We start from the raw sequence: 55697 nt of genomic DNA, 5'->3' as shown, positions 1-55697 counted from the left end.
GCTGGTGGGCTCCTCCAGGCCGGCGATCATGCGCAGGGTGGTGGTCTTGCCGCAGCCGGAGGCGCCGAGCAGGGCGAAGAAGGAGCCCTGGGGGACGGTCAGGTCGAGCGGGTGGACGGCGGTGAAGGAGCCGTAGGTCTTGCCGATTCCGGTGAGCCGGACGTCGCCGCCGACGGCCGCGTCGCGCTGCTGGTCTGTCATGGGGTGGTGTCTTCCTGGGATTCTCTGCCGGGAGGTGGGGTCAGGCGCCGATGAGCTTCGAGAACTTCTGCTCGAAGTCGCTCTCCTCGCTCTCGGAGAGCGTGCGGAACACGTGCGCCTTGACCGCCATCTCGGGGGTGGGTACGACCAGCGGGTTGGCCGCGGTGTCCGGGGCGATGCCGGCGAGCTCGTCCTTCATCCCGGTGACGGCGGAGACGAAGCCGATGCCCGCGACCAGCTGCGCCGCGATCTTCGGCTGATAGTAGAAGTCGATCAGCTTCTCCGCGTTCGCCTTGTGCCGGGCCTTCGCCGGAACCAGCATGTTGTCGGTCGAGGCGATGTAGCCCTTCTCCGGGATGACGAACCCGATGTCCGGGTTGTCGGCCTGCAGCTGGATCAGGTCGCCGCCCCAGGCGATGCAGGCCGCGATGTCGCCGGCGGAGAGCTCCTGGCCGTAGTCGTTGCCGGTGAAGCGGCGGATCTGCTTGCTGTCGACGGCCTTCTGCAGCCGGGCGACCGCGCCGTCGTAGTCGTCGGCGGTGAACCTCGCGGTGTCCTTGCCCTGGTCCAGCAGGACCATCCCGATGCTGTCGCGCATCTCGGACAGGAAGGTCACCCGGCCCTTGAGGTCGGGGTCGTCCAGCAGCTGGGAGACGCTGGTGACCTCCTTGCCCCTGGTCGCCTTCCGGTTGTACGCGACGACGGTCTGGATGCCGGCCCACGGGTAGGAGTAGAGCCGCCCCGGGTCCCAGTCGGGGGCGCGGAAGCGCGCCTCGATGTTGGTGATCGCGGTGGTGACGTTCGCCGGGTTGAGCTTCTGCGCCCAGCCGAGCCGGATCAGCCGGGCCGCCATCCAGTCGGTGAGCACCATCAGGTCGCGGCCGGTGTCCTGGCCCGAGGCGAGCTGCGGCTTGACCTTGCCGAAGAACTCGACGTTGTCGTTGACGTCCTCGTTGTACTTGACCTTGATCCCGGTGGCCTCGGTGAAGGCGTCCAGGGTGCCGTGCTTCTCCTTGTCCTTCTCGTCCGTGTCCACGTACAGCGGCCAGTTGGAGAAGGCGACCTCCTTCTGCGACCCCGAGAGGTCCTCGGCGGCGTTCGCGGTCGAGTCGCCGGTCGCCCGGGGGGCCGCCGGGATGCCGCAGGCCGCCAGGGTGCCCGCCCCGGCGGTCAGCGCGGCGGCGCGCAGCAGGGTGCGGCGGCCGAGCGCGGCCCGGCCGCTGGTCAGACTGCGTTCCCAGGCCCTGCGGACCGGTTCGGGCAGACCGTCGGTGAGCTCGTTGAACGCCATGGAACGGGCCTCCTGGGGGAGATGGGGTGTGGGGGCACCCGCTTGGGCCGGGGGTTATCTGTCTCCGAAGACGGTGCGGTGCCAGTCCTTGCGGGCCACCGCGGTGGTGTCGAACATGACGTGCTTCACCTGGGTGTACTCGTCCAGCGAGTACTGGGACATGTCCTTGCCGTAGCCGGACGCCTTGTAGCCGCCGTGCGGCATCTCGCTGATGATCGGGATGTGGTCGTTGACCCAGACGCAGCCGGCCGCGATCTCCCGGGTGGCGCGCAGCGAGCGGTGCACGTTGCTCGTCCAGGCGGAGGCGGCCAGCCCGTACGGGGTGTCGTTGGCCAGCCGCAGGCCCTCGTCGTCGCCGTCGAAGGGCAGCACGACCAGCACCGGGCCGAAGACCTCGCCCTGCACGACCTCGCTGTCCTGGGCCGCGCCGGTGATCAGGGTGGGCGGGTAGTACGCGCCCCGGGTGAGGTCGTGGCCGTCGTGGCCCCGCTCCGGGACCCGGCCGCCGGTGACCACGGTGGCGTACGAGCGGGCGCGCTCCACGAAGCCGGCCACCCGGTCCCGGTGAGCGAACGAGACCAGCGGGCCGAGGTCGGTGCGCGGGTTCAGCGGGTCACCGATCCGGATCGCCGCGAACAGCTCGGCCACCCCGGCCGTGAAGGCGTCGTACAGCGGGCGCTGGACGTAGGCGCGGGTGGCCGCCGTACAGTCCTGGCCGGCGTTGATCAGCGAGGCCGCGACCGCTCCGTGCACCGCGGCGTCCAGGTCCGCGTCGTCGAAGACCACGAACGGGGCCTTGCCGCCGAGCTCCAGGTGGGTGCGCTTGACGCTCGCGGTGGCGATCTCGGCGACCCTCCTGCCGACGCCGGTGGAGCCGGTGAAGGAGACCATCGCGACGTCCGGGTGCCCGACCAGGTGCTCGCCCGCGGTGCGCCCGGCGCCGGTGACCACGTTGACCACGCCGTCCGGGATGCCCGCCTCGGTGCAGGCCCGGGCGAACATCAGCGAGGTCAGCGGGGTCAGCTCGGCCGGCTTGAGCACGATGGTATTGCCCGCGGCGATCGCCGGGAGGATCTTCCAGGCGGCCATCTGCAGCGGGTAGTTCCACGGCGAGATCGAGCCGACCACGCCGACCGCCTCGCGCCGCACGTAGGAGGTGTGGTCGCCGGAGTACTCGCCGGCCGCCTTGCCCTCCAGGTTGCGGGCGGCGCCGGCGAAGAAGGCGGCGTTGTCGACGGTGCCGGGCACGTCGAACTCGGTGGCCAGCTTGACCGGCTTGCCGGTCTGCGCCGTCTCCACCCGGGCCAGGCCGTCGGCCGCCCCGGCCAGGACGGCGGCCAGCCGGGTGAGCGCCTCGGAGCGCGCGCCCGGGGTGGCCGAGGACCAGCCGGGCAGGGCGGCCCTGGCGGCGGCGACGGCGGTGTCCACGTCCTCGGCGGTGGCCAGCGCGACCTGCTCGACCACGCTGCCGTCGGCGGGGTTGACGACCTGGAAGGGGTCTCCGCTCCCCCGGGTCAGGCGGCCCGCGATGTACTGCGCGCCCGGGCCGAAGTCGGTCAGGTCCATCTGGTTCCTCCAAGTGCCGTGGTTCGACCGCTGCGGGGTCACGCGTCCGCGGTGGGGGTCTGCGGTCCCGCTGACCTTGCCTGCTGCGGGGTTGGGGTGACAAGGGTCACTTCGACAACCTCGGCACGAAGGGCCTTACAGGGTGCAAGGGTGCGGGCAGGGCAACACCTCGTCGGGGGGATGGATGATTTACCTGACACTCTGATCACCCGGAGCCCCCGCTCCGGCTCCCACCGGCCCCGGAGGCCCGCGATGCTCCCCACCGTCGCCCGAGTCCTCGACCTGGACGTGATGCGGCGCGGCCTGCCCCAGGTGGTGGCCGGCGCCGACCACCTGGAGCGGCCGGTCCGCTGGGTCCACGTCAGCGAGCTGCCCGACGTCGCCGGGATGCTCCGCGGCGGCGAGCTGGTGCTGACCACCGGCATCGCCCTGCCCGAGGACCGTGAGGGCCTGGCCCGCTACGTCCGCGAACTGGACGAGGTCGGGGTGGCCGGCCTGGTCGTCGAGTTCGGACGGCGCTACTTCGACTCGCTCCCCCGCGCCCTGGTCAACGCCGCCGAACAGCGCGGCCTGCCACTGATCACGCTCCGCCGCGAGCTGCGCTTCGTCGCCGTCACCGAGGCCGTGCACGCCCTGGTGGTCAACGCCCAGCTGGAGCAGCTGAGGATCTCCGAGTCCGTCCACCAGGTCTTCAACGAGCTCGTGGTGGAGGGCGCCGAAGCGCCCGAGGTGATCCGCCAGGTGGCCCGGATGGCCGGCGCCCCGGTCGTCCTGGAGAACCTGGCCCACCAGGTGCTCGCCCACGACACCGCCGGGCGCCCGGAGGCCGAGGTACTGGAGGACTGGGAGCGCCGCTCGCGCGGGGTCCGCCCCGCCGGACGCACCGGCCACGACCCGCGCAGCGGCTGGCTGGTCACCGCCGTCGGCGCCCGCGGCCAGGACTGGGGCCGGCTGGTGCTGGTGCAGGAGCCCGGCCCGCTGCCCGAGGGCGAGGCCCACCCGCACGCCATGCTGCTGGAGCGCGGCGCCTCCGCGCTGGCACTCAACCGGCTGGTGGTGCGCGACCGGGAGAGCCTGGAACGGCAGACCCATCGCACCCTGCTGTCCGGCATCCTCACCCACGCCCTGACCGTCTCCGAGGCGGCGCTGCGCGCCCAGGCCCTCGGCGTTCCGCTGGAGGGCCGCCGGCTGGTCGGCGTGGTGCTGCGGCAGCGGCGCGGACCGATCCCGGCCGCGCTGGAGGCCCAGGCCCGGCTGCGCGACTTCACCGAGCTGGCCGCCGGCGCGGTCCGGGCCTGCCGGCTGACCGCCCTGGTCGGCGCGCTGGACGACGAGGCCGTCGGCCTGCTGGTCGCGCTCGGCACCCAGCAGGACGAGCACGCCGCGCTGGACGCCCTGTCGGCCGCGCTGCGCCGGATGTCCGCCGAGGCCGGACGGGACGGCGGCGACCCGGCGGGCCCGGTGGTCGCCGTCGGCTCCTCGGTCGGCTCGGTGCGCGACGCCCGGCGCACCCTGCTGGAAGCCACCCAGGTCGCCGACGCCGCCCTGCACGACGCGCCCGGCGGCCGCAGCTCCTCCTACTACCGGCTGCCGGACGTCCGGCTGCGCGGCCTGCTCCACCTGCTGCGCGACGACGCCCGGCTGCAGACGTACGTGGAGCGGGAGCTGGGCCCGCTGCTGGCCCACGACGCCGAGCACAACGGCCAGTTGGTGCAGATGCTGCGGATCTACCTGGAGCAGGGCCGCAACAAGTCGGCCGCGGCGGACGCGGCGCACCTGTCCCGGCCGTCCTTCTACGACCGGCTGCACAAGGTCGAGCGGATCCTCGGCGTCGACCTCGACCAGGTGGAGTCCTGCCTCTCCCTGCACGTGGCGCTGCTCGCGCTGGACGCCGTCCGGCGCTGAGCGGGGCGCGCGCCCCGGGGCGGCTCCGGGCCCCGCGCGTCACACCCCGGTGATGCGTCCCCAGACCTTGTGCAGCTCGGGCCGCTCGGCCGAGGTGACGTCGCGCATGGTGTGCAGCCGGGCCCGCATCTCCTCGGTCGGGAACACCAGCGGGTTCTCGGCGAGTTCCGCCTTCTCCTTGTCGCCGCTGGCCGCCAGCACCTCGCGGGCGGCCGGCACCGGGCAGATGTACTGGACGAACGCGGCGAGTTCGGCCGCCACCTCGGGCTGGTAGTAGTAGTCGATCAGCAGCTCGGCGTTGCGCTTGTGGGCGGCCCGGTTGGGGATCATCAGGCTCTCCGCCCACAGCTCGCCGCCCTCCTCCGGCACCACGAACTCGATGTCCGGGTTCTCGGCGGTCAGCTGGACGGCGTCGCCGGAGTAGGCCTGGCAGGCGAGCGCCGCACCCGAGGCGAGGTCGCTGGTGTAGTCGTTGCCGGTGAAGCGCCGGACGTGGCCGCTGTCGACCACCTTCTGCACCAGGTCCATCGCCTTGCGCGCGTCGTCGTCGCCGAACTTCGCGATGTCCGCGCCCTGGGAGAGCATCAGCAGCCCGAGTGCCTCGTCCAGCCCGGCGAACAGCGTGACCCGGCCCTTGAGGTCGGGCGCCCACAGGTCGGCGGTGGACCTGATCTCCCGGCCGAGCGCCTTGCGGTTGTAGGCGATGCCGGTGATCCCGGACTGCCAGGGCACGCTGCGCCTGCGCCCGGGGTCGAAGGCCGGGTCGGCGAGCTGCGGGTCCAGGTTGGCCGTGACGTTGGGCAGGTTGGCCCGGTCCATCGCCTGCACCCAGCCCAGCGAGACGTACCGCCCGGCCATCCAGTCGCTGATCACCATCAGGTCCCGGCCGGGGGCGGCGCCCTGGGTGAGCACCGGGCTGATCTTGCCGAAGAACTCGTCGTTGTCGTTGATGTCCTCGGTGTAGCCGACCTCGATCCCGGTCCTCTCGACGAAGGCGTCCAGGGTCGGGCGCCCGCCCGCGTCGTCGGTGTCGATGTACTGGGTCCAGTTGGAGAAGGCGAGCCGCTTGTCGCTCTCCGAGCGGTCCGGCGCCGAGCGACGGTCCTCGGCCACGTACGCGGACGGGATGCCGCAGCCGGTCAGGGTGCCGGCGCCGAGCAGCGCGGCCCCGCCGAGCACGGAACGCCGGCGGATGCGTGCCGGCCCCTGCGGGCGGTCGGCGACGGAGCGACGGGTCGGGGTGGTGCTGCTGGACATGAGCGGCCTTCCGGAGCGTGGGACGGCCCCGGGCACACGGGTGCTCGGGGCCGTCCTGGTAGGTACGTCAGACAGTGTGCGCGTCGGTGAGCGACAGCACCTCGTCCAGCACCGCGAGGCCGGTCTTGGCCTCCTCCTCGGTGACGGTGCACGGCGGGACGACGTGGAAGCGGTTCATGTTGACGAACGGCCAGAGCCCGCGCTGCTTGCAGGCGGCGGCCAGCTCGGCCATCGGCGCGTTGCCGGCACCGGCCGCGTTGTAGGGCACCAGCGGCTCGCGGGTCTCCCGGTCCTTCACCAGGTCGAGCGCCCAGAACACGCCGAGGCCGCGGACCTCGCCGATCGACGGGTGCCGCTCGGCCAGCTCGCGCAGGCCGGGGCCGAGCACGTTCTCGCCGATGTGCCTGGCGTTCTCGACGATGCCCTCCTCCGCCATCGTGTTGATGGTCGCCACCGCCGAGGCGCAGGCCAGCGGGTGGCCGGAGTAGGTGAGCCCGCCGGGGAAGGCCCGCTCGGCGAAGGTGGCCGCGATCTCGGCGCTGATCGCCACGCCGCCCAGCGGCACGTAGCCCGAGTTGACGCCCTTGGCGAAGGTGAGCAGGTCCGGGGTGACGCCCCAGTGGTCGGCGGCGAACCACTCGCCGGTGCGGCCGAAGCCGGCCATCACCTCGTCCAGGATGAACACGATCCCGTAGCGGTCGCAGATCTCCCGCACCCCGGCCAGGTAGCCCGCCGGCGGGACCAGGACGCCCGCGGTGCCGACCACGGTCTCCAGGATGACCGCCGCGACGGTGCCGGGCCCCTCGAACGCGATCACCTGCTCCAGGTGCTCCAGCGCGCGCTCGCACTCCTGCGCCTCGTTCTCGGCGTGGAAGTTGGAGCGGTACGGGTACGGCCCCCAGAAGTGCACCACGCCGGAGACGCCGCCCTCGTTGGGCCAGCGCCGCGGGTCGCCGGTGAGGGCGATCGCGTTGGCGGTGGCGCCGTGGTACGAGCGGTAGGTGGACAGCACCTTCTGCCGGCCGGTGTGCAGCCGGGCCAGCCGGATGGCGTTCTCGTTGGCCTCGGCGCCGCCGTTGGTGAAGAAGATCTTGTCCAGGTCACCCGGGGTGCGCTCGGCGATCAGCCGGGCGGCCTCGCTGCGCGACTCGACCGCGAAGCCGGGGGCGATGGTGCAGAGCTTCGCCGCCTGCTCCTGGATCGCGGCGACCACCCTCGGGTGCTGGTGACCGATGTTGGTGTTGACCAGCTGCGAGGAGAAGTCGAGGTAGCGGTTGCCGTCGTAGTCCCAGAAGTACGAGCCCTCGGCGCCGGCCACCGCGAGGGGGTCGATCAGTGCCTGGGCGGACCACGAGTGGAAGACGTGCGCGCGGTCGGCCGCCTTGACGGCCTGGCCGGCGGCTGAGTCAGCGGTGGGAATGCTCATGCCGGTAAGGCTAGGGCGGCCCGTCCCCGAAGGGCAGTTCCATCGTGTCAGCCGGTCACGCCAACCGCCGACAGGATGCAAAGACACAGGGCCCGGGTCGAGAAGACCCGGGCCCATGGTCGGTTCAGCCGACTTTCGACGCGATCAGATCAGATCGCGGTCATGACGTGCTTCACGCGGGTGTAGTCCTCGAAGCCGTACGCCGACAGGTCCTTGCCGTAGCCGGACTTCTTGAAGCCACCGTGCGGCATCTCGGCGACCAGCGGGATGTGGGTGTTGATCCAGACGCAGCCGAAGTCGAGACGGCGCGACATCCGCATGGCGCGGGCGTGGTCCTTGGTCCACACCGAGGAGGCCAGCGCGAACTCGACGCCGTTGGCGTACGCGACGGCCTGGTCCTCGTCGGTGAACTTCTGCACGGTGATGACCGGGCCGAAGACCTCGTTCTGGATGATCTCGTCGTCCTGGCTCAGGCCGGAGACGACGGTCGGGGCGTAGAAGTAGCCCTTGTCGCCGACCCGGTGGCCACCGGCCTCGACCTTGGCGTGGGCGGGCAGCCGCTCGATGAAGCCGGAGACCTGCTTCAGCTGGTTGGCGTTGTTCAGCGGGCCGTACAGCACGTCCTCGTCGTCCACGCCGCCGGTCTTGGTCTCGGCCGCGGCCTTGGCCAGCGCCTCGACGAAGGCGTCGTGGATCGACTCGTGCACCAGCACGCGGGTGGCGGCGGTACAGTCCTGGCCGGCGTTGAAGTAGCCCGCGACCGAGATGCCCTCGACGGCCTCGGCGATGTCGGCGTCCTCGAAGACCACGACCGGGGCCTTGCCGCCCAGCTCCAGGTGGACGCGCTTGACGTCCTTGGAGGCGGACTCGGCGACCGAGATGCCGGCGCGCACCGAGCCGGTGATGGAGGCCATCGCCGGGGTCTTGTGCTCGACCATCAGCCTGCCGGTCTCGCGGTCGCCGCAGATGACGTTGAAGATGCCGGCCGGCAGCTCCAGCTCCTTGAGCACGCCGCCGATGATCTCGGCCAGCAGCACGGTGGAGGCCGGGGTGGTGTCGGAGGGCTTCAGCACGACGGTGTTGCCCGCGGCGATGGCCGGGGCGAACTTCCAGACGGCCATCATCATCGGGTAGTTCCACGGCGCGACCTGGGCGCAGACGCCGACCGGCTCGCGGCGGATGATCGAGGTCATCCCGTCCATGTACTCACCCGCGGCCTTGCCCTCCAGCATGCGGGCGGCGCCGGCGAAGAACCGGATCTGGTCCACCATCGGGCCGATCTCCTCGGAGAGGGTCAGCGCGCGGGGCTTGCCGGTGTTGCGCACCTCGGTGTCGACGATCTCGTCGGCGCGGGCCTCGACCGCGTCGGCGATCTTGAGCAGCAGCTTCTGGCGGGTGCTGGGGGTGGCGTCGCGCCAGATCGGGAACGCGGCGTCGGCGGAGGCCATGGCGGCGTCGACGTCAGCGGCACCGGACAGCGGCGACGTCGCGTACACCTCGCCGGTGGTCGGGTCGACGATGTCGAGCGTGCGGCCGTCGGCCGCGTCGACGAACTCACCGTTGATGTAGTTGCGCAGCGCGCGAAGGTCGCTCACGGATCTCTCCTCGGTCTGGGCCTGCGGCATTGCAGATTCCGGCGCAATGGTACGTCGGCGGATCCGGCGTACGAAGGGTCCCGAGTGGCCGCGACCGGAGCGGCACGGTCCACTGGTGGCGGTACGCGCAGCGGCCCTCGGGGTCGCGCGCGTACCGTGCCAGGGTAGCCGCACGACTGCCGGTATCGACAGGGCGAGCTCGCTTCAGCGATGAAATCCGCATGCGTTTTCCAAGATCACGACGAAATCAGCAGCTTCCACGCTTGCGAACACGGGAACGATCAGGCACAGTGGCCGCGTGGCCAACCGCGACCGGAACGCCAGCGTTCCCCTCGACGCCGCCTCCAAGGCGATCATCGAGCAACTCCAGGAGGACGGGCGCCGCCCGTACGCCGCCATCGGCAAGGCCGTCGGCCTGTCCGAGGCGGCCGTGCGGCAGCGCGTCCAGAAGCTGCTCGACCAGGGCGTGATGCAGATCGTCGCCGTCACGGACCCGCTCACCGTCGGCTTCACCCGCCAGGCGATGGTCGGAATCCGGGTCGAGGGCGACATCGAGCCCGTCGCCGACGCGTTGGCCGCCCTCGACGAGGTCGACTACGTCGTCTGCACCGCAGGCTCGTTCGACCTCCTGGCCGAACTGGTCTGCGAGGACGACGAGCACCTGCTCGAACTGATCAACAAGCGCATCCGCGCCCTTCCCGGCGTGCGGAGCACCGAGAGCTTCGTTTACCTGAAGCTCCGGAAACAGACCTACACCTGGGGCACCCGATGACAGCCGACCCGGCGCAGAAGGACCTTTCCAAGACCGCCTACGACCACCTGTGGATGCACTTCACCCGCATGTCGTCGTACGAGAACTCCCCCGTGCCGACGATCGTCAAGGGCGAGGGCACCTACGTCTGGGACGACAAGGGACGCAAGTACCTCGACGGCCTCGCCGGCCTGTTCGTCGTCCAGGCCGGCCACGGCCGTGAGGAGCTCGCCGAGGCCGCCGCCAAGCAGGCCAAGGAGCTCGCCTTCTTCCCGGTGTGGAGCTACGCCCACCCGAAGGCCGTCGAGCTGGCCGAGCGCCTGGCCAACTACGCCCCGGGCGACCTGAACAAGGTCTTCTTCTCCACCGGTGGCGGCGAGGCCGTCGAGACCGCCTGGAAGCTCGCCAAGCAGTACTTCAAGCTGACCGGCAAGCCGACCAAGTACAAGGTCATCTCGCGCGCCGTCGCCTACCACGGCACCCCGCAGGGCGCCCTGTCCATCACCGGCCTGCCGGGCCTGAAGGCCCCGTTCGAGCCGCTGGTGCCGGGCACCCACAAGGCCCCGAACACCAACATCTACCGCGCCCCGGCCTTCCTCGAGGGCCCCGACGGCACGGTCGACCCCGAGGCCTACGGCCGCTGGTGCGCCGACGAGATCGAGGTGGCCATCCTCAACGAGGGCGCCGAGACCGTCGCCGCCGTCTTCGTCGAGCCGGTGCAGAACGCCGGTGGCTGCTTCCCGCCGCCGCCCGGGTACTTCCAGCGCCTGCGCGAGATCTGCGACCGCCACGACGTGCTGCTGGTCTCGGACGAGGTCATCTGCGCCTTCGGCCGCCTGGGCACCATGTTCGGCGCCGACAAGTTCGGCTACCAGCCCGACATGATCACCTGCGCCAAGGGCATGACCTCGGGCTACTCCCCGATCGGCGCCACGATCATCTCGGACCGCCTCGCCGAGCCGTTCTACAAGGGTGACAACACCTTCCTGCACGGCTACACCTTCGGTGGCCACCCGGTCTCCTCCGCGGTGGCGCTGGCCAACCTCGACATCTTCGAGCGCGAGGGCCTGAACCAGCGCGTCCTCGACAACGAGGCCGCCTTCCTGGGCACCCTGAACAAGCTGCGCGACCTGCCGATCGTCGGCGACGTCCGCGGCAACGGGTACTTCTACGGCATCGAGCTCGTCAAGGACAAGGTCACCAAGGAGTCGTTCAACGACGACGAGGTGGAGCGCGTGCTCTACGGCTTCCTGTCGAAGGCCCTCTTCGACAACGGCCTGTACTGCCGCGCCGACGACCGTGGCGACCCGGTCATCCAGCTGGCCCCGCCGCTGATCTCCGACCAGTCGACCTTCGACGAGATCGAGCAGATCCTGCGGACCAGCCTCACCGACGCGTGGGCGAAGATCTGATCCCCTGAGCTTCTTCCCCACCCTCCGCCGAAGGGCGGCCCCGCTCCCCGCGGGGCCGCCCTTCGGCGTGCCCGGCCCGGTTTCCCACCCCCGGAACATCACAGTCGTACGACCAAACATGCCTGAATGCGGGTGATTTGCCCGTGATGGACCAGAGCGCCGCCACCGCGACCAGCCCCCGTCGTTCTAATCTGACGACTGTCATATCCCTGCGGCCACCCAGGATGGATCCTCATGTCAGCGGCACCGCCTGACAACGACGTGCTGTGGGCCCGAGGGATCGTCAAGTCCCATGACGGCACCCCCGCCCTGCGCGGCATCTCGATCGGCGTCCGCGAGGGCGAGGTGCTCGCCGTCACCGGCCCGCGCGGCTCCGGCAAGAGCACCCTGCTCGGCTGCCTCTCCGCGCAGCTCCCGGTCGACGAGGGGGAGGTCTGGTTCAACAGCGCCCCCGTGCACACCCTCGCCCGGGCCGGCCGCGAACGGCTGCGCCGCGACCGCTTCGGCTTCGTCGGCTCCGAGCCCCACCTGGTGCCCGAACTGACCGCCCGGGAGAACGTCGCGCTGCCGCTGCTGCTCGCCGGGGCCGGCAACAAGGCCGCCTACACCGCCGCCGACGAGTGGCTGGAACGCCTCGACGTCGGCGACTGCGCCCGGCTGCGGCCCGAGCGCCTGGTCCAGAGCCAGCGCCAGCGGGTCGCCGTCGCCCGCGCCCTGGCCCCGCTGCCGCCCGTCGTCTTCGCCGACGACCCCACCGCCCCGCTGCACCGCGAGGCCGCCGACCAGGTCATGCGGATACTGACCAGCGCGGCCCGGTCCCACCAGCTCACCCTCGTCCTGGCCACCCACGACCCCGAGCTCGTCCGGTTCGCGGACCGCGCCGTCGCCCTCGTCGACGGACGGCTCACCGCCCCCGCCGCGCCCGTCCCCCGCGGCATCACCGCCCCCGGGGCCGCCGGAGCGCCCGCCGTCACGGCCACCCGCCGCTGAAAGGGTCGACGTGTTCTACCTCCGTCTGGCCCGGGGCTACCGGGTGCCCGACCTCGGCCGCTGGCTGCTCACCGCAGCGGCCGCCGCCGTGGTCGCCGCCTTCCTGCTGCGCTCCCTCGGCCGGGCGATGAGTGAGCAGACCGGCGGCGCCGACCCGCTGGTCCGGTTGCTCTGGTGCCTGCCCCCGCTCGCCGCCCTCGCCTGGTTCGCGGCCGTCGCCGCCCGCGCGGTGCCCGCCCGCCGGCCCGAGCGGATCGCCGGCCTCACCGCCGCCGGGGCCGGCTCCCGCCGCATCCGGACGCTGATCGCCGGCGAGGTCGCACTCGCCTGCACCCTCGGCAGCGTGCTGACCCTGCTGCTCTTCCTCGTGCTGCGCAACGACGTCGCCGGACCCGCGCTCGCCGCCGACCTCGGCATGGGCGTGCCGCTGCCGCCCGCCGCGCCCCTCGCCCTGCTCGCCCTGGTCCCGCTCACCGCCGCCGGCGCCGCCGCCTGCGCGGTCTCCGTCACCGACACCCTGCCCGGCGGCCGCACCCCCGCCCCGACCGGCTTCGGCGTCTGGCGGATCGCCCTGGCGACCGGGCTGGGCGTGATCGGCGCCGCGCTCGAACTCATCGCCCTGCGGCCCGGAGCCGCCGTCGACGGCCGTCCGATCCACCTGCCCGCCGGGCTAGGCTCCACCAGCACCGCCGCCCTCTTCGGCTGGGCCGCCAGCGCGCTCGGCCTCGCGCTGCTCACCGGCCCGCTGCTGGCCTGGGCCGGACGGCTGCTCGCCGTCGGGCGGCCCACCCCGCTGCGGCTGCTGGCCGGGCGCGGCCTCACCGCCCAGGCCCGCCGGCTCGGCGCGCCGCTGGCCGTGCTCACCCTCGCCGTCGCGCTGGTGCTCACCACCGTCCGCTACTGGATCGGCACGCCCGACAGCGCCGACGCTCTGCCCGCCGTCGAGGCCTGCCTGGTCCTCGGCTGCGCCGCCGCCGCGGTGGTCAACCGGCTCGCCGAGGTCCGCACCGACCGACGCGGGGTCACCCACGCGCTGCTGCGCCTCGGCACCTCGCCCCGACTGCTGTTCGGCGCGGTCGCGCTGCGCACCCTCGCGGTGGGCAGCACGCTGCTGCTGACCGGCGGGGCGACCGCCGCACTGGCGGCCGCCGGACTCCGCTAGCGGTCTCCCGGAACGGGCCTCAGCCCGCCGCGGCGAGCTGGCCGCAGGCGCCGTCGATCTCCTGGCCACGGGTGTCGCGGACGGTCGTCGGCACGCCGTGCGACTGGAGGCGGCGGACGAACTCGCGCTCGTCCTCCGGCCGGGAGGCCGTCCACTTGGACCCGGGGGTCGGGTTCAGCGGGATCAGGTTGACGTGCACCCGGCGGTTCTTGATCAGCCGGCCGAGCAGGTCCGCCCGCCAGGCCTGGTCGTTGATGTCCTTGATCAGCGCGTACTCGATGGAGATCCGGCGGCCGGACTTCTCCGCGTAGTTCCACGCCGCGTCCAGCACCTCGGCGACCTTCCAGCGGGTGTTCACCGGCACCAGCTCGTCGCGCAGCTCGTCGTCGGGGGCGTGCAGCGACAGCGCCAGACGGCAGCTGAGGCCCTCGTCGGCGAAGCGGTGCATCGCCGGGACGAGACCGACGGTGGAGACCGTGATGCCGCGCTGGGACAGGCCGAAGCCGTCCGGCGCCGGGTCGGTCAGCCGGCGGATCGAGGCCAGCACCCGGTTGTAGTTGGCCAGCGGCTCGCCCATGCCCATGAAGACCACGTTGGACAGCCGCGCCTCGCCGCCCGGGATCTCCCCGGTCTTGAGCGCGCGCATCCCGGCGGCGATCTGCTCGACGATCTCGGCGGTGGACAGGTTGCGGGTCAGACCGGCCTGGCCGGTGGCGCAGAACGGGCAGTTCATGCCGCAGCCGGCCTGCGAACTGATGCACATGGTGACTCGGTCCGGGTAGCGCATCAGCACGGACTCCACGAGCGTGCCGTCGAAGAGCTTCCAGAGCGTCTTGCGGGTGGCGTCGTCGTCGCAGGAGACGTGCCGGACCACCGACATCAGCTCGGGCAGCAGGCTCCCGGTGAGCTTCTCCCGGCTGGCGGCGGGGATGTCCGTCCAGCTCGCCGGGTCGTTCGACATCCGGCCGAAGTAGTGGTTGGAGAGCTGCTTGGCGCGGAACGGCTGCTCGCCCAGCTCGGCGACGGCCTCCTTGCGCTCGGCGGGGCTCAGGTCGGCGAGGTGTCGCGGGGGCTTTGCGCCGCGCGGCGCGACAAAGGTGAGTTCTCCGGGCTTAGGCATGGTTGTTCCAGTGTCGCAGACGCTGAGCGTTGGGCCCGTCCCTGCCTGGGGAGACGGACTCAGCGCTGGCCGTCATCTGTCATCGTTGGCCAGCCCCGGACGGCCCACAGACGGCCCCGGTCCCGTTGGCTCTGGCGCCCGGACACGAGTGTTCCCCGAAACCTGTCTCCCGCTCGCGCCTGCTCCCCTACGCTCCGTCGTAGCACGTGCTGGTCGAGGCGGAGGGACAGTCATGACGGACGAGATCGCCCAGTTGATGGAGCAGGCAGGCCCGTACCTGGCGGCGGCCGTGAGCGCTTACGGCGGGGCCGTCTTGACCCGGGCGGAAGACAGTGCCGTGGAGGCGACCGCCAACCTGGGCCGTCGCGTCCTGCACGCGGTGTTCCGCCGCGGCTCGCAGAGCCAACAGGCCGCCCTGGAAGCCGCGGTCCAGGACGCCGCCGAGGACACCACCGATCCGGACGCGGCAGCGGCGCTGCGCCAGCAGATCAAGCGAGTCCTGCGTGAGGACGCCGAACTGCGTCAGGAGCTGGCCGGCCTCGTCGGACCGGCCGCCGCCTCCGTGACGATCACGGCGTCCGGGGAACGGTCGATCGCCGCCCACACCATCACCACCGCCATCACCGGCGACGGCCACCGCCTCGCCCAGTGACCGGGTCCCACTACGACGCCTCCGGCACCAGGGCGGTCACCGCCCAGAGCATCGGCACCGCCCACACCGGCGATGTCATCAGCCTGCCCGCCGAGATCGTGACCGCCGCCCGCGACGTGCCAGCCCCGCCAAGCCTCACCAACCTGCCGCCATACCCCCTCTGCCTTGGCCGCGAGGACGCCCTCAGCTGGCTCCGCACCACGCTCACAGCGGGAGGTGGGACCGCGATCACCCAAGCCTCGACAGTCCACGGCCTCGGCGGGATCGGCAAGAGCACCCTGTCCCTCGCCTACGCCCACCGCTACCGCCGCACCTATACCCTCATCTGGTGGATCACCGCTGACTCCCCAGCACGCATTGAGCGGTCCCTCGGGGAGCTGGCTCTCAGGCTGCTGCCCTCCTGGGCCGGAACTGCGACGCAGGATCAACGGACCCAGTGGGCGATGACCTGGCTGCAGTGGCACCCGGAATGGCTGCTGATTTTCGACAACGTTGAGAACCCGGCCGACCTCACCCCCTACCTTGGCGCGCTCAACGGTGGTCACCACCTGGTCAGCAGCCGCCGCGCCACCGGCTGGCCGCACACCATCTGCACCTACCCCCTCGGCACCCTCGCACCCGATGAAGCCGCCGAACTGATCTGCACCTACGCTTTCACCGATGGACATCCCACATCCCGTGACCTCCGGGACGCCCACGCACTCGCCGCCGACCTTGGCCACCTACCGCTCGCCCTAGAGCAGGCTGGCGCCTACCTGCGTCAGCACCCCGCGATGAGCATCAACGCCTACCGTCAGCGTCTGTCTACGAAGCTGGACAAGGCGGCCGAGGGTATCGACGCCGAACGCACCATCGCCCGGATCTGGACGCAGACCCTCCACGCCCTTGGCGCCCGAAACCCCAACGCCGTGACCGTCCTGCGGACCCTGGCCTGGCTCGGCCCCGACGACATCCCCATCACCATCCTCGAAACCCCCGACCGCAACAACGACGACCTCCACGAGGCCCTCGGCCTCCTGGCCACCTACAGCATGGTCACCGTCACCAGGCACAGCGTCAGCGTCCACCGCCTCCTACAGACGGTCCTGCGCGATACCACTCCCACCGAAGCCGACGAATCACCCACCGGCCGCTGCGCAGCCGTGGAACTGCTCGCCCGAGCAATCGACCTCCCAGCAGATCGTGTTCCCCGTGCTCTGGACGCGCTGATGCCCCACCTCATCGCACTCGCCACCACCTGGTGCCCCAGTGCTAACGGTGACCGTGAGAGCACCCTTTACGGCGCCGCAGCTCTGCATTTACAGCAACAGGGCCACAACGCCCGCGCTCTACCGTTTTGGCGCGCCATCACGGGCCAGTGCGAGCAGGTCCTCGGCGACGCCCACCCCAACACCCTCGCCAGCCGCAACAACCTCGCCGGCGCCTACCGTGCAGCTGGGGACCTCAACCGCGCCATCCCCCTGTACGAGACCACCCTCGCCCAGCGCGAACAGGTCCTCGGCGACCTCCATCCCAACACCCTCACCATCCGCAACAACCTCGGATACGCGTACGCATTGGCTGGGTATCTCAACCATGCCATCCCCCTGTACGAGACCGTTCTCGCTCAGTGCGAGCAGGTCCTCGGCGACCTCCACCCCAACACCCTCGCCACCCGCAACAACCTCGCCGGCGCATATGAATCGGCTGGGGACCTCGACCATGCCATCCCCCTGTACGAGACCGTTCTCGCTCAGTGCGAGCAGGTCCTCGGCGACCTCCACCCCAACACCCTCACCAGCCGCAACAATGTCGCATACGCCTACCAGTCGGCTGGGGACCTCGACCGCGCCATCCCGTTGTACGAGACCACTCTCGCTCAGTGCGAACAGGTCCTCGGCGACACCCACCCCGAAACCCTCACCAGCCGCAGCAACCTCGCCGGCGCCTACCAGGCGGCTGGGGACCTCGACCGCGCCATCCCCTTGTACGAGACCACTCTCGCCCAGCGCGAACAGGTCCTCGGCGACACCCACCCCGAAACCCTCAGCAGCCGCAACAACCTCGCCGGCGCCTACCACGCGGCTGAGGACCTCGACCGCGCCATCGCCCTGTTCGAGACCACCCTCGCCCAGCGCGAACAGGTCCACGGCGACACCCACCCCGAAACCCTCACCAGCCGCAACAACCTCGCCGGCGCAATCCGCCAACGAGATAAGCGCCTCGCTGCTTCGTAAACCACCGTTCGCACCTTGCCACAGCCGACGACCAGTGTGTCTCCGTCATTAGCCTGTGGCGCTCGCCATCCGCCGGAGTGTGCCCAATCACCCCGTCGGTAGAGTCGCCGCTATGGACAGGCTCGTCCTCATGGACCTCGATGACACTCTGATCAATCGACGCGAAGCTCTGACCGCGTGGGTGACCGACTTCAGCGCCGATCGACGCCTGCCCTTGAAGGCTGTGCAGACACTGGCTGAGGCGCTGCGGGAACGCTCACGACCCGAGACCTTCGCGGGCCTGCGCGCCGAGCTCGGCATGACCGAGTCCCCGGACGAACTGTGGGATATCTACCGCGTCGGCATGGCGGCGAAGGCGGTGTGCGACTCGGCGACCCTGGTTCGCCTCGACCTGCTCCGAGCTGCTGGATGGTCGGTAGGCGTGCTGACCAACGGCCCGACGGACATCCAGCGGGCCAAGCTCGCCGCCGCAGGAATCCTCAGCCACGTTGATGCAGTGTGCATCTCCGAGGAGGCTGGCGTCCGTAAGCCGGAACCCGAGGTGTTCCGGATCGCCGCCTCGCGTTGCGGCTTTGCGCTTACAACCGACGCCTGGATGGTCGGGGACGACCCGGTGACGGACATCGTCGGAGCCAGCGCCGCCGGCCTGCGGACGGTTTGGGTGTCGGCGGGCAGCGCCTGGACCAACCCTGACGTAGCCCCCGATCACGTCGCACTCACCACCGATGATGCGCTGGACTTCCTGCTTGGACTCCCGGAGGGTACGCGATGACCCAGCGGCCGACCGTCGGCATCCTTCACCCCGGCAGCATGGGCGCCGCCGTAGCGGCCTGCGCCCGCCCGGGCGCTGAACGCGTACTCTGGTGCCCGGCGGGCCGGGGAGCCGCCACCCTCGCACGGGCCGAGCAGGCGGGGCTGGAGCCCGTCGGCGTGCTCGGTGACCTGCTCGCGCAGGCCGATGTCGTTCTCAGTATCTGCCCACCGGCCGTCGCCGAGGACGTGGCCCGTTCTGTCGCCGCCCATCGCTTCGCCGGCGTCTACGTGGAGGCCAACGCCATCGCCCCGGATCGGATGCGGCGCATCGCCGAGCTGGCGGGCACCACCGCCCGCGCCGTGGTCGACGGCGCCGTCATCGGTTCACCACCGGTCGGAGGCAAGGGGACCCGGCTGTACGTGTCCGGGCCGGAGGACGCCGTCTCGCTGGTGACGGAGCTGTTCACCGGTAGTGCGGTGGCGACGCCAGTGCTGGGAAAGGAGATCGGGCAAGCATCGGCCCTGAAACTGGCATACAGCTCGTACCAGAAGGCGTCCCGTGTGCTCGCGGCCGTTGCCTTCGGTGCGGCACGCGCGCACGGCGTGGACGATGCGCTGCTCGACGTCGCGGGAAAGCGGCAGGGCAGCTACCTAGTGGAGACGGGATATATCGCCAAGACCGCCGCTCGGGCATGGCGTTGGGGACCAGAGCTGGACGAGGCCGCCGACATGCTGTCCGGTGCCGGGCTACCAGACGAGGTACTGCGGGCCGCGTCGCAGACGCTCTCTCGATGGGAGGAGTGCAAAGACCTCGCCGAGCTGACGCCCGACGAGGCCCTTGACCACCTCACCCGCCCGTAGGGGGCTGTCGATCCGACGACTACCGGCCGCCGCCCGAGAGCAGCCCATCGATCAGCCGGGCGGCACCAACCGGATCCACGGCGCCGGTGTCCACCGACAGATCCCACACCTGATCAGGGTGTGCCTCGACGTCGGCCTGAGTGGCGTCCCAGGCACTCAAGCGGGCCTCAGTGTCCTTGTCCCCCCGGCCAGCCGATCGGGCTGCGGTCACCTCCCGTCCGCACCAGAGCAACACCACGGACCAGTCCGCCGGATAGCGGGCAGTCAGGGCGGCGATGCCGTCGATCTGCCCCAGGTGCACGATCAGGGTCCCTGTCCCGAAAGCGGTGTCCATTCCCGGGCGGTCGATGACGTAGGTGTTGCCGTACCGGCTGTTCTGGTAGATGACGTCACCTGCCGCCTCCAGTTCGGCAAGCTGTTCGGGAGTACCCATCCGATACCCCTCAGACTTCCCGGTTCCGACCTTGAGCCTGGAGAACAGCTGGTAGTCCCCCATCTCCTGGAGCGCCCGCGTCACCGTGTCCTTCCCGGCCGCCGGCGGCCCGTAAAGGATGAGGCCCCGGGCCGTCACAGACCGCCCCCGCTCAGCGCGTCGCGTGCCTGGTCGGCAGCGGCGACGGCCGCGCCGAGGCGGTTGTCCACGACAAAGTGGGGACCGGCCGGCCTGAGCTTCAGATCGACCGTGGCCAGATAGTCCTCCCACGCCTCCATCTTCCACATGTCCCGAGCCGCGCCACGAAACTCGATGTACTCTCGCATCGACTCGGGATCGCATTCGACCCAGATAGCTGCCACGGCGACCCGCTTCGCCTTGCACCGGTTGTAGAACCGCTGCATCCAGTCCGCCTGCGAGAACTCTGCCAGGAACGGCGCGTCGAGAATCACGGACGTCCCGCAGTTGAGGTTGTCCCAAGCTGCCTCCATGAGGCAGCGGTATTCGAGCGGCCTCACCTTCTCGCGGTAGAGGTCGGAACTCCGATCATTCACCTCACCGCCGAGGGCCAACAGAAGTTGGTCGACCAGCGGCCGCGTCAGTGAATCCTTGTCGAGGATCGGCCATCCAGTGAGGCGCCCAATGAATTTGGCGTACTCGGACTTTCCGGAACCGGCGTAACCACCGACCAGAAGAACGACCGGACCGGCGTCATCACCAGCTGCCCGGCGCCTCCACTCATCCACGATGCGGCTGCGGAACGCCTCGGCGTCTACCCCATCCGCACCCTCGCGCAAGTTGCCGAGAGCCTCACGGATGGTCTCGGCCAGGTCGGAGACAGTCTCTGTCGAACGCTGGTTGGGCACCGTAGCGACCTCTCCGGGGAGGGCCCGGCGGAAACCCAGCTCCGCCTCATTCAGGCGGTAGAGAATGCAGTAGGCCCGGCGATAGTCGGGGCGCGGAAATGAGGTTCCCTTCTCGTGCGCCCAAACCGTCTGAAAGTTAGCCGCAAGGCTGAACTTGTGCCGCTCGCCGATTTCCCGCAACTTCTCCCCGACTTCCTCAAGGGTCAGGCCGTGGGACTCCCTAACCTCTTTGAGAACCGCCGGATTCCAATCTGGGCGCTGCCGAGCCATATTCCCCTCCTAGGAAACTGCTCGTGCCGCGAGTGTAGCGGCTCGTTGAGTCACCTGAAAATCGCGATAGAAGTCGTGATACTACTCGTGTAAAGATGTGCAGCCGAATACCGGTAAGGCTCCGTGATACCGATTCCTTCGCGGCAGGTGTGAACTGATCTCAGTTCGCACCACCAAGGAGGCAGCAGTGGGGAGCCAGCCACCCCGATATGCAGAGAGGGGACCGCGCAGAACGCGCGATCCCCTGTTCCCCCCATCGGACCATCACTTGCCCTCAAGCTCCGCCACCCGCGCAGCCAGCGCGCGGAGTTCGTCCCGAACCTCTGCGAGTTCCTGCCGCAGCCGCTCGACATCCCCGGCCACCGCGCCGGCCTTGACCACCGCATCGGACGCCAAGAACGCCGCCTTGCCCTGGTGGCTCACCACCAGGCCGGCCTCCTTCAGGTGCGCCACAGCCGCCCGGGCAACTGTCGGAGTCACCTCGTACTCCGTCTGGAGCCCGGCCAGCGACGGGATCCGCCCACTGGAGGCGAACTCACCAGCGGCGATTCGCGCGCAGAGGTTGTCCGCCACCTGTCGATAGGCGGGCCTCTCTCCGGTCCACTCGACCATCAACTCTCACATCCCTCTGCGTCTCTGCCTCATAGTGCCGCACCCTCCGGCCGGAACCAATGCTTCCGCATGTCGTCGGGCCGATGGACTTGCCAACACTGTCCTCTCTGCCTCACAGTTGAACTGTGCGACAGAGAGAACAAAGCTCTCAGGTCGCGCTATTCCAGCACGTCAACGTGCTGATCCCGTCTGCGCTCCACCTGACGATTCAGGAGGTTTCGCCATGCTCGCTGCTTCCCGCACGTCCACCACCCCGACCGTGACTGGCCGTTCCTACGCCCGTCGTGTGGCGTCGCTGACCAGCGGTTCCCTTCGGATGTCGGCGGGGGCGTGGGTGGCCGAGGCACACGGCGCTGAGCGTCGGCGCCGCGCGGTGACGTGCCGGATCGGCCGTCTGACCGGGACACGGGCGCCGCAGTGGGTCGGCGAGATCGGCGAGCAGGAGTGGCGCACGATCCTCGCGGTCGGAGTGGCGGCCCTGGCCGACACCGCATCGTCGCCCCGGACCACCCCCGAGGAGAAGCGCACCTGCACTACGTGCGGTACCAGGCTGAACCGGGCGAACAGCGGCACCGTGTGCAGCCCCTGCCTGGTCTCCTCCGGGGCCGAATCGGAGCAGCAGGTCCCCGCCGCCGCGCGCCCCACCCCGGACATGGGCCACGTGGCCGACACGGCGCGGGAGGTCGCGCCGCACCTCGCCGACGGCACGGGCGGCAACGTGGTCGACCGGACCCACAACGGCCGTGTTGAGGCCTTGGTGGACGAGCTGCTGGCCGCCCAGGCAGCGAGCGTGCTGGACCTGGTCGGCGAGGACGAGCGCCGTCTGGTCGCTAAGTGGAGCCCGTTCCAGGGCGGCAAGCGCCATGTCGTGCGGTGCGCCGACGGCTCCCGCCGGTACGGCAACGGCGAGCTGGTCCCGGAGCACTAACCCCCAACTCAACCCATCTACTGCCCTGTTCGGTGGACGGCTCCCTAACTCCTTGGCCGGAAGAGGAGCCGTCCCCGCCGGGGCCACCCATCAACGAGGAAGAGGTAGACCCGTGAGGTCGATTGTTGCAGGCCAGCACGCCGTGGACTCGAAGGAGTTCGCGGAGCTGGCATTGGGCGTGGACGAGGAGTTGTTCACCGGGGTGCCCGGTGAGTCGGCGCTGGAGTACCGGGCTCGGATGGACGCTGCGGACGACATCGTGGCGGACTTGCGCCGGGAGGACCCGGAGCTGGCCGCGTACGCCGAGCGGCTGCTGGGCATGGCGCCGGTGCCGCTGTGGCGCCCGGCCGCGATCCGCCGCACCGCCAGCGTCGGGCGGGTGGCGGCGTGAGCGGGCTGAACGACTACCGTGCTGAGCGGCGCGAGGACGTCCGTGCCGAGCGGGCTGACACCCGGGCGGACCGGCGTGAGGAGCGCGAGCAGAAGCGGTTGGACGCCGAGGCGGCCCGCCAGCGGCGCCAGGCCGACCAGCGCGATGCCGAGCAGGCCCGGGACCGGCGCCGTGCGGTGCGGGCGGCGCGGTTCGGCCGGGTGACCGGCTGGGTGTCGGCGAACCCGGCGCGGGCGTTCGTCCGGCTGGTGCAGGCGTGCTCGATCGTGCCGGCCGTGGTCTCTCAGGTCGCCGCGCTCGACCACGCCAAGGTCGCGGTGCTGCTGGCGGTGCTGCTGGCCACGATGCTGGAGGGCGGCGCGTGGGCGCTGGTCGCCATGGGCGCCCAGAGCGAGGGTGAGCGCTCCACCCACACCTACCGCCTCGGCGCGTGGGCGGCCGGTCTGGTCGCTGCCGGGATCAACTTCGCCCACGGCTGGCAGCAGTATCCGCACTACCACTGGGTGGCGTTCGTGCTGGCCCTGTCCAGCATCGGCGCCGTCTGGCTGACCGACCTGCAGACCCATGGTGGCCGGGGCCCGACCACGGCCGAGAAGAAGACGGCGAAGGAGAAGGTCGAGCACGCCCGCCAGCGGGCCGAGCACCACCCCGAGGTCCGAAAGGTCGCGGATCGTCTGCTGTCCGCCGCCGCCTACGGAGCGTTGTCGCCGGACAAGGCGTGGCGGATCGCGTGGGAGTACGTCCACGGCGTCACCGAGCCCGGGCTGACCGCCGAACTGCTGGCCCAGCGACTGAACGCGAGGGCCCGGGTTGCGGAGCTGAGCGCGCTCCCGGCGCCGGCCGACCTGTGGCCGGGAATGCCCGACGACCCGTTCCCTGCCCTCACCCTCCCGCTGTCCCCCGGGCCGTCCGACGGCGTCTACCTCGACACGATTCCCGAGGGACTGGGAACCGCTTCCCCGATCACGACGCAAGCGCTCGAAGCCCTTTACGGAAGCGGGTCGAACGTGTCCGCACCGAACCCCGGCGGGCTCGTGGACGGCCCGTTGGCCGACGACGGCGGAAGCGCTTCCGGCCCCGCCGGGAAGCAAGCCCTCGACCCGACCGACCTCGCCCGGGTGCGCGTGCTGGCCGCCGACCTCGCCGCCGTCGGCAAGGAGCTGTCGACCCGCGCCGTTCGCTCCCTGCTCGGCTGCCGCAACGACTACGCCGTCCGCCTGTGCGCCGCCGTCAAGGCCGAACGCACCCCCGGCAACGACACCGGAACGGAGAACGCACAGTGACCACCCTGCACTCGACCGGCGTCCCGCAGCTCACCGCCGCCGGCGCCCTGCTCTCCATCCTCAGCGCCAACACCCGCCTGCCCGAACCGCACGCGACGCTGCACCTCGTCGCCACCGGCGACGACGACACCCCCGCGCAGTGGGGCGTGGAACTCATCCTGGAGGACGCCCCGGCCGGCTTCGAGCAGTGGCGCGAGGCCCTGGGGATCGACTTCGCCGCGGTCGACCGCGGCCACTGCGACCTGACCGCCTGGCTCATCACCCGCACCACCCACGCCGGCGTCCCGGTCACCCTGGTCGTCTACTTCGACCTGTCCGACCCGGACGACGAGTAGCCGTGGCCCGGCCCCGGTTCTGGGACCCGGAGGGCCGCCGGTCCGGGGGCATCCCCACCTACCCGTGGAGGATGGCCCCGGCCGACCTGCTCACCCGCCGACAGCTCCGCGCCCGCGGCCTGCGCCCGAACGGGCAGGACGTCGCCGCGCAGCTCATGTGGCGCTCCCGCCGCTCCATCACGGGCGTGCGGGTCGCCTACCTCTACCGCCCCGACCTCGCCGCGCCCGTCCGCCCCATGACCGAGGGCAGGCGCAGGGCGCTGGCCGCCGCACTCGCCGCCCGCCGCACCTGCCCGACCTGCGGCACGGACGCCGGATACGTCCTGCCCGCGCACCTCGGCACCTGCCTGCCCTGCGCCGACGGCATGCCCCTCGCGGCCTGAACCTTCCCCCTCAAGGAGTCCCTGCCGTGTCCGTGACCGAAATCCGGGTGGTCAGCTTCGGCTACCTGCACGGCGCCCCGCCCGAGGCGACCGTCGTCCTCGACCTGCGGCGCCACTTCCGCGACCCGCACGTCGACCCCGCCCTGCGCCACCAGACCGCGCACGACCTGCCGGTGCGCCGGGCCGTGCTCGCCACCCCGGGCATCCGGGAGCTGATCGCCGCCGCCGCGCTGCTGGCCGACGCCTACGACGCCGGGCCCGCCGCCGCGCCGCTGACCATCGCGGTCGGCTGCGCGGGCGGCCGCCACCGCGCCGCCACCGTCGCCCAGGCCCTCGCCGCCCGGCTCCGCAAGACCGGCACGACCGTCCGCCTCACCCACCGCGACCTGGCCAAGCCGGTCGTCGAGCGCTGAAGGAGCACAGCGTGACCACCACGCCCGGCCCCATCCCCGTCGAGCCCACGCACACCTGGCTGATCACCCTCCAGAAGCCCCTCAGCTACGGCGTTTCCACGCTCACCCTCAACGGGGTCCTCACCCCCGAGCCCGGCGAGACCCGCCAGTCCGCCTACCGGAAGATCCGGAACTCGATCGACCGGCAGGAGCCCGACATGGTCGGCGCGAACGTCCTGTTCTTCTCTCTGGAGCCCTACCGGCTCTGACCGGCCTCAACGGCCCGGAACCGCCATCCTGCTGGCGAGCTGTCGGCGGTTCCGGGCCTCCCGTCCTCGCAGAGAACCGGAGCGCCCATCATGTCCGAACCGGTGGCCTCGACGCTGGTCGAGGTCGTCCCCGCGCCCCAGAACCAGCCACCCCCCGACCCGAAGCCCAAGGCCGAACCGAAGCCCGCGTCCTCGCCGGGCGCGATGCCGGGCGTCCCGCTGGCGGTGGCCGTCGCCAACGCCCTCGGGGCCGCAGGCGCCGGGGCCGCATCGCTGGGCGGCGGAGCCGTCGCCGTGGTCGGTGCCGCCGGCGCCGCCGCCGCCATAGGCGGTCTGGCCCGCAAGGCCCGCAACCGCCGCACCAACCCCCACCCCACCAGCACGGCCGCCGCTCACCGGGCGGGCGGGGCGGGTGGCCTCTTCACCCCGCCCGCCCGCGCCGCCACCGTCTCCAACTCCGCTTCGCCGCAGCGTCGTTCGGCGAGCACGGTCGGCTCGGCCTCCCGGTCCGGCTCCGGTCCGGCCGGTGGCCGGGGCGGGGCCGGTGTTCCCGCCCACCACACCGCAGACCCGAAGGGACGGCCCGGCATGCAGCGAACGGCCGGAACCATGCACACCGCCGCCGACCGCGCCGGGGCCGGCGGCGCGCCCGGGCATGCCGAGCGGCCCGCCGCCCGGAGTGCCGGTGCCGGGTACCGGCCGCCCGCGATCGTGCACACCCTGGCCAAGGCCGCCTCCCGCCTGCCGGGCCTCCAGGACCCGGCCCAGCCCGGGCAGGCCCAGCGGCGCACCCAGCGCCGGGACGAGCGCCTCGCCCGGGTCGCCGAGCGCACCGCCCGCCGGGTCGCCAAGGGCCAGGCCAAGGCCCTCCAGGCGGCCGGCATCGACCCGGCCACCGGCGCGGGCGCCCACCCGAAGAGCCCGACCGCCGCACGCGGACAGGTCAACCCGGTGCAGGCCAAGGCGCTGAAGCGCTCGGCGATGCGCCACCGGGCCCGGATGGGCGGCGCCGCCCTCGCGACCGGCCTGGTCGGCCTCGGCTCCGCGCTGATCGGCAACTGGCGCCACAAGGGTCGCGTCTCCGGCCACATGCGGCGCATGTGGCGGCGCATGACCGAACGCGCCCGCGTCGTGCGTGACGCCCGTGACGCCGCGATCCTCGGCCACGGCGACCAGGGCGTCGACCCGGTCACGGGGGCGGCGGGTGTGCCGGTCCCGGCCGAGACCGTCAACATCCCCGGCCGCCCCACCCCCGCCCCGGCCCCGGCTGGCACCGACGACCTCGTGTTCGAGCTCTTCGGCCGCCCCTGCCGCCCCGACACCACCCCCTTCGTCGAACCGATCACCCTCGGCAAGCCCACTGTGAAGGAGACCGCCACCGTGACCACGCCCTCCAACGGCGCCACCACCGCCGGCCCGTTCAGCCTCACCGCCGCCGCCGACGACCTCCTCACCCTCGCCAGCACCTTCGACCCGGAGACCATGCTGGACTTCCTGCGGCTCTGCGACGAGCTGCCGCTGGGCTTCAGCACCCTCCAGGAGGTCCTGCGGGTCCTCGCCGAGAAGGGCGCCGAGGAACTGCCGCTCGACCCGAGGGTGGTCGAGGAGATCAGCCAGGGCTACCAGGCCATGCGCCGCGTCGTGGACGCCCTGGACGAGGTCGCCCCGACCTTCCGACAGGTCCACGAGGCCGAACTCGCCCGCTACGACAACCCCCGCAACGGCCTGGACGCCGAGCGGAAGTGGAACGTCTGACCCACCGTCGCCTCCCCAGCACCCACACCCCCAGCCGGGCCGTCCACACCCCTGTGGACGGCCCGGCACCCTTTCCGGCTGGAGACCGCCACCATGACCAAGAACACCAAGAACCACGGCCCGCGCCTGGACTGGAACGCCGGACACGGCCTGCTGTCGGGCACGCTGAACGGCACCCTCGGCGCCCTGTCGACGACCGCGCTCGGCCACGCCACCGGCATGCCCGCCGGATGGGCCCTCGCCGCCGGAGCCGCCGGAGCCATCGGCACCCTCGGCGCCGGCCTGCGCAAGCGCCTGACCACGGCGACGCTCGCGTTCCGGGGCACGTGCTGGATGGCCGCGGGCGGCTGGTCGTCGTGGGCGCTCGCCCACGGCGGCCCGTGGCAATGGCCCGAGCTGGGGTCGCTGGCCGTCGCCGGGATCGCCGCCGGCACGCTCGGCGCCGCGTTCGCCGCCCACGAGGAGGTCGAGCAGGCCAAACGGCAGCACCTGCTGCTGATCGGCGCCCGCCGCCAGCTCGCCGCCGACTGGACCGATCGCATCCGCCGAGTCTGCTCGGTGGAGGTGACCGTGCTCGGCATCGAGCACTGGCCCTCCGGCGCCGGTTACACCCTGGAGCTGGAGCTGCCCGAGGGAGGCACCACTCGCCGCTCCATCGCCGACCGCGCCGAGGGCCTGGGCTCCGACCTCGACCTGCCCGACGGCTGCGGCCTGCAGGTCATGCCCGGCATCTCCCGGCGCCGCGTCCTCATCCAGGTCACCACCAAGGTCCTCACCGGCGACTTCCTCTTCCCCGTCGAGGAGATCGAGGAGACCACCACCGTCAACAACCCCATCCCGATCGCGCTGCTGTCCGACGGGGCGCGGGCGGAGATGGACCTGCGGCAGGCCTCCACGATCGTCACCGGCCCCACCGGGACCGGCAAGACCAACTGGCTCCACACCCTGATCGCCCGGCTGAACCAGACCAACGACGTGCTGGTGTGGGTGATCGACCTCAACGGCGGCTCCATCGGCCTGCCCTGGCTCAACGCCTGGCGCGACGCGCAGATCGGCCGCGAGGGCTCGCGCTGGGCCGACGCCGACATCCCCGTCCCGGGCGTGGACTGGGTCGCCTCCACCATCGAGGAGGCCAAGCGCATGCTCGCCGTCGCCGTGCGGATCGCCAAGTCCCGCAAGGTCGCCTACCAGGACGCGATGCGCGACGCCAACGACGACAAGCTCCCCGTGTCCCCGAAGATCCCCGAGATCGTCCTCATCATGGACGAGGGCGCCGAGGCCGCCGCCAGCCGCGAGGCCCGCCAGATCATCGCCGGAGTCTCCGAAGTCGTGCGCATCGCCCGCGCCATGGCGATCCGCGCCGTCATCTCCGTCCTGCGCGTCACCCAGGACGTCCTGCCCGACCCGCTGGTCCGCAAGATGGCGAGCAACCGCCTCGCCACCGGCGCCATCGAGGACTCCGAACTCGGGCACCTCTTCGGCTGGCGGGCCCTGCGCGCCGAGGACAGCTTCTCGGGCCCGGGGTCGGTGCTGGTCGGCACCGAGGGCAAGCAGCCCGCCAAGGCCCGCCAGCCGCGCATCACCCCCGACATGATCGAGGAGATCAGCGCGGCCACCGCCCACCGCCGCCCCGCCCTCGACGCCCCCTCCCTCGAAGCCGCGGGCACCGACTACACCGGCCGCTGGACCATGGACCGCTGCGGCCACCTCTGGCCCAGCACCGAAACCGTCACCGCCGCAGCCGCCCCCGCCGCGACGAGCACCACGTCCGGCCCGGCGCCCACCGGCCCCGCCAAGGGCGGCGCCCCCGCCGGCGGGTGGAAGGCCACCGCCGGATGGGACAAGCCCCCCACCGACCCGGACGACGAGCTGGAATCGATCTGGCTGATGCCCTCCGCCACCAAGGACGACCCCACCCCGGACGGCACCGACTGGGCCGACCCGTCCACCTGGACCACCGGCCGCGAGGAGACCGCGCCCGAGACCCCGGACGCGAAGGACGCCGCCCTGCGGCTGCTGCGCGACGCCGGCCCCGAGGGAACCGGCGCCTCCGCCATGGAGCGGGCCCTGAAGGACACCTACGGCACCCGTCGCCCCGTCCTCCAGAACTGGCTCAAGGCCTGGGTCGAGTCGGGCGAAGCGGTACGCGTCGGCGAGGGCAGCAAGACCCGCTACGTCCACCGCGACCACGCCTCCGGCGCCTGACCGAGGCCGCCTGTCTGTCACCTGTCACCCGCTCTCGAAATGGGGGTCTCTCCCGACGCGGGCAGCTGTCATCCCCCCTGTGACCTGCGGATTACAGGTGACAGACAGGTGACAGGCGACAGGTGACAGACAGGCCGGATGACACCCCGGATGACAGGCGCCACGGCCCGCCCCGACACCACCCGGGCGGGCCGCTCCACACCCGCACAACACCCACCGGAAAGGCCCCGCCGTGATCGTCTCGCTCAGTATCACCGTCCTATTCGCCATCATCGCGATCCTCCTCGTCCGGGCTCGCCGCTCCACCCTCGGCGCCGCCGTCGTCGTCTGGCTGTCGGGCTTCACCACCGCCGGCACCGGCCTCGCCGACCCGGTCAACACCTTCCTCGCCGCCGTCGCCCACCTCTTCCACCGCTGACCCGGCGACCGCGATGACCGCCCCCGCCCCGATCCGCCCGCTCGCCGCGGCCCACCTGCGCGAGGCCCTCCAGGCCGCCGCCGACCGCGAGCCGGCCACCGCCCTCGCCGCCCTCATGCACATCGACCCCGACTCCTGGCAGGCCATCGAACAGCGTCTCGCCGCGCTCGGCACCGACCTGCTCGACGTCCTCGCCCACGCCACCAGCACGGGAGGAACCCCCCGATGAGCACCACCAGCGACCTCATTACCGCCGCCGTCCTCATCGCCCCCGGCGCCATCCTCAGCATCCCCGTCCTCGCCTCCCAGCGCGGCGCCCACGCCGACAGCACCACCGTCCGCCGCGCTCTCGCCGCCCCGGCCGCCGAACGCGCCGCCCGCACCACCGCCACCAGCGACGCGGCCCCGCCCGACGGCGGCGACGGCGCCCCCGCCCCGGCCGTCACCACCCCGGCCCGGCTCGCCACCGTCCTCGCCTTCCCCAAGGGGCGGGTGCGGCATGCGGCCTGATCCCCAGCAGCACCGGTCCGTGCAGGGCGTGGACCTGTTCGCCGGGGCCGCCCTGTGGGAGGCCGTCCTGGCCGCCGCGGCGGGCCGCTGCCAGTGCCGGGGCACCTGCGGCACCAGCCACGACAAGGACGGCGGACGCTGCCCCGCCGTCCACGGCGCCTACCAGACCAAGCACGGCCGCGGCTGGGTGCACCTGCTCGCCGCCCCGGCCGACCCCGCCGCACTGCTGCTGCCCCCGCACAAGGCCGCCGCCCTGCCCAAGCGCGAGCTGACCGCCTGGTGCCGGCACTGCCACGACGCCACCCGCCGCGACGCCAAGGCCGCGCAGGCCAGCGCCCCGGCCGCCGAGTCCGACGCCCTGTTCGACCTCTGACCCGCCGGGAGAACCTGTGCCCATCAAGCCCGTGACCTGCCACGTCGCGATCTGCGACGTCTGCGGCACCACCTACGGCACCGACCGCGACGACGAGCACGCCGTCCACTGCACCACCCGCGAGGCCGCCGTCGACCTGGTCCACGCCGACCCCGAGTGGCTGGTCACCACCGACGGCCACGTCATCTGCCTCCTCGGCGACCCGGCCCACCAGGCCGCCCTCGACGCCCTGCTGCCGCCCGCCCCGGCCACCGTCTGCGACGGACAGCTCCCGCTCGACCTCTGACCTCCCATACTTCGGGCGGTCCGCGCCCGAAGACCTCCCCGGGCTCGGGCCGCCCGCTCCTGACGAAAGGAGCCCGCGTTGAGCACCGAGAATGCGCCGAATGTGATCCCGTTCCGCCCCGAGCCCGCCGAGGTCAAGGCCGCCGAGCAAGCCGTCATCGGCGCCGCCCTGCTCGACCCCACCCAGATCCCGGCGCTCGCCGCCCAGATCGGCGACCCGAACACCTTCTACCACCCCGCCCACGAGACCATCTGGCGCACCATCGTCCGCATGGCCGACGGCGAACGGCCGGTCGACCCGGTGCTGCTGGCCAGCGTCCTGAGCGCCCGGGGCGACCTGGTCCGCGTCGGCGGGCCCGGCTACCTGCACACCTGCATCGCAGCCACCCCCACCGCCGCAAACGGCGACTACTACGCCGAGATCGTGCGCGTCGCCGCCGAACGCCGCCGCATCGGAAAGGCCACCAGCCGCCTCGCCCACATGGCCGGCGACAGCCAGACCGACCTGGAGGCCGTCCGCACCGCCGCCCTGGCCGCCCTCGCGGACCTCGCCTCCGGTGACACCTGGCTCGACCCCGTCCCGCTCGGCTCCCACGGCACCCTGCCCACCTTCCCCGTCGACGCCCTCCCGAAGTGGGTCGGCGCCTACGTCGAAGCGGTCGCCGAGTTCACCCAGACCCCGCCCGACATGGCCGCCACCATGACCCTCGCCGCCCTGTCCACCGCCGCCGGCGGCCGGGTCAACGTGCAGATCCGCCCCGGCTGGTGCGAGCAGTCCAACCTCTACCTGGTCTGCGCGATGCCCCCCGCCAGCCGCAAGAGCGACGTCTTCGGGCTGACCACCGGCCCCGTCTACAAGGTCGAGGCCGAGCTCCAGGCCGAAGCCCGCGCCCGCATCATCGAGGCCGAGACCGCCCGCGACGCCGCGACCGCCGAGGTCGAGGCCCTGATGGCCAAGGCCCGCAAGAACCCCGACACCGACCGCACCCAGCTCGTCGCGGAGATCTCCGCCGCCAAGATGCTCGCCGAGGAAATCGCGGTCCCGCCGAACCCGCGCCTGACGCTGTCCGGGGACATCACCCCCGAGACCGTCACCCACCACCTCGGCGTCCACCGCTGCCTGGCCGCCCTCTCCCCCGAAGGCGACCTGTTCGACAGCATCGCCGGCCGCTACAGCAGCAAGCCCAACCTCGGCGTCTTCCTCCAGGCCCACAAGGGCGAGCGCCTCCAGACCGACCGCATCACCCGCGAACAGCCAACCACCGACCGCCCCGCACTCACCATCGGCGTCACCCCGCAGCCCGCCGTCCTCCAGGAACTCGGCGCCGCCCCCGGCGCCCGCGACCGCGGCCTGCTCGCCCGCTTCCTCTACTCCCTCCCGCCCTCCAACCTCGGCTACCGCAAGATCCGCACCACCCCCATCCCCGACGCCGTGGCGAACGCCTACGACCGCAACCTCACCCGCCTGCTCCGCGCCATGACCGACCTCACCGACCCGGTCACCGTGCTCATGAACCGGGCCGCCGACCTCGCCATCGAGCGCCTTCAGGAGCGTGTGGAGGTCCAGCTCCGCCCCGACCAGCCGCTCGCCCACATCCGCGACTGGGCCGGCAAGCTCGTCGGCCACATCGCCCGCATCGCCGTCCTGCTCCACCTCGCCGACCACATCGCCTCCGACCAGGACCCCGGCGCCTGGCGCGCCGACCTGGAGGCCGCCACCGTCGAGCGCGCCGCCGAGATCGCCGACTACTACACCGCCCACACCCTCGCCGTCTTCGACCTCATCGCCGCCGACCCCGCCACCGACGACGCCCACACCCTCCTCCAATGGCTCCAGCGGCCCAAGAAGGACGGCACCCACCGAACCCACATCAAGGCCCACGACGCCGTCGCCAGCAGCCGCCGCTTCAAGAAGGTCGCCGACGTCGAACCCGCCCTGAACCTCCTCGAACAGCACGGCTGGCTCCGCACCGACCAGCCCACCACCGACGGCCGCCGGGGCCGCCAGCCCGCCATCACGTTCCGTGTTCACCCCGCCCTCGCCACCGCCGTAGACGGAGCGGAAGCCCCGTAACCGTCAGGGATGTCAGGGAAAATCCCTGACCAGCCAAAACAGGCCCTGACCGCACGTCAGGGATTGTCAGGGATATCAGGGAAAAGCCGAATTTCCCTGACATCCCTGACAATCCCTGACGCCCTGCCAGGAGCCAAAACCGCAGGTCAGCGATTTTCCCTGACATCCCTGACACTTTCCGGCCCCAACCCCCGTCCACGCACAGGGGCCGTGACGCACAGCAGCCACCATCCGTACTCGCCGACGGAGGCTCTGCCATGCCCTCGAAGGGCCGCAACACGAGCACCGATTCGAACATCCGCGCTCTGCCGACCAGCTACCTCGAACCCGAGGACGTCGCCGCGCTGTTCAAGGTCCCGCTGGAGACCGTCTACCAGTGGCGCCGCAAGCGCACCGGCCCGCCCGGGTTCCGGGTCGGCCGACACCTCCGCTACCACCCCGACGCCGTCGCCCAGTGGGTAGCGGACCAGAGCCGAGAGGCGGCCTGACCCATGGCCGGACACATCCAGGACCGCTGGTACAAGACCGAGAAGGGCCCTGACGGCAAGCCCCACCGCGTCCGCACTGACCGCTACGGCACGGGCAAGCGCTACCGGGCCCGCTACGAAGGCCCGGACGGCAAGGAGAAGAGCAAGAGCTTCCCCGACCGACAGAAGCGCCAAGCCGAGAACTGGCTGATCGAGACCGAGGCCGACATGTCCCGCGGCCAGTACATTGACCCGAGGGCGGGCAGGACCACGTTCCAGCAGTTCGCAGAACGATGGCTCAAGGCCCAGACCACGGACCCTGCCAGTCAGATTCTGGTGGAGACCAGGCTCCGGCTGCACGCCTTCCCCCGGATCGGCCAGCGGCCGCTCGACTCGTTCCGGCCGTCCCACATCCAAGAGCTGGTGAAGGAGCTGGAGCAGAGCCCGATCTCGGGCGGGTACGCCCGGAACATCTACTCCGACGTGCGAGCGGTCCTGTCCGCCGCCGTGGACGACGGGCTACTGAACCGCAACCCGTGCGGCGCCGCATCGGTCCGCCCGCCGACCGTCGAGACTCGCCGAGTTGTGCCCTGGCTCCCGGAGCAGGTGTTCGCGGTACGCGGTGCCCTGCCGGAGCGATACCAGGCGATGGCCGATCTGGGTGCCGGGTGCGGTCTTCGGCAGGGTGAGATCGTCGGACTCGCAGAGGACGACACGTTCGACTTCGAGTCGGGCACCGTACGAGTGCTCCGGCAGGTGAAGCAGATCCGGGGGAAGGCGGTGTTCGCTCCCCCGAAGTGCAACAAGGAGCGGGACGTGCCGCTCCCCAGCTCCGTCGCTGCTGCCGTCCGCGCCCACATGGACGCGTACAAGCCCGTGCCTGTCACGCTCCCGTGGAAGACCCCGGACGGGCCGAAGGTGACCTACCGGCTGCTGTTCACCAACACCGCCGCCGGGCTGGTCTGGCGGAGCAACTTCAACCTTCAGGAGTGGAAGCCCGCTATCGCCGCGGCCGGCCTCATTCCGACCCCGCGTCGTGGCGAGGCCTATGCCTCCGCGCGGGAGCATGGGATGCACGCCCTGCGGCACTTCTACGCCTCGGTGCTACTGGACGCCGGGGAAAGCATCCGGGCCGTGAGCGACTACCTCGGCCACGCGGACCCGGCCCTGACGCTCCGGGTGTACGCCCACCTCATGCCGAACAGCCAGGACCGCGCCCGAAAGGCCGTCGACCGGCTGTTCCTGCCGGGCGAACCGACGGCCTGACGGCCCAGGGACGGCCCAGAGCGCGCGCAAAGGCCCCCTACTGGCGGGAAAACCGCTGGTAGGGGGCCTTTTGCTGCTTCGCCCGTCACTGTTCTCCGGGCTTAGGCATGGTTGTTCCAGTGTCGCAGACGCGCGAGGGCCCCGGACGCCAGGCGTCCGGGGCCCTCCCTGGTACGTCTCGTACGCGCCCGTCAGCTGCCGACGAACGCGGCCAGCAGCAGCCAGACCACCGGGGCGGTCGGCAGGAGCGAGTCCAGCCGGTCCATGATGCCGCCGTGGCCGGGCAGCAGCGTGCCCATGTCCTTGATCCCGAGGTCCCGCTTGATCATCGACTCGCCCAGGTCGCCCAGGGTCGCGGTGACCGCCGCGCAGCCGCCCAGGATCAGGCCCTGCCACCAGCTGCCGCCGTCGATCATCAACTGCATCAGCAGCGCGCCCGCCAGCATCGACAGCGCGATGCCGCCGGCCAGGCCCTCGCGGGTCTTGCCCGGGCTGATCGTCGGGGCCAGCTTGGTCTTCCCGAACTTGTAGCCCACCGCGTACGCGCCGGTGTCGCTGCAGATCGTCACGATCAGGAAGAGCACGATCCGCTGGGGACCGTCGTCGGCCGCCAGCATCATCGCCACGAAGGTGGCCAGGAACGGCACGTAGAAGGCCGTGAACACGCCTGCCGTTATGTCCCGCAGGTAATCCTCCGGCGGCTCGGCCATCCGCCAGACCATCACCGCCAGCCCGGTCAGCGCCAGCGCGGCGGCCGCCCACTGGATGCCGGACCAGTAACCGGTGGCGACCATGGCGACGCCGCCCACGACCAGCGGGATCAGCGGCGCCTTGATCTGCTTGCGCTCGGAGAGCCGGCTGGTCAGCTCCCAGACGCCGACCGCGACCGCGGCCATCACGACGACCAGGAACAGCGCCTTCACCACGAACAGCGAGGCGACGATCACCGCGCCCAGACCGACGCCCACGCCTATGGCGGCCTGGAGGTTACGGCCACCGCGCTGCTTGGGCGGCTGCGGCTGCGGGGCGGACTGGGCGGCCACGGGTGTCTCCTGCCCTGGGTGGGACGACGGCACGAAGTGGGGCTGCCCGACCGCCGAGTGGTTCGCCGGCGGCGCGGGATGCACCGGTGCCCCCGGGTGCGGCGGGGTGCCGCGGCCGGGGGCGGGAGGGACGTCGTCGGATATCGCGCGCAGCACGACCGTCTCCGTCACGCCCGGCGGCGCCGGCTCGGGCCGGTCCTCCCGGAACAGCGGGCCGTTCAGCCGGCCGGACTCCCTGCCCTGCCCCTCGGCGGGCCCGGCCGGGCCACCGGTGGCGGGCCGGCCGTGGGCCGGGGACCGACCGTGGACGGCGGACCGGCCGCGGGCGGGCGCGCCGGGCGGCGGACCGGGCTCGGCCGGCACGGGAGGCATGACCTGAGTCTCCTCCGCGTCGCCGCCCCAGTACACCGGAGGCTGCTGCGACTGATCCGAACGGAGGCCCGGCGTCCCGTGGGCGACGCCCGGCGCGCCCGGGGGCACGGCGTGGCCGCCCGGGTGGCCGGGGTGTCCCTGGGCCGGCGCCGGCTGCGCGCCGTACCCCGGCACCGGATGGGCCGGGGTACGGGCGGCCTGCGGGTGCGGCGCCGGGTGGTGGGGCTGGAACTGCTGGTCGGACGGGCCCCAGTAGCCGGGGGCGTCAGGGGCGTCGTTCATCAGACCTCGAGCAGCTCGGCTTCCTTGTGCTTCAGCAGCTCGTCGACCTGGGCCACGTACTTGGCCGTGGTGTCGTCGAGCTCCTTCTCGGCGCGGCGGCCGTCGTCCTCGCCGACCTCGCCGTCCTTCACCAGCTTGTCGATGGCGTCCTTGGCCTTGCGGCGCACCGCGCGGATCGACACCTTGGCGTCCTCGCCCTTGGTGCGGGCGATCTTGATGAACTCCCGGCGGCGCTCCTCGGTCAGCTCGGGCAGCACCACGCGGATGATCGAACCGTCGTTGGACGGGTTGACGCCCAGGTCGGAGTCGCGGATCGCCTGCTCGATGGCCTTCAGCGCGGTCTTGTCGAACGGCGAGACGACCGCCATCCGCGGCTCCGGCACCGAGAAGGAGGCCAGCTGGTTGATCGGCGTCACGGCGCCGTAGTACTCCGCGACGATCTTGGCGAACATCGCCGGGTGCGCACGGCCGGTGCGGATGGCCGCGAGGTCGTCCTTGGCGACGCCGACGGCCTTCTCCATCTTCTCCTCGGCCTCGAGGAGGGTCTCTTCGATCACTGTGGTCTCCCTGTCCGGTTCATCTGCTGTTGTCCCGACCGGTGTCGGCGCGGTGGCCGGTCCCGGCGTCGGCGCCGTCCAGTACGGCTGGTTGCTGCTCAGGCCCGGACAGAATCCTGGCTGATGAGTGTGCCGATCTTCTCACTCTTCACCGCGCGCGCGATATTGCCCTCCGCCAGCAGTTCGAAGACCAGCATCGGAAGGTTGTTGTCCTTGCACAGCGTGATCGCGGTGAGGTCGGCGACCTTGAGGTCGCGCGCGATGACCTCGGAGTACTCCAGCGCGTCGAACTTGACCGCGTCCGGGTTCGTCCGCGGGTCGGAGTCGTAGACGCCGTCCACGCCGTTCTTGCCCATCAGCAGGACATCGGCGTGGATCTCCAGGGCGCGCTGCACGGCCGTGGTGTCGGTGGAGAAGTACGGCATGCCCATACCGGCGCCGAAGATCACCACACGGCCCTTCTCCAGGTGCCGGACGGCCCGCAGCGGCAGGTACGGCTCGGCGACCTGGCCCATGGTGATGGCGGTCTGGACCCGGGTCTCGATGCCCTCCTTGACCAGGAAGTCCTGCAGCGCCAGGCAGTTCATGACGGTGCCGAGCATGCCCATGTAGTCGGAGCGGGCCCGGTCCATGCCGCGGACCTGGAGCTCGGCGCCCCGGAAGAAGTTGCCGCCGCCGATGACCACCGCGACCTCGGTACCGGCACGGACGACGGTGGCGATCTCCCGGGCGATCGCGTGCACGACGTCCGGGTCGACGCCGAGCCCGCCGCCACCGGCGAAGGCTTCACCGGACAGCTTGAGCAGCACCCGGCGGCGCGAGCCGTCCCTGGGGTCCTGCGCGGTCTCCTGCGTCTCCTGCATGGACTTCTCCTTTTTGCACCTACTGGTCACAGGCGCGGGTGTGCGGATGCCCCGCCTGCGCGTACACGAGAGGAGGCCACTGCCGCGGGAACCGGTTCGGTGTCCTGCACGGCAATGGCCTCCTCGTCGTTCATGGTGCCGACGCGAGCCCGCCCGTTGGGGATAGGCGCGGGGTGAGCCCGTTCGGCGTTCCTCCCGCCCCGATCAGCGGGCGGGGGCGGTTCCCAGCGTAAAGGGGCCGGGGACCAGGTGGAACGTGGCTCAGGCGCCGACGCGGAAACGCGCGAAGCGCTTGAGGGCGACGCCGTTCTCCTCGAGAACCTTGGCGACGGTCTTCTTGTTGTCCTTCGCGAAGGCCTGCTCCAGGACGGAGAACTCCTTCACGAAGCCGGTGACGCGACCCTCGACGATCTTCGGCAGGGCGGCCTCCGGCTTGCCCTCCTCGCGAGCGGTGGCCTCGGCGACGCGGCGCTCGTTCTCGATGTCCTCGGCCGGGATGTCCTCGCGGGACAGGTACTTCGGGGCGAAGGCGGCGATGTGCTGCGCGACGTCCTTGGCGACCTCGGCGTTCTCCTTGTCCAGCTCGACCAGGACGCCGACGGCCGGCGGCAGGTCGGGGCTGGTCTTGTGCAGGTAGACCGCGACGAAGCCGTCACCGTCGAACTGGGCGAAGCGGCGGAAGACGATCTTCTCGCCCAGGGTCGCGTTGGCCTCGTCCACGAACTGCTGGACGGTCTTGCCGGCCTCGATCTCGGAGGCCAGGGCGGCGTCCAGGTCGGCCGGGGCGGTCTTGGCGACGTGGGCGGCGATGGCGTCGGCGACCTTGACGAAGTTGTCACCCTTGGCGACGAAGTCGGTCTCGCAGTTCAGCTCGACCAGGACGCCGGACTTCTTGTCCTCGGCGATCAGCGCGGCGACGGCGCCGTTGGAGGCGTCGCGGCCCTCGCGCTTGGCGACGCCCTTCTGGCCCTTGATGCGCAGGAGCTCGACGGCCTTCTCGACGTTGCCCTCGGCCTCGTCCAGGGCCTTCTTGCAGTCCATCATGCCGGCGCCGGTGAGCTCACGGAGCTTCTTGACGTCCGCGGCGGTGAAGTTCGCCATGGTGTGAATCTCTTCTCGCGTCTCGCGTGTCTGCGTGGAGTAGCGCCGGGACCGATGGTCCGGTCCCGGCGCGGGAGAGAGGGGCACCCGCCGGCTTCGTACCGGCGGGTGCCCCTCACCCTTGGTACGTCAGGCCTGCTCGGCCGGCGCCTCGGCCGCGGGGGCCTCCTCGGCGGGCGCCTCGGCGGCGGGGGCCTCGGCGGCGGGGGCCTCGGCGGCGGCGGGGGCCTCCTCGGCCTTCTTCTCGCCCTCGATGAGGTCCTTCTCCCAGGCGGCCAGCGGCTGGTCGGCACCCGGCTCGGCCTTGGCGTCGCCCTTGGCGACACCGGCGCGGGACTTGAGGCCCTCGGCCACGGCGTCGGCGATCACGCGGGTCAGCAGGGTGACGGAGCGGATCGCGTCGTCGTTGCCCGGGATCTTGTAGTCGACCTCGTCCGGGTCACAGTTGGTGTCGAGGATGGCGACGACCGGGATGTTGAGCTTCCGGGCCTCGCCGACCGCGATGTGCTCCTTCTTGGTGTCCACGATCCAGACGGCGCTGGGAACGCGCTGCATGTCGCGGATACCGCCGAGGGTCTTCTCCAGCTTGTCGTGCTCGCGCTGGAGGACCAGGAGCTCCTTCTTGGTCAGGCCGGAACCGGCCACGTCCGAGAAGTCCAGCTCGCCGAGCTCCTTCAGGCGCTGGAGGCGCTTGTAGACGGTCGAGAAGTTGGTCAGCATGCCGCCGAGCCAGCGCTGGTTCACGTAGGGCATGCCCACGCGGGTGGCCTGCTCGGCGATGGCCTCCTGGGCCTGCTTCTTCGTGCCGACGAAGAGGACGCTGCCGCCGTGGGCAACGGTCTCCTTGATGAACTCGAAGGCGCGGTCGATGTAGTTCAGCGACTGCAGGAGGTCGATGATGTAGATGCCGTTGCGCTCGGTGATGATGAAGCGCTTCATCTTCGGGTTCCAGCGGCGGGTCTGGTGACCGAAGTGGACGCCGCTCTCCAGCAGCTCCCGCATCGTGACGACGGCCATTGCCGTACTCCTTGGTGTTACGGCCCGGCGGCGGCACTGCCTCGCAGCGATAGCCCACAGCCGGGTCAGGCTCGGTTTGTCCGTGGCGGCCAGGTGACAGCCACGCCTGACGCCCCGAACGTGCCGAGCCGCTTGAACCCTCCCGGCCCGGGGGCCGGTCGAGCTCGGCGGACCGAGCGGCACTCGCACCTGGCGGGGCTGCGGACGAACCGCGTCCGACCGCCGGTGGCGGGGCGTGCGAAGTCGACCCGGCGGACCGGGTCGCGTGTGAAGTGTACGGGAAGCCCCGAGGCGCGAGCGACTCCACGAGTGGCCGGGGGCCCGCCGAAGACCTGGGGGGAGCCCGGAGAACGGCCGGGGTGGGCGGGTTTCGGCGGGGGTGCGGTGGGGGTCCGGTGGGGGTGCGGCGGGGGTGCGGCGAGGGTTCGGCGAGCTCGGTGCGGGACCGGGCCGGGGTCCACGGGCCGCTGCGGGAGCGGAGCCGGGGGTGGGCGTGCGGCAGGGCGCGGGGGTGGGGTGCGAGCGGGGGGCGGGGGTGCGAGCGGGGAGTGCGAGCGGGGGCGGGCGCGATGGCGGGGGCGGGCTCGTCGGCCGCGGGCTCGGGGGTGGGGTGGGTGCGGGCTCGGGTCCGGCGGCGGCCGGCACGCGGCCCGTCGGCGGCGGGCCGCTTCTACACCGGATGGTGGCGTTCGTACACCCGTCAGGGGGATGGCGGTCGGGCGCGAGGACGGTTTGTCCACAGGAATCCGAATGTGGGTGGCACTGGGGCGACCGGGCGGCGAGCCTGCGGGCATGACTGGTCGCGGGTGGTTCGACGGGGTGTCCGTGGTGGTGAAGGTGATGACGGTGGTTCTCGTGCTCGCGCTCGCGCTCGGGCCGGCGGGGGCTTCTGGCGCCGTCGGCGCCTCGGGGGCTTCGGGCGCCGTCGGGGCGTCGGGCGCCGTCGGGGCTTCGGGCGCCGTCGGGGCGTCGGGACGCACGGGTGCGGCCGACCTCCCGGGCTCGGGTGGCGGGGCCGGGTGGGGTGGAGCGCGCGCCTGGCCGGTGGGCGGGCCGGGCGGGGTGCTGGGCCGCTTCGAGCCGCCGGCGAAGGTCTGGGCCGCCGGGCACCGGGGCGTGGACCTCGCCGCCGAGCCGGGGGTGGAGGTCCGGACGGCGGCTCCCGGAGTGGTCGCCTTCTCCGGGCTGGTGGCAGGGCGGCCGGTGGTGACCGTCGCCCATCCCGGTTCGGGCTCTCCCCCGCTGCGGACCACCTACCTGCCCGTCACCGGCACTGTCCCGGTCGGCACCCCGGTGGCCGCCGGACAGCCGATCGGGCTGCTCGCTCCGGACGGGCGCCACTGCGCCGGGCGGGACTGCCTGCACTGGGGGCTGCTGCGCGGAAGCCGCTACCTGGACCCGTTGGCCCTGTTCGGCGCGGGCACGGCGCGACTACTGCCGTTGAGAGGCACGGACGGGTAGGACCGGGGCCGAGGTCAGGCTCGGGACCGGGACAGGTTCAGGTTCAGGTTCAGATTCCGGGGTGGACGAGTCCGTGCAGCACCATCGCGACGGCGGCGTCGGCGATCTCCTCGGGGCTCTCGGTCGCACAGCCGGTGCGGCCTCCGGCCGTGGCCTGCTCGGCCCTGCGGGTCGCCGCCTCCACGACGCCCTGGACCAGGGCCGCGGCGAGCCGGGGCTGCGCGTGGCCGAGGTCCTCCAGCGTCCGGCCGACCAGACCGGCCAACCTGCCGTGCGCGGCCCTGATCCGCTCGCGCGCGGCCTCGTCGAGCTCCAGTGCCGAGATCGCCACCACCGCCCGATGCCGGGGGTCGGCGGCCAGCGCCAGCTGGCCGCGGACGTAGGCCTCGATCCGCTCGACGGCGGTGTCGCAGCTCTCCATCCCGGCCTCGATCTCGGCCGCCCAGAGCGGGAGGTCCACCTCGCAGAGCGCCTCGACCACGGCGGCGCGGGAGCGGAAGTACTCGTAGACCGAGGAGCGCGCCAGCCCGGTGCGCGTCGCGAGTGCGGGGAAGGTCAGGGCCTCCATGCCGCCCTCGGTGAGCAGGATGCGGGCAGCATCGAGAAGCGCTGCGCGCTGGAGCTGGCGATGCTCGGCCACCGTGGCCGCTCGGATCTTCGGCACGCTCCCACTCTACGGAGCCATACCTCCGGCCGGTACGGCGCCGCGCATCGGGAAGATGCCCGGGCCCAGGAGCGGCTTCCGGCGGCCAGGCGTCGACGCCCGGGTGCCGACGCCCTATCGGATGTCCGACAGCTTGGCGCGCAGCTGGAGGACGGACTTGGTGTGGATCTGGCTCACCCGGCTCTCCGTCACCCCCAGCACCTGTCCGATCTCGGCGAGGGTGAGGCCCTCGTAGTAGTAGAGCGTCACCACGGTCTTCTCCCGCTCGGGGAGGGTGTTGACCGCCTGGGCCAGCAGCCTGCGCAGTTCGCGGTCCTCGGCCACCTCGACCGGGTTGTCCGCGCCGTGGTCCTCCAGGGTGTCCATCAGGCTCAGCCGGTCGCCGCCCTCCCCCACCGGGTGCAGCAGTTCGTCCAGCGCCACCACGTTGGCCAGCGACAGCTGGCTGAAGATGGCGTGCAGGTCCTCGATCGCGATGCCCATCTCGGCCGCGACCTCCGGCTCGTGCGGCGTCCGGCGCAGCCGGGCCTCCAGCGTCGCGTACGTCCGCTCGACCGCCTTCGCCTTCTGCCGTACCGAGCGCGGGATCCAGTCCAGGGCACGCAGTTCGTCGATGATCGCGCCGCGGATGCGGCTGATCGCATAGGTCTCGAACTTGATGGCACGGCCGATGTCGAACTTCTCGATCGCGTCGATCAGCCCGAAGACCCCCGAGGAGACGAAGTCCGCCTGTTCCACGTTGGAGGGCAGACCGACCCCGACCCGCCCCGCCACGTACTTGACGAGCGGTGAGTAGTGCAGGATCAGCTGCTCGCGCAGCCGCTGGTCCCCGCTCTCCTTGTAGGAGCGCCAGAGTTCCTCGAGCGCGGTGCGGCCCTGGGCCGCGGCCTCCCGGGCGCCCTGCCCCTGGCCTCCGTCCGCCGCCCTCTCCCGGCGGGGCGGCGACACCGGCGAGGCGCAGGCCGGGGAGACGGCGCTCCCGCCCGACGCACTGCCGGGCGACCGGGGCGCACTGGCCACTCCCGCGCCGGGGGGCACCCCGGCGGGTGCACCGGCGGGCGCGCCGGCGGAGCCTGCCGCGTCCGCGCCCTGGAGCGGCTCGGCACCCCGGGCCGCGTCCGTAGGCTGGGGCGCCACCGCCGGCCGCCCGCCCTGGCGCGACAGGCCTCCCATCGTCCCCGCCGACCTGGCCGGGAAGTCGGGTACGGGGCGCCTCTCGGTCCGCGGCCCTCCCGAGGACCGAGCGCCACCGGTCACTCTGTGTCCGGGAATGTGTGTGGGCATGCGTTGGTCTGCGCCGTTCTGCCGAGTCATGTGCTGATAGGGAAGGCATGTGGAGCGTAGCGTGACCAACTCACTGCAAAGCGCTACCGCCACCCGGTCGTCCCCCGATCCGGTGGCGTTCGCACACCGGATCCGGGCGACGAACAGGAGAACCGGATCGGCAGGTCAGCAGGGCGGCTCCGACGTGCGTTCCCTCGACGCGAGCGCGTTCTCCGTGCCGGCGATCACCTCCTGCGCACCACGCGCCAGTGCGCGCCGTGCCGCTCCACGTAGCCGAGCGAGCCCAACTCGTAGAGCCGTTGAAGAACTTCGTCCGGCGGGAGACCGGACTGCCGGGCCAGTCGCTCGACGGGGGCGCCCTCCGGCGTCGCCGGTACGGCTTCCAGCACCCGGGCGACCGCCGGCTCCAGCAGGTCGCGCGGGAGCACCGGACCGCTGCGCTGCGGTGCCAGATCGTCGCCGATCGCCCCGATCAGCTCGGTGATCTCGGCCGCGTCGGTGACCAGGACGGCGGCGCCGCTGCGGATCAGGGCGTGCACCCCGGCGGAGAAGGCCGAGGTCACCGGGCCCGCGACGCCCATGGTGTGACGGTTGAGGTCCCGCGCCCGCCTGGCCGTACTCAGGGCGCCGCTGCGCACCGCCGCCTCGACCACCACCGTTCCCCGGGTGAGCGCCGCGATGACCCTGTTGCGCAGGACGAAGCGGAAGCGGTTCGGGTGCTCCCCGGGCGGGAGTTCACTGACCAGCAGACCCTGGACGCCGATCCGCCGGATCAGTTCGGCGTTGCCCTTGGGATAGGCCACGTCGACGCCGCAGGCGAGCACCGCGGCGGTCATTCCGCCGACCGCGAGTGCCCCGCGGTGTGCGGCCGCGTCGATCCCGTAGGCCGCTCCGGAGACCACCATCCAGCCGCGCTCGGCCAGTTGGGCCGACAGCTCCCCCGCGACGTGGGCGCCGTAGGCGGTGCAGGCGCGGGAGCCCACCAGCGCGACCGAGCGGAGCGCGAGCAGCCGCAGCGAGCCGGTACCCGCCACCCAGAGCCCGACCGGACGTCCGTCGCCCAGGTCGTCGAGTTGGCTGGGCCACTCGGTGTCCCCCGGAATGATGAACCGTCCACCGACGTCCCGTACCCGTTTCAGGTCCATCTCCGGGCTCAGGCCCGGGAGCCGCGCCTGGTACCCGGCCAGTCGGGTGGCGTCCAGTCCGGGATGGTCGGGCACCGTCCCGTCCCGGATGGCCTTGACCACGTCGACGGCGGAGAGTTGGCCGAGCCACCGGCCGACCACCGCGTCCCCCGGTTCGCTGAGCCGGCCGATCAGCACCCGGGCGAGGCGCTCGGGCTCGGGCCCGTCGTTGGTTGCGGCACCGGCACCGGCCTCGGCCGCGCCGGGAATTCGAGGTTGCCTCAACAGCTGGTTCATGCCTCACCCTTCTGGTTCCGCGAACGGTCGTCGAGCACCCCGGGCGTCTTGGGCGTCCTGGGCGTCCTGGGCGTCGCGGACCAGCCGTCCTCCGGACTGTCGCGCTGCGCCGGGATTCCGCCGAGCCGGCCGAGGACCCGCCCGGCCAGCGGGAGTCCGTGCTCCACCCCGGTGCGCAGGACCAGCGCGGTGCGCACGTCCCGCTGGTCCGGCCGGTCGCGTCCGGCGAGGTCGGCGACCGTCCACGCGACCCGGAGCACCCGGTCCAGGCCCCGGGCGGTCAGCTGCCCCCGCTCCAACTGCCGCGCGGCGTCGTTGAGCGCGCCTGGCCCGAGCTGCCAGCGGGTGCGCAGTTCGTGGCCCGGCACCTCCGCGTTGGTCCGCCACGGGGTGTCCGCCAACCTGGCCGCCGCCCGCTCACGCGCGGCCAGCACTCTGGCCGCGACGGTCTCGGTGGTCTCCGCCGTGGTGTCCCGCTCCATGAGCTCGACCCTGGTCACCGGGGCCACCTGGACCTGGAGGTCGACCCGGTCCAGCAGCGGCCCGGAGAGCCGCCCCTGATAGCGGCTGACCATGGCCGGGGTGCACTCGCAGCCCTCACCCCGCCGCGAGTACCGGCCGCACGGACAGGGGTTGGCCGCCAGGCAGAGCAGGAAGCGGGCCGGCAGCCGCAACGAGCCGGCCGAGCGGGCGATCACCACCTCGCCCGCTTCCAGCGGCTGGCGCAGCGCGTCGAGCACCCGGACCGGGAACTCCGGCGCCTCGTCCAGGAAGAGCACGCCCCGGTGGGCCAGCGAGACCGCTCCCGGTCTCGGCAGACCGCTGCCGCCGCCGACGATGGCCGGCATCGTCGTGGAGTGGTGCGGAGCGCAGTAGGGCGCGGTGTCGATCAGTGGACGCCCGGCCGGGAGCAGCCCGGCCACCGAGTGGACGGCGGTGACCTCCAGTGCCTCCTTCTGGGTCAGCGGGGGGAGCAGCGAGGGCAGCCGCTCCGCCAGCATCGTCTTGCCCGCCCCCGGTGGGCCCTTCAAGTAGAGGTGGTGGCCTCCGGCGGCGGCGATCTCCAGGGCCCGCCGGGCCTCGTACTGGCCGGCCACATCGGCCATGTCGAGCCGGGACGCCCGGTCGTCGGGCAGGCCCCGCACCCCCGCGCTGGGCAGCATCAGACCGGCCATCAGCGGATCCGGCCGGCCGCCGATCGGGTCGGGCGGCTCCTCCGGTGCCTGCGCGCCGGTCAGGGTGGCGACGAGCTGGCGCAGGCTGCGGACGCCGATCACCGTTACCCCGGGAACGAGCGAGGCCTCGGGCGCGGTCTGTTCGGCGACCACGACCCGCTCGTACCCCGCGTCGGCGGCGGCCAGCACCGACGGCAGCACCCCCCTGACCGGCCGCACCCGGCCGTCCAGCCCCAGCTCGCCGATGATCAGCAGGTCGGCGATGGCGGCGGGGTCGAGCCGTTCCGCGGCGGCCAGCACGGCGCAGGCGACCGCGAGGTCGAAGCCGCTGCCGCTCTTGGGCACCGAGGCGGGGCTGAGGCCGACCGTCAGCTTGCGCTGCGGCCAGGCCTCGCCGCTGTTCACGACCGCGGCACGGACCCGGTCGCGGGCCTCGGTGAGCGCCTTGTCGGGCAGGCCGACCAGGGTGAACGCCGCCACCCCGGGCTCCAGATCGGCCTGGACCTCGACGATCACTCCGTCGACGCCGACCAGCGCGACGGAACAGGTACGGGCGAAGGCCATCTCAGACCACCCCCCGCAGGTGGTCGACCAGGGCCGCACCCCGCGCCCGGTTGACCACCGCGACCAGGTCGATCCGCACTCCGCCCGGTGGGGCGGGCGGCCATTGCGGATCGGTGGGCCCCGGGTCGTAGCCGGGCCCGGCCAACTCCGCGAAGTGACCGGGCCAGCGCTCGGCCATCCAGCGCTCGGCCAGGCGCTGCAGTCGGGCCGCCTTGGCCCGGTCGATGGCCTCGGTGGGCTGCTGGAACCCCCGCTCGGAGCGGGTCTTGACCTCGCAGACCGCCACGGTGTCGCCGTCGAGGGCGACGATGTCCAGCTCGCCCTCGACGCAACGCCAGTTGCGGTCCAGGATGCGGAGCCCGGCCTCGGTGAGGCGGCGGGCGGCGACCCGCTCCCCGTAGCGGCCGAGCCCGTTCTTGGTGCTGCGCTCCGGGATCGCCCGCGGGGCCTTCCCGGCTGCGGCCGTGTCCGGTACGGCCTGGTCCTGCACGACGGTGTGCTGCATGGTGACCACCTCCGCCGAGGAGGCTGCACCAAGGCGCGCGCCGAGGCCCGGGAATTCCCTGTCCCTGTGGATAACCCGGGCCTGTGGACAACTTTTGTCACCCGCAGGAGTGAGAAGCCCCGTTCCTCCCGAAATCGGCTGGACAACGCGGGACGGAGTCGTTCAACGTCAGTTCCCGAAGCCGGACTCGTCCGAGGGCAGCTCCAGGTCGCTCTTCGCGAGTTCCTCGATGTTCACGTCCTTGAAGGTCAGCACCCGGACCTTGCGGACGAACCGGGCCGGCCGGTACATGTCCCAGACCCACGCATCCGCCATCGACACCTCGAAGAACACCTCGCCCTGGACCGAGTGCACCTGCAGCTCGTAGTCGTTGGTGAGGTAGAACCGTCGCTCGGTCTCGATCACGTACTTGAACAGGCCGACGACGTCCCGGTACTCCCGGTAGAGCTTGAGCTCCATCTCGGTCTCGTACTTCTCGAGATCTTCGGCACTCATCCAGGCGTCCCCTCAACTTGTCACGTCCACCCATTGTGGACCACCGCACCCACGGTCAGAGCCGTACCGGATCCACCGGCGGGCCCTCGGCCAGCAGCCGCTCCAGGAAGTCCGCCAGACCGGGCGGATAGACCGTCTCGGCGGTCCCCCTCAGTTCCTCGACCGTCCACCAGCGCGCCGCGAGCAACTGGGCGTGCTCGTCGGCGCCCATGCCCGAGTGGTCCAGCCCCGTCTCCGTGGTCCGGGCCAGGTGGAACCACTGCTCCTGCTCGTAGCGCTGTCCCTGAAAGGAGAACGACACCGTGCCGTACGCCACCAAGGGCCCCAGGTCCACACCCCGCAAGCCGGTCTCCTCGGCGAGCTCCCGCTCGGCGGCCTCGCGCACGTCCTCCCCCGGCTCCAAGCCGCCTCCGGGCGTGAACCACCACGTCTCGCCCGGGGTGGCCGGATCGGCCCCCAGGAAGAGGAGGATGCGGTCCAGCCCGTCCAGCAGCAGGATCCGCGCCGCCCTGCGGCGCCGTGCTGTCATGGCAGCGCTCCACGCTCCTTCCGTCCGCATCGGTGGCGCTACCGATCCTGCCACCCGACGCGGTCGTCCGGGGCGATGTTCGGCAGAGCGGCCCGCCGGGCGACGGTCCCGCTCAGGCGCCGCGCCCCCGGAGCCGGCGGGCCAGACCCGCAACCCCGCCCACCACCGAGGTCACGAGGATCAGCGCCGCGCCCGCAACGGCGGCGGCGGCGAGGGGCCCCAGCGGCCCCGGCTTCGAGGCCTTCGGGCCCGCGAAGCCGTCGAAGTCCGTGACCCGGTCGAGCAGGCCCATGCGGCCGAAGGGCAGCACCGTGGCCTCGACCCTGGCCTCGACGGCCTCGGCCGGGACGGTCCCGTCGTCGACCTCCAGGTGGGTGCGGGAGTCGAGCGAGCCCATCCGGTTGTCGCCGAGCAGGAACAGCCGGCCCTGCGGCACCGTCACGCTGAACGAAGCGCCCTGGCGGCCCTGCGTCGCGAGGTAGGGCTCGTCCACCGGCTGCCCGTTGACCGTCAGCCGGTAATCGGCCCCGGTGGTGGCGACGGTGTCCCCGCCGACCGCGACCACCCGCTTGACCATGAGCTCACCGCCCCAGGCCTGGTCCCGGAAGACCACCACGTCGCCCCGCCCGATGTCGCCGCCGCCGACCTTGCGGGCGAGCACGGTGTCGCCGGCGCGCAGGGTCGGGTGCATCGAGGCGGTGGGGATCTTGTACGGCCGGTAGTCGATCGCGATCAGGGTGAAGCCGCCGACCATCAGCACCAGCCCCAGCGCCAGGGCGACGCCCTGGAGCACCGCGGCGGCCCCGCGGCGCCCACGGGCGGGTACCGGAGGTCGGTCGACCGTCTGCTCCACGACACTGCTCATCGACACCGTCCACCTCTGGCCGACCGGAGAACACCACTGGCACGCCGGAGGCACGGGCGGAAAAGCCGACGGGCCGTGGCACGTCCGAGCAGATTACTCGTCAGTACCACGGCCCGCGCAAGAGCCGGGGCCAACCCGGCGGAACACGATCCGGTGGAGTTCAGGACTCCTTGCGGCGCTCCGCCCGACCCCGCACCCGACGGACCAGCGGGAGCAGGGCGACGGCCCCCACCGCACCGGCCACGGGGGGCGCCATCGGCGCGGCCGCCGCCAGGCCCTTCTGGTCGAAGGTGTCCGGCACCGGCAGCGTGGACCAGTGGCTGATCGGCCAGGCCACCACGAACGCGCGCCCGATCACGTTGTCCACCGGGACGGTGCCGCCACCCGGCTGGTCCATGTGGAAACGGGAGTCCAGCGAGTTGGCGCGGTGGTCGCCCATCACCCAGATCCGGTCCTTGGGCACCTTGACCGGGCCGAAGGGGTGGTCACCGCAGGGGGTGTTGCCCTGGTAGACGTACGGCTCGTTGAGGGCGACGCCGTTGACCTTGACCGGCCCCTCGCCCTCGCACTCGACGGTGTCCCCGCCGACCGCGATGACCCGCTTGATCAGGTCCTTCTCGTTGGCGGAGGGCATCAGACCGACGAAGCTGAGCACGTCCTGCACGCCCCGGAGGAAGGCGTTGCTGCTCTGCTGGGTCGGCTCGTCGTTCAGCCAGCCGCCCGGGTCGTGGAACACCACGACCTCACCGCGCTCGGGCTCGGCCCCGAACCACGGGGTCAGCTTGTCCACTAGGACGCGGTCGCCGACCTGCAGCGTGTTCTGCATCGATTCCGACGGAATGGAGAACGCCTGGACGAAGAACGTCTTGATCACCAGCGCGAGGATCAGCGCGATGCCGACCAGGATCGGCAGTTCCTTCCAGAACGAGCGCGGCTTGCGCGGCTTGGAGGGGGCCTCCGACTCCGATCCGTCCGCGGGCTCGGCCCCCGCGTGCGAGGAGTCCGGGGAGTCCTCCGAGCCGGCACCCTGCCCGTCAGCGGTCTGCGCCGCCGCGTCCTCGACCGAGGCCGAGGAGGCCGCGGACTCGGCGGACCGGTCCGCCCGACGACCTGGGCCCTCGGGCTCTCCGGCGCCTGATCGGGCGCCGATCACCAAATCCCCCACAACGTCTCCTCCCTGCTGTGCGGACGCCCGCGCGCCCGCGCTCAGAGTGCCGCACAGCGGGCACCACGCTCACCACGACCATGAACGCCTCAGGGCTGCCCACCGCGGACTCCCCCGACACCAGCACGGCCTCGGCACACGGCCGGAACCACTCCCGGCCGCACCTGCACTTCTCTATCACTCCCAGGCATCCGGCTCGCGGTCCCACACGCGAGGCCCGTCCGGTCGACGGCCGGCGCTGCTCACTCCGGAGGCCGCCCCGACCTGCGCGCGACGAACGGAAGGATGCCCAACACACCCATAACGAGCGGGGGTTCCACAGGAACCGGCCCAACGCCCACCGACTCCGCGGCAGTTCCGCCGGCCTGCGGCATCCGGGCGAGAGAGGAGAGTGAACCTGGCGCATCGAGTTGATGGAACCGGTCCAGCGGCCAGGCGATCACGAACGCGCGGCCGACCACGTCGGTCAATGGGACCGTTCCCTGGCCCGGATTGCCCATGTGGAAACGGGAGTCGGCGGAGACGTCCCGGTGGTCGCCCATGACCCACAACCGTCCCCGTGGCACCTGCACCTTGAAGGTCTGCCGGGACGGCGGGTTGCCGGGCGCGAGGTAGGACTCCTCCACCGGACGACCGTTGACGCTGAGGCGCCCCTGTGCGTCGCAGCACTCGACGGTGTCCCCGCCGACGCCGATCACCCGCTTGATCAGGTCCTGCTCGTTGTCGGAGGGCAGCAGTCCGACGAAGGTCAGCACCTGTTTGGCCCCGCCCAGCACCGGGCCGTCGTCGGACGGCTTCCGGTCGCGCTCCAGCCAGCCGCCCGGGTCCTTGAACACCACGATGTCGCCGCGCTGCGGCTCACTGCCGAACCAGGGGGTCAGCTTGTCGACCAGTACCCGGTCCCCGATCCGGATGGTCTGCTCCATCGAGCCCGAGGGGATCACGAACACCTGGATCAGGAAGGTCTTCATCACGAGCGCCACCAGCAGGGCCACCAGGACGATCAGCGGCACCTCGCGCACCAGCGAGCGCTTGCGCCGACCGGCCGCCTTGCGGGCACTGCGACGGCGCTCGGCCCGGCCGCGTGTCGGCGGGGCCCCGGTCGGCCCCGAGCCGGCCCCGCCGTCCTGCCCCGGTCCCGGTCCCGGTCCCGGTCCCGCGGTCGCCGCTCCCCCGGCGGCCGGACGGTCGGCGAGCCGTCCCCTACCCCTGGTCCCCATGACCACCCGTCCCCGCAGTCGGGGCGAAGGCCGCGGGCCGCTCCAGGCCGGTCCAGCGCGAGAACGGGTAGACCACCCAGTCCGCCCTGCCGATCACCTTCGCCTCGGGCACGAAGCCGCCGCCGGGCTCGCCGAGGTGGTCGCGGGAGTCCCGGGAGGCGCTGCGGTGGTCACCCATCACCCACAGCTTGCCGGCGGGCACGACGATGTCGAAGGCCACGCTCGACGGGTCGTCGCCCGGGGACAGGTAGGAGGTCTCGTCGATCGGCACGCCGTTGACGGTGATCGGCGCGCCCGGGCCGGTGCTGGTCACCCGGTCCCCGCCGACGCCGATCACGCGCTTGACGTAGACGGTGTTCCCGGCCGGGGCCAGACCGAGGTCCTGGGCGAACGAGCGCAGGCCGTCCCAGAAGCCGGGCGGCTTCGCCGTCTCCCGGAGGAAGGAGCCCGTCCCGTCGAAGACCACGACGTCGCCCCGGCTGGGGTGGCCGCCGAAGGCGTAGGCGAGCTGGTTCGCGACCAGCCGGTCGCCCGGGCGCAGGGTCTCCTCCATCGACCCGGAGGGCACCGAGAACGGACGCGCGACGAAGGCGTTCACCAGCAGCAGGGCCGTCAGGCAGATCCCGGCCACCAGCAGCAGGTCTCGCGAACGCGAGTGCCCCGGCTCCTCGTCCTGCTCCGGGCCGTCGTCTCCGCTGCCGCCCGTCCGCTCCCCGACGCCTTCAGGGCCCTCGGCCTGCTCCGGTACCTCAGTGCGCTCCGGTACCTCGGCGTGCTCCGGCCCGCCGGTGGCCGTCGGCCCGTCGGTGGCCACCGGGCCCGCGACAGCCTCCGGGCCGTCGACACCATCCGCCGCGGCACCCCCGTCGTCGGCCCCGGCGGAACCGCTCCCGGAAACGACCGCGGACCGCGACAGCGAGTCCGCACCGGTGGGTGCGGGACTGCCGTCGCGGTCCGCGGGTGGTTCGTGCGTGCTCATCGGGGGGTGAGCTTACCTTGCGGCCGTTCGCCCCCCTCGGAGCGTTCCGATCCCCGGCGAGGCCGGGGGCCGGTGGATCAGCGGTCGCGCTTCTCCTTGATCTTCGCGGCCTTGCCGCGGAGGTCACGCAGGTAGTACAGCTTGGCGCGGCGAACCGCACCGCGGGTCACGACCTCGATCTTCTCGACGACCGGGGTGTGCACCGGGAAGGTGCGCTCCACGCCGACGTTGAAGCTGACCTTGCGGACGGTGAAGGTCTCACCGATACCGGCGCCGTGGCGGCGGATGACGACGCCCTGGAAGACCTGGACACGGGAGCGGTTGCCCTCGATGACCCGGACGTGAACCTTCAGGGTGTCACCGGCGCGGAAGGCCGGAATGTCGCTACGCAGCGAGGCCGCGTCGACAGCAGCGAGCTTGTTGCTCATGTTGCTCTCCATCGCAGGCGCCACGGGCCGCCCACGGAAAATCGTCACAATGGGGTTTGCTGCGGGCCGCATCGGCTGACGACGATCCCCCCGTGGCGAGGGCGCCGGTCCACGTGTCCCCTACGGGAGGGAACCAGCGACAGACAACAGCCGCCTATTCTTCCACATCAGCGGCCACGGACCGAAATCGGCCGAGCCGCTCGTCCCAGGCCAGGCCGAGGACGCTCAGCGCCTCCCGCTCCTTCTTGTCGAAGGCTCCGTACTGCCAGCGCTCGACCAGGTCGGGCCGGTTCGCCAGGGTCCGGGCGAAGGCCTGCTCGCGGCGCCAGCGGGCGATCCTGCCGTGGTTGCCGCTGAGCAGCACGTCCGGCACCGTCCGGCCGCGCCACTCGGCGGGCTTGGTGTAGACCGGGCCCTCCAGCAGGTCGGCCATCGCGCCCGGCGCGAAGGAGTCGTCGCGGTGGGACTCGGCGTTGCCGAGCACCCCCGGCAGCAGCCGGGCGATCGCCTCGACCATCACCAGCACGGCGACCTCGCCGCCGGCCAGCACGTAGTCGCCGATCGAGGCCTCGACCACCGGCATCCGGGTGGCCGCTTCCTCGATCACCCGGCGGTCGATGCCCTCGTACCGGGCGGGGGTGAAGGCCAGCCACGGGCGCCCGGCCAGTTCCTGGGCGAGCTCCTGGGTGAACGGTCGCCCGCTCGGCGTCGGGACGATCAGGGTGGGCACCTGCCCCTCGGGGCCGCCGGCGATCACCGCGTCCAGCGCCTCGCCCCACGGCTCGGGCTTCATCACCATGCCGGGGCCGCCGCCGTACGGGCTGTCGTCGACCGTGCGGTGCACGTCGTGGGTCCACGCGCGCAGGTCGTGGACGTGCACGTCCAGCTGACCGCGGGCGCGGGCCTTGCCGACCAGCGAGACGTCCAGCGGCTCCAGGTACTCGGGGAAGATCGTGACGACGTCGATCCGCATGCCGCTCCGCGCGCCGCCGGACCCGGCATCGTCCGCCGCCGGAACGTCCGCCCCGGTGTTCTCCTCCGCGGTCACTGCGACTCCTCCGAGCCCTCGGCGCCGTCGGCACCCTCAGCGGCCTCAGCGCCCTCGGCGGTCTCAGTGCCCTCAGCGCCCTCGGCCGAGGAGGTCCCCGCGACGTCGGCCTGCTCCGGGTCGATCAGCCCGGCCGGCGGGGTGATCACGGCGCGCTGGTTCTCCAGATCGATGGTCGGCACGATCTGGCTGACGAAGGGCACCAGCACCTCCGTCCCGTCGGCCTTCTTGACCGTGAGCAGGTCCTGGTAGGGCAGGTGGAGGACCTCGGTCAGCTCGCCGACCAGGGTGCCGTCCAGCAGCACCACGTCCAGGCCGATCAGCTGGTGGTCGTAGTACTCCTCCGGGTCCTCGGGGGTCTCCTCCGGGTCGACCTCGGAGATGAGCACGGTGCCGCGGAGGGCCTCGGCCGCGTTGCGGTCCTTGACGCCGGCGAAGCGCAGCAGCAGCCGGCCGCTGTGCACCCGGCCCGACTCGACGGTCAGCGGCCCGACCGACGCGGGGTCGGTGAGCACGACGGCACCGGGGCCGAGCCGGAGTTCCGGCTCGTCGGTGCGGACCTCGACACTGACGTCCCCCCTGATGCCGTGGGCACGGCCGATCCTGCCGACGACGAGCTGCACGGTGATCGTTCTCCTGGAGTTCCTGAGCCGAAACGAAAAGCGACGGCGACGGGCTGCGAAGCGATGATGCGAGGGAAATGCGGAGGGAAATGCGAAAAGGCCGACCGGGACGACATGCGTCCCGGTCGGCCTCACAAGCCCTGACGGCTGAACGAGCAGCAGCGTCAGCGAATGTTGTCCACGTCGACCAGGTCGACCCGGACGTTGCGACCGCCGAGGGCGCCGACCACGGTGCGCAGAGCGCGCGCCGTACGGCCGCCCCGGCCGATCACCTTGCCGAGGTCATCGGGGTGCACTCGCACCTCGATGGTGTTACCCCGACGCAGGTTGCGCGAGCGCACCTGCACCTCGTCGGGGTGCTCGACGATGCCCTTCACCAGGTGGTCGAGGGCGTCCTCGATCACGATCAGGCCTCGGCGGTGACGTCGGCCTCGGCCTCGGCCTTGTCCGACTTCTTGGCCTTCGGGGTGATGGCGACACCGGTGGTGGCGTCCTCGAAGCCGGCAACGGCCTTCGCGAACAGGTGCGAGAAGTCCTCGACCTTCGGCTCGGCGACCAGCAGCGGCGCCGGAGCCGGCAGGCCCTTGAACTTCTGCCAGTCGCCGGTCAGCTTCAGGATGGCGAGCACCGGCTCGGTCGGCTGGGCGCCGACGGACAGCCAGTACTGGGCGCGGTCGCTGTCGACCTCGATCTTCGAGGGGTTGTAGGTCGGCTGGTAGATGCCGATCTCCTCGATCGCGCGGCCGTCACGCTTGGTGCGGGCGTCGGCGACGACGATGCGGTAGTGCGGGGAGCGAATCTTGCCGAGACGCTTGAGCTTGATCTTGACTGCCACGGGAGTGGATTCTCCTGGTGTTGACGTGGGTGAGCGGGCTCGCCATCGCGTGGGGTTGCGCGGCGGACCGTTCAAGGGACACGCCAGCCGTAGGAGAGAGGGGTCCTGCTCGGCTGCCGAGTACTCAGCTGTCCATTCTGCCACATCGGCGAGAACCGCCTGCACGCGGGACCGGGCACCCGGTCAGGGCTCGACCGGGAGCCCCCGCTCCCGGTCCAACCCGAAGACGTCACCGCTGTCCTGCTGTACCGCTCATTCGGTACCGCTCGCTCTGCCTGCTCAGGGCCACCCAGGGCCGCTCAGTGCCGCTCATTCCGGCCGGACCGCTGCCCGCACAGCAGCCCGCCGGGACGTCGAACGACTAAGCGATCTTGAACGGCTGCTGGCACGCACCGCAGACGATGGACGCCTGCGCGAGCACCGACGGAACGACCCGGACGTTGCGCCCGCAGCCGCAGACCGCCTTGACCCGCACGCCGCCCCCGGAGGAGCCGTGCCGGGCCGCCGGGCCGCGGAAGGCGCGCGTCG

At 72.0% G+C, this 55697-nt stretch carries 59 protein-coding genes (2 of these 59 only partly in view); 27 read left to right on the top strand and 32 right to left on the bottom strand.

From position 1 onward, the window contains the following. The 3 genes in view from ACFVVA_RS28830 to ACFVVA_RS28820 are tightly spaced (at most 54 nt apart) and all read right to left on the bottom strand, a layout consistent with a single transcriptional unit that may run on beyond the window. Positions 1–201 carry the start of an ABC transporter ATP-binding protein gene (locus ACFVVA_RS28830; protein ID WP_387693718.1) on the bottom strand. It extends 942 nt beyond the left edge of the window, so 201 of the gene's 1143 nt are visible here — the first part of the coding sequence; the start codon lies at positions 199–201; the stop codon falls past the left edge of the window. 40 nt (positions 202–241) lie between these two features. Continuing rightward, positions 242–1492, bottom strand: a complete 1251-nt coding sequence (locus ACFVVA_RS28825) for a spermidine/putrescine ABC transporter substrate-binding protein (RefSeq protein WP_387693716.1) — start codon at positions 1490–1492, stop codon at positions 242–244. Positions 1493–1546: 54 nt separating this feature from the next. Further along, positions 1547–3058: a gamma-aminobutyraldehyde dehydrogenase gene (locus ACFVVA_RS28820; RefSeq protein WP_387693715.1), complete on the bottom strand. Its 1512-nt coding sequence runs from the start codon at positions 3056–3058 to the stop codon at positions 1547–1549. 252 nt (positions 3059–3310) lie between these two features. Here ACFVVA_RS28820 and ACFVVA_RS28815 point away from each other — a divergent pair, with 252 nt between their 5' ends. Continuing rightward, a complete protein-coding gene (locus ACFVVA_RS28815; RefSeq protein ID WP_387693714.1) occupies positions 3311–4963 on the top strand; it encodes a PucR family transcriptional regulator in 1653 nt (550 codons plus the stop codon). A gap of 39 nt (positions 4964–5002) precedes the next feature. On the opposite strand, the gene ACFVVA_RS28810 is transcribed toward ACFVVA_RS28815, so the two are convergent. The 3 genes from ACFVVA_RS28810 to ACFVVA_RS28800 all read right to left on the bottom strand — a co-directional run bounded on the left by ACFVVA_RS28810 (position 5003) and on the right by ACFVVA_RS28800 (position 9271). Further along, positions 5003–6220 carry a spermidine/putrescine ABC transporter substrate-binding protein gene (locus ACFVVA_RS28810; protein ID WP_387693713.1) on the bottom strand — a complete coding sequence of 406 codons (1218 nt, stop codon included), beginning with the start codon at positions 6218–6220 and terminating at the stop codon, positions 5003–5005. A 67-nt stretch (positions 6221–6287) separates the two neighbouring features. Beyond that, positions 6288–7646: an aspartate aminotransferase family protein gene (locus tag ACFVVA_RS28805; RefSeq protein ID WP_387693712.1), complete on the bottom strand. Its 1359-nt coding sequence runs from the start codon at positions 7644–7646 to the stop codon at positions 6288–6290. Positions 7647–7795: 149 nt separating this feature from the next. After that, positions 7796–9271 carry a gamma-aminobutyraldehyde dehydrogenase gene (locus tag ACFVVA_RS28800; protein ID WP_387693711.1) on the bottom strand — a complete coding sequence of 492 codons (1476 nt, stop codon included), beginning with the start codon at positions 9269–9271 and terminating at the stop codon, positions 7796–7798. A 268-nt stretch (positions 9272–9539) separates the two neighbouring features. On the opposite strand from ACFVVA_RS28800, the gene ACFVVA_RS28795 reads away from it, so the two are divergent. The 4 genes from ACFVVA_RS28795 to ACFVVA_RS28780 all read left to right on the top strand — a co-directional run bounded on the left by ACFVVA_RS28795 (position 9540) and on the right by ACFVVA_RS28780 (position 13556). Further along, positions 9540–10013, top strand: coding sequence for an Lrp/AsnC family transcriptional regulator (locus tag ACFVVA_RS28795; RefSeq protein ID WP_030243538.1), 474 nt, complete (start codon positions 9540–9542; stop codon positions 10011–10013). Then, positions 10010–11404: an aspartate aminotransferase family protein gene (locus ACFVVA_RS28790; protein ID WP_359900638.1), complete on the top strand. Its 1395-nt coding sequence runs from the start codon at positions 10010–10012 to the stop codon at positions 11402–11404. The genes ACFVVA_RS28795 and ACFVVA_RS28790 overlap by 4 nt, the downstream gene beginning before the upstream one ends. A gap of 234 nt (positions 11405–11638) precedes the next feature. After that, positions 11639–12394, top strand: a complete 756-nt coding sequence (locus ACFVVA_RS28785) for an ABC transporter ATP-binding protein (RefSeq protein ID WP_387693710.1) — start codon at positions 11639–11641, stop codon at positions 12392–12394. 10 nt (positions 12395–12404) lie between these two features. Then, positions 12405–13556: a hypothetical protein gene (locus tag ACFVVA_RS28780; RefSeq protein ID WP_387693709.1), complete on the top strand. Its 1152-nt coding sequence runs from the start codon at positions 12405–12407 to the stop codon at positions 13554–13556. 19 nt (positions 13557–13575) lie between these two features. Here ACFVVA_RS28780 and rlmN read toward each other — a convergent pair whose 3' ends face one another. Further along, the gene (rlmN, locus tag ACFVVA_RS28775) at positions 13576–14676 is read right to left on the bottom strand and encodes a 23S rRNA (adenine(2503)-C(2))-methyltransferase RlmN (RefSeq protein WP_359900630.1); all 1101 of its coding nucleotides are present in this window, start codon (positions 14674–14676) and stop codon (positions 13576–13578) included. A 232-nt stretch (positions 14677–14908) separates the two neighbouring features. Here rlmN and ACFVVA_RS28770 point away from each other — a divergent pair, with 232 nt between their 5' ends. The 4 genes from ACFVVA_RS28770 (at position 14909) to ACFVVA_RS28755 (ending at position 19158) form a co-directional block, all read left to right on the top strand. Next, complete coding sequence (locus ACFVVA_RS28770; RefSeq protein ID WP_387693708.1) at positions 14909–15328, top strand: hypothetical protein; 420 nt, start codon at positions 14909–14911, stop codon at positions 15326–15328. Then, on the top strand, positions 15325–17544 hold the full coding sequence (gene fxsT, locus ACFVVA_RS28765; RefSeq protein WP_387693707.1) for an FxSxx-COOH system tetratricopeptide repeat protein: 2220 nt from the start codon (positions 15325–15327) through the stop codon (positions 17542–17544). The genes ACFVVA_RS28770 and fxsT overlap by 4 nt, the downstream gene beginning before the upstream one ends. A gap of 112 nt (positions 17545–17656) precedes the next feature. After that, positions 17657–18316, top strand: coding sequence for an HAD family hydrolase (locus tag ACFVVA_RS28760; RefSeq protein ID WP_387693706.1), 660 nt, complete (start codon positions 17657–17659; stop codon positions 18314–18316). Further along, a complete protein-coding gene (locus ACFVVA_RS28755; protein WP_387693705.1) occupies positions 18313–19158 on the top strand; it encodes a DUF1932 domain-containing protein in 846 nt (281 codons plus the stop codon). The genes ACFVVA_RS28760 and ACFVVA_RS28755 overlap by 4 nt, the downstream gene beginning before the upstream one ends. A 19-nt stretch (positions 19159–19177) precedes the next feature. On the opposite strand, the gene ACFVVA_RS28750 is transcribed toward ACFVVA_RS28755, so the two are convergent. The 3 genes from ACFVVA_RS28750 to ACFVVA_RS28740 form a co-directional block, all read right to left on the bottom strand. Continuing rightward, on the bottom strand, positions 19178–19591 hold the full coding sequence (locus ACFVVA_RS28750; protein WP_387693704.1) for a guanylate kinase: 414 nt from the start codon (positions 19589–19591) through the stop codon (positions 19178–19180). Positions 19592–19725: 134 nt separating this feature from the next. Continuing rightward, on the bottom strand, positions 19726–20727 hold the full coding sequence (locus ACFVVA_RS28745; RefSeq protein ID WP_387693703.1) for an AAA family ATPase: 1002 nt from the start codon (positions 20725–20727) through the stop codon (positions 19726–19728). A gap of 264 nt (positions 20728–20991) precedes the next feature. Beyond that, positions 20992–21339: a GntR family transcriptional regulator gene (locus ACFVVA_RS28740; protein WP_387693702.1), complete on the bottom strand. Its 348-nt coding sequence runs from the start codon at positions 21337–21339 to the stop codon at positions 20992–20994. 223 nt (positions 21340–21562) lie between these two features. On the opposite strand from ACFVVA_RS28740, the gene ACFVVA_RS28735 reads away from it, so the two are divergent. The 17 genes from ACFVVA_RS28735 to ACFVVA_RS28655 all read left to right on the top strand — a co-directional run bounded on the left by ACFVVA_RS28735 (position 21563) and on the right by ACFVVA_RS28655 (position 34673). Then, a complete protein-coding gene (locus ACFVVA_RS28735; protein ID WP_387693700.1) occupies positions 21563–22267 on the top strand; it encodes a hypothetical protein in 705 nt (234 codons plus the stop codon). Between the two features lie 112 nt (positions 22268–22379). Beyond that, on the top strand, positions 22380–22658 hold the full coding sequence (locus ACFVVA_RS28730) for a hypothetical protein (protein WP_387693699.1): 279 nt from the start codon (positions 22380–22382) through the stop codon (positions 22656–22658). Next, positions 22655–23941 carry a hypothetical protein gene (locus ACFVVA_RS28725; protein WP_387693698.1) on the top strand — a complete coding sequence of 429 codons (1287 nt, stop codon included), beginning with the start codon at positions 22655–22657 and terminating at the stop codon, positions 23939–23941. The genes ACFVVA_RS28730 and ACFVVA_RS28725 overlap by 4 nt, the downstream gene beginning before the upstream one ends. After that, on the top strand, positions 23938–24276 hold the full coding sequence (locus ACFVVA_RS28720; RefSeq protein ID WP_387693697.1) for a hypothetical protein: 339 nt from the start codon (positions 23938–23940) through the stop codon (positions 24274–24276). The genes ACFVVA_RS28725 and ACFVVA_RS28720 overlap by 4 nt, the downstream gene beginning before the upstream one ends. Positions 24277–24278: 2 nt before the next feature. Next, on the top strand, positions 24279–24659 hold the full coding sequence (locus ACFVVA_RS28715) for an RRQRL motif-containing zinc-binding protein (protein WP_387693696.1): 381 nt from the start codon (positions 24279–24281) through the stop codon (positions 24657–24659). Between the two features lie 26 nt (positions 24660–24685). Beyond that, positions 24686–25072 carry an ATPase gene (locus ACFVVA_RS28710; protein ID WP_387693695.1) on the top strand — a complete coding sequence of 129 codons (387 nt, stop codon included), beginning with the start codon at positions 24686–24688 and terminating at the stop codon, positions 25070–25072. A gap of 11 nt (positions 25073–25083) precedes the next feature. Next, entirely contained in the window at positions 25084–25320 is a 237-nt protein-coding gene (locus ACFVVA_RS28705; protein WP_387693694.1) for a hypothetical protein, read from the top strand. A 90-nt stretch (positions 25321–25410) separates the two neighbouring features. Then, positions 25411–27075: a hypothetical protein gene (locus tag ACFVVA_RS28700; protein ID WP_387693693.1), complete on the top strand. Its 1665-nt coding sequence runs from the start codon at positions 25411–25413 to the stop codon at positions 27073–27075. Positions 27076–27168: 93 nt separating this feature from the next. After that, a complete protein-coding gene (locus ACFVVA_RS28695) occupies positions 27169–29280 on the top strand; it encodes a hypothetical protein (protein ID WP_387693692.1) in 2112 nt (703 codons plus the stop codon). Positions 29281–29512: 232 nt separating this feature from the next. Continuing rightward, complete coding sequence (locus tag ACFVVA_RS28690; protein ID WP_387693691.1) at positions 29513–29698, top strand: hypothetical protein; 186 nt, start codon at positions 29513–29515, stop codon at positions 29696–29698. 13 nt (positions 29699–29711) lie between these two features. Then, a complete protein-coding gene (locus tag ACFVVA_RS28685) occupies positions 29712–29927 on the top strand; it encodes a hypothetical protein (RefSeq protein WP_387693690.1) in 216 nt (71 codons plus the stop codon). Then, entirely contained in the window at positions 29924–30208 is a 285-nt protein-coding gene (locus ACFVVA_RS28680; RefSeq protein ID WP_387693689.1) for a hypothetical protein, read from the top strand. Before ACFVVA_RS28685 ends, ACFVVA_RS28680 begins: the two co-directional genes overlap by 4 nt. Next, a complete protein-coding gene (locus ACFVVA_RS28675) occupies positions 30198–30581 on the top strand; it encodes a hypothetical protein (RefSeq protein WP_387693688.1) in 384 nt (127 codons plus the stop codon). The genes ACFVVA_RS28680 and ACFVVA_RS28675 overlap by 11 nt, the downstream gene beginning before the upstream one ends. A 16-nt stretch (positions 30582–30597) precedes the next feature. After that, entirely contained in the window at positions 30598–30867 is a 270-nt protein-coding gene (locus ACFVVA_RS28670; RefSeq protein WP_387693687.1) for a hypothetical protein, read from the top strand. A gap of 78 nt (positions 30868–30945) precedes the next feature. Next, positions 30946–32940 (top strand): DUF3987 domain-containing protein, encoded by a 1995-nt coding sequence (locus ACFVVA_RS28665; protein ID WP_387693686.1) that lies wholly within the window; start codon positions 30946–30948, stop codon positions 32938–32940. A gap of 257 nt (positions 32941–33197) precedes the next feature. Beyond that, positions 33198–33428: a helix-turn-helix domain-containing protein gene (locus ACFVVA_RS28660; protein WP_387693685.1), complete on the top strand. Its 231-nt coding sequence runs from the start codon at positions 33198–33200 to the stop codon at positions 33426–33428. A gap of 3 nt (positions 33429–33431) precedes the next feature. Next, positions 33432–34673 carry a tyrosine-type recombinase/integrase gene (locus ACFVVA_RS28655; RefSeq protein WP_387693684.1) on the top strand — a complete coding sequence of 414 codons (1242 nt, stop codon included), beginning with the start codon at positions 33432–33434 and terminating at the stop codon, positions 34671–34673. A 191-nt stretch (positions 34674–34864) separates the two neighbouring features. Here ACFVVA_RS28655 and ACFVVA_RS28650 read toward each other — a convergent pair whose 3' ends face one another. From ACFVVA_RS28650 to rpsB, 5 genes are all read right to left on the bottom strand, one after another. Beyond that, complete coding sequence (locus ACFVVA_RS28650) at positions 34865–36088, bottom strand: phosphatidate cytidylyltransferase (RefSeq protein WP_387693725.1); 1224 nt, start codon at positions 36086–36088, stop codon at positions 34865–34867. Between the two features lie 281 nt (positions 36089–36369). Next, a complete protein-coding gene (frr, locus tag ACFVVA_RS28645) occupies positions 36370–36927 on the bottom strand; it encodes a ribosome recycling factor (protein ID WP_359900627.1) in 558 nt (185 codons plus the stop codon). 98 nt (positions 36928–37025) lie between these two features. Next, positions 37026–37790: a UMP kinase gene (gene pyrH, locus ACFVVA_RS28640; RefSeq protein WP_329929692.1), complete on the bottom strand. Its 765-nt coding sequence runs from the start codon at positions 37788–37790 to the stop codon at positions 37026–37028. Between the two features lie 261 nt (positions 37791–38051). Then, positions 38052–38891 (bottom strand): translation elongation factor Ts, encoded by an 840-nt coding sequence (gene tsf / locus ACFVVA_RS28635; RefSeq protein ID WP_387693683.1) that lies wholly within the window; start codon positions 38889–38891, stop codon positions 38052–38054. Positions 38892–39020: 129 nt separating this feature from the next. Further along, complete coding sequence (gene rpsB / locus ACFVVA_RS28630) at positions 39021–39908, bottom strand: 30S ribosomal protein S2 (protein WP_387693682.1); 888 nt, start codon at positions 39906–39908, stop codon at positions 39021–39023. Positions 39909–40700: 792 nt separating this feature from the next. Here rpsB and ACFVVA_RS28625 point away from each other — a divergent pair. Next, positions 40701–41369 carry a peptidoglycan DD-metalloendopeptidase family protein gene (locus ACFVVA_RS28625; protein ID WP_387693681.1) on the top strand — a complete coding sequence of 223 codons (669 nt, stop codon included), beginning with the start codon at positions 40701–40703 and terminating at the stop codon, positions 41367–41369. 49 nt (positions 41370–41418) lie between these two features. Here ACFVVA_RS28625 and ACFVVA_RS28620 read toward each other — a convergent pair whose 3' ends face one another. From ACFVVA_RS28620 to ACFVVA_RS28540, 17 genes are all read right to left on the bottom strand, one after another. Next, complete coding sequence (locus ACFVVA_RS28620; RefSeq protein WP_387693724.1) at positions 41419–42009, bottom strand: TetR/AcrR family transcriptional regulator; 591 nt, start codon at positions 42007–42009, stop codon at positions 41419–41421. A gap of 138 nt (positions 42010–42147) precedes the next feature. Continuing rightward, the gene (gene whiG, locus ACFVVA_RS28615; RefSeq protein ID WP_387693680.1) at positions 42148–42981 is read right to left on the bottom strand and encodes an RNA polymerase sigma factor WhiG; all 834 of its coding nucleotides are present in this window, start codon (positions 42979–42981) and stop codon (positions 42148–42150) included. 560 nt (positions 42982–43541) lie between these two features. Beyond that, a complete protein-coding gene (gene dprA / locus ACFVVA_RS28610) occupies positions 43542–44738 on the bottom strand; it encodes a DNA-processing protein DprA (RefSeq protein WP_387693679.1) in 1197 nt (398 codons plus the stop codon). Beyond that, positions 44735–46477: a YifB family Mg chelatase-like AAA ATPase gene (locus ACFVVA_RS28605; RefSeq protein ID WP_387693678.1), complete on the bottom strand. Its 1743-nt coding sequence runs from the start codon at positions 46475–46477 to the stop codon at positions 44735–44737. The genes dprA and ACFVVA_RS28605 overlap by 4 nt, the downstream gene beginning before the upstream one ends. Before the next feature lies 1 nt (position 46478). Further along, a complete protein-coding gene (locus ACFVVA_RS28600; RefSeq protein ID WP_387693677.1) occupies positions 46479–46982 on the bottom strand; it encodes a YraN family protein in 504 nt (167 codons plus the stop codon). A 168-nt stretch (positions 46983–47150) separates the two neighbouring features. Beyond that, positions 47151–47477 carry a DUF2469 domain-containing protein gene (locus ACFVVA_RS28595; RefSeq protein WP_030056781.1) on the bottom strand — a complete coding sequence of 109 codons (327 nt, stop codon included), beginning with the start codon at positions 47475–47477 and terminating at the stop codon, positions 47151–47153. Between the two features lie 55 nt (positions 47478–47532). Continuing rightward, complete coding sequence (locus ACFVVA_RS28590; protein ID WP_387693676.1) at positions 47533–48006, bottom strand: NUDIX hydrolase; 474 nt, start codon at positions 48004–48006, stop codon at positions 47533–47535. A gap of 112 nt (positions 48007–48118) precedes the next feature. Beyond that, positions 48119–48871, bottom strand: a complete 753-nt coding sequence (gene lepB / locus ACFVVA_RS28585; protein WP_387693675.1) for a signal peptidase I — start codon at positions 48869–48871, stop codon at positions 48119–48121. Between the two features lie 160 nt (positions 48872–49031). Beyond that, positions 49032–50036: a signal peptidase I gene (gene lepB / locus ACFVVA_RS28580; protein WP_387693674.1), complete on the bottom strand. Its 1005-nt coding sequence runs from the start codon at positions 50034–50036 to the stop codon at positions 49032–49034. A gap of 242 nt (positions 50037–50278) precedes the next feature. After that, positions 50279–51031, bottom strand: a complete 753-nt coding sequence (lepB, locus tag ACFVVA_RS28575; RefSeq protein WP_387693672.1) for a signal peptidase I — start codon at positions 51029–51031, stop codon at positions 50279–50281. Positions 51032–51239: 208 nt separating this feature from the next. Beyond that, positions 51240–52235 carry a signal peptidase I gene (gene lepB / locus ACFVVA_RS28570; protein WP_387693671.1) on the bottom strand — a complete coding sequence of 332 codons (996 nt, stop codon included), beginning with the start codon at positions 52233–52235 and terminating at the stop codon, positions 51240–51242. Between the two features lie 77 nt (positions 52236–52312). Further along, the gene (rplS, locus tag ACFVVA_RS28565) at positions 52313–52663 is read right to left on the bottom strand and encodes a 50S ribosomal protein L19 (protein ID WP_030306736.1); all 351 of its coding nucleotides are present in this window, start codon (positions 52661–52663) and stop codon (positions 52313–52315) included. 154 nt (positions 52664–52817) lie between these two features. Next, complete coding sequence (gene trmD, locus ACFVVA_RS28560; protein WP_387693723.1) at positions 52818–53636, bottom strand: tRNA (guanosine(37)-N1)-methyltransferase TrmD; 819 nt, start codon at positions 53634–53636, stop codon at positions 52818–52820. Between the two features lie 71 nt (positions 53637–53707). Beyond that, positions 53708–54334 carry a ribosome maturation factor RimM gene (rimM, locus tag ACFVVA_RS28555; protein ID WP_387693670.1) on the bottom strand — a complete coding sequence of 209 codons (627 nt, stop codon included), beginning with the start codon at positions 54332–54334 and terminating at the stop codon, positions 53708–53710. A gap of 164 nt (positions 54335–54498) precedes the next feature. Then, on the bottom strand, positions 54499–54738 hold the full coding sequence (locus ACFVVA_RS28550; RefSeq protein WP_030056773.1) for an RNA-binding protein: 240 nt from the start codon (positions 54736–54738) through the stop codon (positions 54499–54501). 2 nt (positions 54739–54740) lie between these two features. Further along, positions 54741–55169 carry a 30S ribosomal protein S16 gene (rpsP, locus tag ACFVVA_RS28545; RefSeq protein ID WP_387693669.1) on the bottom strand — a complete coding sequence of 143 codons (429 nt, stop codon included), beginning with the start codon at positions 55167–55169 and terminating at the stop codon, positions 54741–54743. Positions 55170–55530: 361 nt separating this feature from the next. Next, positions 55531–55697, bottom strand: the end of a protein-coding gene (locus ACFVVA_RS28540) for a hypothetical protein (RefSeq protein ID WP_049650398.1). 412 nt of this gene lie beyond the right edge of the window; the window shows 167 of its 579 coding nt (coding positions 413–579); its start codon lies beyond the right edge, outside the window; the stop codon is at positions 55531–55533.

This window comes from Kitasatospora sp. NPDC058048 (assembly GCF_042885555.1).
Taxonomy (GTDB): Bacteria; Actinomycetota; Actinomycetes; order Streptomycetales; family Streptomycetaceae; genus Kitasatospora; species Kitasatospora lactacystinica.
The sequence above is the reverse complement of the archived record's forward strand: the minus strand, read 5'-3'. Positions and strand labels throughout refer to the sequence as shown.

Coding starts and splice junctions, on each gene's coding strand:
- ACFVVA_RS28825 (WP_387693716.1), bottom strand. CDS start 1,492: ATGGCGTTCAACGAGCTCACCGACGGTCTGCCCGAACCGGTCCGCAGG.
- ACFVVA_RS28820 (WP_387693715.1), bottom strand. CDS start 3,058: ATGGACCTGACCGACTTCGGCCCGGGCGCGCAGTACATCGCGGGCCGC.
- ACFVVA_RS28815 (WP_387693714.1), top strand. CDS start 3,311: ATGCTCCCCACCGTCGCCCGAGTCCTCGACCTGGACGTGATGCGGCGC.
- ACFVVA_RS28810 (WP_387693713.1), bottom strand. CDS start 6,220: ATGTCCAGCAGCACCACCCCGACCCGTCGCTCCGTCGCCGACCGCCCG.
- ACFVVA_RS28805 (WP_387693712.1), bottom strand. CDS start 7,646: ATGAGCATTCCCACCGCTGACTCAGCCGCCGGCCAGGCCGTCAAGGCG.
- ACFVVA_RS28800 (WP_387693711.1), bottom strand. CDS start 9,271: ATGCCGCAGGCCCAGACCGAGGAGAGATCCGTGAGCGACCTTCGCGCG.
- ACFVVA_RS28790 (WP_359900638.1), top strand. CDS start 10,010: ATGACAGCCGACCCGGCGCAGAAGGACCTTTCCAAGACCGCCTACGAC.
- ACFVVA_RS28785 (WP_387693710.1), top strand. CDS start 11,639: ATGTCAGCGGCACCGCCTGACAACGACGTGCTGTGGGCCCGAGGGATC.
- rlmN (WP_359900630.1), bottom strand. CDS start 14,676: ATGCCTAAGCCCGGAGAACTCACCTTTGTCGCGCCGCGCGGCGCAAAG.
- ACFVVA_RS28770 (WP_387693708.1), top strand. CDS start 14,909: ATGACGGACGAGATCGCCCAGTTGATGGAGCAGGCAGGCCCGTACCTG.
- ACFVVA_RS28760 (WP_387693706.1), top strand. CDS start 17,657: ATGGACAGGCTCGTCCTCATGGACCTCGATGACACTCTGATCAATCGA.
- ACFVVA_RS28755 (WP_387693705.1), top strand. CDS start 18,313: ATGACCCAGCGGCCGACCGTCGGCATCCTTCACCCCGGCAGCATGGGC.
- ACFVVA_RS28750 (WP_387693704.1), bottom strand. CDS start 19,591: ATGGGTACTCCCGAACAGCTTGCCGAACTGGAGGCGGCAGGTGACGTC.
- ACFVVA_RS28745 (WP_387693703.1), bottom strand. CDS start 20,727: ATGGCTCGGCAGCGCCCAGATTGGAATCCGGCGGTTCTCAAAGAGGTT.
- ACFVVA_RS28740 (WP_387693702.1), bottom strand. CDS start 21,339: ATGGTCGAGTGGACCGGAGAGAGGCCCGCCTATCGACAGGTGGCGGAC.
- ACFVVA_RS28735 (WP_387693700.1), top strand. CDS start 21,563: ATGCTCGCTGCTTCCCGCACGTCCACCACCCCGACCGTGACTGGCCGT.
- ACFVVA_RS28700 (WP_387693693.1), top strand. CDS start 25,411: ATGTCCGAACCGGTGGCCTCGACGCTGGTCGAGGTCGTCCCCGCGCCC.
- ACFVVA_RS28695 (WP_387693692.1), top strand. CDS start 27,169: ATGACCAAGAACACCAAGAACCACGGCCCGCGCCTGGACTGGAACGCC.
- ACFVVA_RS28685 (WP_387693690.1), top strand. CDS start 29,712: ATGACCGCCCCCGCCCCGATCCGCCCGCTCGCCGCGGCCCACCTGCGC.
- ACFVVA_RS28680 (WP_387693689.1), top strand. CDS start 29,924: ATGAGCACCACCAGCGACCTCATTACCGCCGCCGTCCTCATCGCCCCC.
- ACFVVA_RS28675 (WP_387693688.1), top strand. CDS start 30,198: ATGCGGCCTGATCCCCAGCAGCACCGGTCCGTGCAGGGCGTGGACCTG.
- ACFVVA_RS28660 (WP_387693685.1), top strand. CDS start 33,198: ATGCCCTCGAAGGGCCGCAACACGAGCACCGATTCGAACATCCGCGCT.
- ACFVVA_RS28655 (WP_387693684.1), top strand. CDS start 33,432: ATGGCCGGACACATCCAGGACCGCTGGTACAAGACCGAGAAGGGCCCT.
- ACFVVA_RS28650 (WP_387693725.1), bottom strand. CDS start 36,088: ATGCCTCCCGTGCCGGCCGAGCCCGGTCCGCCGCCCGGCGCGCCCGCC.
- pyrH (WP_329929692.1), bottom strand. CDS start 37,790: ATGCAGGAGACGCAGGAGACCGCGCAGGACCCCAGGGACGGCTCGCGC.
- tsf (WP_387693683.1), bottom strand. CDS start 38,891: ATGGCGAACTTCACCGCCGCGGACGTCAAGAAGCTCCGTGAGCTCACC.
- rpsB (WP_387693682.1), bottom strand. CDS start 39,908: ATGGCCGTCGTCACGATGCGGGAGCTGCTGGAGAGCGGCGTCCACTTC.
- ACFVVA_RS28625 (WP_387693681.1), top strand. CDS start 40,701: ATGACTGGTCGCGGGTGGTTCGACGGGGTGTCCGTGGTGGTGAAGGTG.
- dprA (WP_387693679.1), bottom strand. CDS start 44,738: ATGAACCAGCTGTTGAGGCAACCTCGAATTCCCGGCGCGGCCGAGGCC.
- ACFVVA_RS28605 (WP_387693678.1), bottom strand. CDS start 46,477: ATGGCCTTCGCCCGTACCTGTTCCGTCGCGCTGGTCGGCGTCGACGGA.
- ACFVVA_RS28600 (WP_387693677.1), bottom strand. CDS start 46,982: ATGCAGCACACCGTCGTGCAGGACCAGGCCGTACCGGACACGGCCGCA.
- ACFVVA_RS28595 (WP_030056781.1), bottom strand. CDS start 47,477: ATGAGTGCCGAAGATCTCGAGAAGTACGAGACCGAGATGGAGCTCAAG.
- ACFVVA_RS28590 (WP_387693676.1), bottom strand. CDS start 48,006: ATGACAGCACGGCGCCGCAGGGCGGCGCGGATCCTGCTGCTGGACGGG.
- lepB (WP_387693675.1), bottom strand. CDS start 48,871: ATGAGCAGTGTCGTGGAGCAGACGGTCGACCGACCTCCGGTACCCGCC.
- lepB (WP_387693671.1), bottom strand. CDS start 52,235: ATGAGCACGCACGAACCACCCGCGGACCGCGACGGCAGTCCCGCACCC.
- rplS (WP_030306736.1), bottom strand. CDS start 52,663: ATGAGCAACAAGCTCGCTGCTGTCGACGCGGCCTCGCTGCGTAGCGAC.
- trmD (WP_387693723.1), bottom strand. CDS start 53,636: ATGCGGATCGACGTCGTCACGATCTTCCCCGAGTACCTGGAGCCGCTG.